We start from the raw sequence: 56,335 nt of genomic DNA on the forward strand, positions 1-56,335 counted from the left end.
GCAAAACCTAAACCGCGTGGGGAGGCCGCGCCAGTAATAATGGCGACTTTGTCTTTTAACAACATGATTTACTCCATTACATTTATGAGGTGTTGGTAATAAATATTATTGTGCTTCATCAAGTGTCAGAATGATTAATAGTCCGACTGCTGCACAAGCACCAAAATAGGTGAAAACAGAATTAAAACTACCGGTGGTGTCGAGTAAATAACCGGCGACCATGGGAGAAACAAAACCGCCAAGGTTCCCGCCACTGTTAATAATGGACGAGGCAATGGGGTAGGTTTTACTGTCAGAAACAGCCATGCCGTAGGCCGTGAAGGCGGGCCAGCCAATATTCAGGCATAAGCCGACGAAGAATAATCCTATACATACTGCCAGGGTGCTTTGTGGAATATTCAACATGATAACCATCATAATTACCGTTGATATTGCGGTAAAAATCATGGTCGGCTTACGGCGGCGTCCGAGTAATTTGTCAGAGATAAATCCACCGCCAATTGCCCCCACAAAACCACCGATACACGGCATGCTGGCAACCATCCCCATACGCATAAAATCAAAGCCTTTTTCTTTGACCAGATAGAGTGGGATCCAGGTCAAAAGGCCATATAACACGCTGACCATCATGAAATAAGCCAGGCAGTCACCGAGAATATTTTTCGAAGTGAATAGCCCTTTTACAGTATCAATGGGTGCCAGTTTTCTGACTCGAATAAACTTGTCCAGGGTGGCAAATCTGGGTGCCATGTGGATATTTTGCCGGATCTGCTGTTTTTCATTGGTATCGGCATTGATCACGGCCAGTTCACTTTCAGAGACAAAGCCACTATCAGCCGGGCGCGATTTGACAAACAGGTACCAGACAATGGCAATGAAAATGCCAGGAATGGCAAAGGAGTAGAAGACCCAGCGCCAGCCCCATGTTACGGCAATCCACACCGCCAGCGGCGGTACAATAATGGGCGCGAACATGGTGGCGGCGATATAGACCCCGGTTGCTGTCGCCTTTTCTTTAGCCGGGAACCAGTTGTTGATCGTGGAGGCAAGGCCAACCGGGCAAGGGCCTTCACTTAACCCCAGCCCTAATCGCACTAACTTCAGGCCAAAGACGGAACTGACAGTACCCATCAGCCAGGTAAACGCAGAAAAACCGAAGATAGATAGCGCGACCAGGCCACGGGTCCCGCGCTTAGCAATGAAGAAACCGGCGGGGATTTGGCTGACCGCGTAGCCGAGGAAGAACATACTGGCAATCGCCCCGGCTTCGAAGTTGTTGATATGAAACTCTTCAATAATGAACGGAAGAACAGCACCGATATTTGTACGATCGGCGTAATTAATGGCATATACCGCGAATATAATCGCCAGCACCGCAAAACGATAGTTTGTTTTCCTGGTGCCGGTACAGACAAGGCTATCTATACGGGACATAAGGTTTCCTCTTATCTTTCTTTTATCTTAAGGGTACATTCCGGACTTAATGGTCACGGTGATTTTCAGACCTGAGATTGCAATATATCAATCGCCTAAAATTCAGTGCATGCAAAAAACCTCAATTGATGTTGAGAAAAATTTGATTCGTGATTGAACGCAAATAAATAGCCATTGAAATTGTTTTTTATTTAAATGTTGAATTGAAAGTGCCACGCATGTCACAAATTTAAACTGCAAATGAATGAAAGGTGGTTTTAACGGAAGATACTTGTTTTATAACGCTTTTGATTCTAACGATTTTCCTGCGAATGAGGTGTATTGTTATATGACCCCAGGTGGTAGTGACATGATGAGTTACACAGAATATGAGGCAAATGCCCTAAGGCGAGTAAACGGATGACAAAAGCAAATACTAAGAAAGCATTACCTATACCTTCATTGCGCAATATTCAGACTTTTATCGAAGTTGCCAACGCGGGAAGTATTAATCAGGCCGCTGATTTTCTGAATATTACTGCGTCAGCGGTGAGTCATCAGATTGCTAGTCTTGAGCAATTCATTGGTAAAAAACTGTTTATTCGCAGTGGAAAAGGAGTTGAAATTACCCACATTGGTGAGAAGTATTTAAAAGAAGTCTCCGGCGCGGTCAGTATTATTGGTCGGGCAACCGATCAGGTGATTAATGATATACACCATGAACATCTACGCATCCATTCAGCACCCAGTTTCGGCCTGTTATGGTTGATTCATCGGCTCAATACATTCAGACAGAAGCACCCCGATCTAAAAATCAGTCTTACCTGTTCGTATGAAAATCTCCAGTTTTCACGAGATAACCTGGATATCGATGTGCGCCATGGCCTGCCGGAGTGGCCGACGCTTAATGTCAAAACGATTAAAAACGAGAGGCTCATTCCTTTTGCTTCACGCGACTATCTGGAGGGCAAATCTATTCGCGTGCCTTCAGATCTTCTGCAATACGAGTTGATTCATTCCGACAGCACATTGGTGAACTGGAACACATGGCTCTCCTGGCACGGCGTTGAACATCACAACAAAAATTATTATTTCAGCTTTGACCGTTCTTACATGAGTATTGAGGCCGCCAGGATGGGTATGGGCATCATTCTCGAAAGTAACCTGCTGGCTGATGACTACCTGCGCCAGCACAATTTGGTACCGGTATTTAGTGACGATCTCAGCATGCCGGTCGCGGCTCACCATTTTGTGCTGCCACACGTAAACGAACAGAAAGAGAAGGTAAAAATCTTCCTTACCTGGGTGGAAAAAGAACTCAGTGCATCGGGATTTGCGATGTGAACGGGTGGGTCAAAAATCACCATCTACAATGATGAGCACAAAAGAGAGGGGAACATATGCGTACGATCAGTTACAGCGAAGCCCGGCAGAATTTGTCCGCAACGATGATAAAAACGGTTGAGGATCGCGCTCCAGTGTTGATCACCCGCCAGAATGGTTAAGCTTGTGTGTTGATGTCGCTTGAAGAGACGGCATATTTGCTGCGCTCATCGGCTAACGCCAAAAGATTGATGAACTCAACTGAGAGCCCCAAAGCGGGCAATGGAACAGAAAAGGACATCATTGAGTGAAACTTGTCTGGTCGCACCGTATCACCGAAGAGCATCGTCTGGTGTATTCCATCAACAACGATGCGCTTCTGATTGCGGTCTGTTGATACCATCACTGAAGCACTCGCCCGCAAGAACCACTGTAGAAAGGGTTCACTCTTCCCCCAAACTCCTTCAATTCATTGTAAAAAAAATTTAATGCTTATTTGGCTTAAGTGTTAACGGCTTTTTACCGATATATGAAATATGAGCTGAATGCATTGAACGAGTTTTAGGCCACAGGGATTCGGCCCAAGTGGGGAAATATGAGCAAACGAAAGAAACTGACCGCCAGGACGCTGATGCTGGCGTCGATTTTTGTCACCATCACGGCCGGGTTCCTGGTCACCATCGGTCTGCTACTCTGGCAGTCCATGAATCAACAACAAGCCGTCGCACAAAAACATCTGCAACAAATTGCTCATACTGAATCACTGCGCGTACAGCAGCAGCTTGATACGGCGCTAACCGCTTCACGTGATTTGGGCGTCAGCGCCTGGTCTTTGCATCAGGCGGGTATGACGGACAGGCATGGGCTGGACCAGCTACTCACCGATTTTCTGCGCCAGCATAATGACTTCCTGTCGATGTCACTGACCTTCGAAGCTAATGCCTTCGACGGTAAAGACAGTGAATTTGCAGGCAAACCGGAGCAGGACCCGGCAGGGCGTTACGCCCGCTATGTTGACCGTGACAATGGCGGCAATCCGGCGCTGCACAATCTGGTCGATTATGAAACGCCGGGCAGCGGCGACTACTACGTGCTGCCGCGTCAGCGCCAGAAAGATGTCATCATTGAGCCGTACATCTACCCCTACAACGGCGTGGATGTGATGCTCACGTCCATTGCCGCTCCCATTATCCGCGACGGTAAATTCCAGGGCTCTGTTACCTCGGATTTCTCGCTGGAAACGCTGCAAAAGATGATTGGTGCAATCAAACCCTGGGAAGGATCAGGCTACGCACTACTGCTTTCGGCGGATAACAAAGTCATCTCCAGCCCGGACAAAGCCATGACCGGTAAGCCCTGGACCGGAACGATCACCGGGGAAGCTGTGGTCCGCGTGGACGATGCCATTTTAAAAGAGCCTGCATTTGTGACCTGGCAATCTATTGATGTGGGTAACAGCCAGACGCCGTGGAAGCTCGCGATTGTGACTCCGGTCAGCGTGGTCATGGCGGAGGCCTGGCATTACCTGCGTAACGCCATCATCCTGATGATTCTGAGCATTATTATCGTCAGTGTCGTGGTGGCGCTGGTCTTCACCCGCAAAGTGGCGCGCCCGGTGGGTGGCGAGCCGTCGGAAGCCTCCGAGATAGCCCTGTCTGTCGCGCAGGGGGATTTGAGCAATCCTATTCCGGTGCAAGCCGGAGATAACCACAGCATTTTCTATGCGCTCCACACCATGCAATCTGAGTTGCAGCGCATTGTGGGCAGCATCAGTGATGCCAGCCATTCAGTTCGAGCGGGCAGCAGTGAGATAGCGGCGGGCAACCTCGACCTGGCATCGCGAACGGAAGAGCAGGCGGCAGCGATTGTGGAGACGGCAGCGAGCATGGAACAGATCTCCGTGACCGTGAAAAACAATGCCGATAACGTTCACAAAGCGACCCGTCTGACCGAGAAAGCCGCCCAGATTGCCGGGCAAGGTGAAACGCTGGTGGGTGAAGTGGTGGATATCATCGGCAAGATTGATGAGAGTGCCAGCAAGATTGGCGACATCAATAGCATCATTGATGGTATTGCCTTCCAGACCAATATTCTGGCACTCAACGCTGCGGTGGAAGCGGCCCGCGCCGGTGAACAGGGCCGGGGCTTTGCAGTGGTGGCGGGTGAAGTACGTAACCTGGCTCAGCGTAGCTCCAATGCGGCAAAAGAGATTTCGGTGTTGATTGACGAGTCTTCCGGGCGCGTCAGTAAGGGCGTCGCGCTGGTCAATGAGACCGGGGAGATGATGAAGCAGATCATCGAGTCGGTGATGAGCGTGCATCTGGTGATTGGCGAGATTGTGCAGGCGCTTGACGAGCAGACCAGAGGTGTCGGTCAGGTGAGCGTGGCGGTCAATCAGATGGACAGCGCGACTCAGCAGAATGCGTCGCTGGTGCAGCAGATTTCTGCGGCGGCCAGTTCGCTGGAAGAGCAGGCAAAAAACCTGGAAGAGACGCTGGCGTTTTTCTCAAAGGCGCAGGGTAATTATTTGAGTTGATTGTGTTTTCCTCTCTTCCCAGAGGGGGAGTGGACAGCTTTTCGCCCTCTCCCTTTCAGGGAGAGGGCAGGGGTGAGTGTCAGCAATCCACGCCATTACCACCCTGGTCAACCGCCAAATATATCCCGTGCAATTTTACAAACCCTAGCAACTCGCCTGACGCCTCGCTCTAAACTCCTTATACTGCCAAAAAAACAATAAATTAATTCAATTTGATAGAACAGGCAGGGTAAAGGATGGAAACAGCGACGTTCCTGGGGCAGCTTACGCAGCAGATGATATTGTCTGCCCCGTTATTTTCACTCATTGCTTTAGGTTATTGTCTCGGGCGATTTGCCGGTTGGCCAGAGTCCGCCAGCGGGGTATTTAACCGCTTCTGTTTCTCGGTTGCCTTGCCCTGCATGTTATTTAAGGTGATGAGTAAATTCTACCAAAGTCCCCCGGTGGATATGCGTTTGCTGATTGCCTATTTCGGCAGTTGCCTGCTGATTTATATTGTCGGGCGCATCGTTGCCAAAAGCGTATTTGGTCTGGACGCGATTTCAGGTTCGGTATTCGGCCTTGGCGGTATCTTCTCCAATAACGTCATGCTTGGGATTCCGGTGGCGGTTATTCTTCTCGGCCAGGCGAGTCTCGCCTCGGTTGCGCTGGTACTGGTATTTAACAGCCTGATCCTGTGGACGCTGGTGACCGTCTCCGTAGAGTGGGCGCAGAGCGGCAGCTTCTCCTGGAAAGGGATCGGCAAAACGCTGGTCAATGTGCTGCGTAATCCGCTGATTATCGGCATCTTTACCGGTTTTGCCTGGAGTGCGACTCACCATCCCTTGCCGCAGTTTATTGATGGCCCGGTGAGTATGCTTGGGCAAGTCGCCGCGCCGTTAACGCTGGTGACGCTGGGCATGAGCCTTTCTCACTATAAAATCAGCCAGGGACTGCGGGAAAGCACCGCCATTTGCCTGATTAAACTGGTGCTGATGCCGGGGCTGATTTGGCTGCTGGCTTATGCGTTACACTTGCCACGACAGGAGAGTCAGGTGGTGGTATTGCTGGGGTCAATGGCGGTGGGGATTAATGTCTATCTGATGGCGCAGAAATTCAAAGTCCTGCAAGGGGCGACGGCAACCAGCATGCTGATTTCCACTATTCTGTCGACCCTGACAACGCCCATGCTGATGATCATGATGAGCCGCTTTTACCCGGACTGGCCATAAGTTTTGCCCGGCAGGGCACAGAGGTGTGCTCTGCACAAACTGCATTACAGAATATCGTCCACCACGCCGCCGTCCACGCGCAGAGCGGCCCCCGACGTTGCCGATGCCTGGGTGGAGCAGACGTAAACTACCATGTTCGCCACCTCTTCCACCGTTGCCGCACGCTGAATGACTGAGCTTGGGCGGTTGCTCATCACAAACTCTTTTGCCAGCGTTTCCAGCGATTTACCGGTTCGTTTGACTTCGTCCTGCATCATGGTGGCAAAGCCATCGGAAATGGTCGGCCCAGGCAGAACGCTGTTCACGGTGACGCCACTACCGGCCACGAACTTCGCCAGTCCACGTGCAAGCGAGAGCTGGGCAGTTTTGGTCACGCCGTAATGAATCATGTCGGCAGGGATATTGCGTGCCGACTCTGAGGAGATGAACACCACGCGTCCCCAGCCTTTTTTGACCATCGCAGGCAGCAGTGCTCGTGAGAGACGCACGCCGGACATCACGTTGGTCTGCCAGTAGTTTTCCCATGTCGCGTCGTCGGTTTCATAAAAATCCCGCGGCCCGTAAATCCCGGCGTTATTGACCAGAATATCGGCGTCCGTTGCCGCACTCAGCAGCGCTTCCACGCCTTCGGCTGAGCTCAGGTCAGCGATGGCCGTGCGCAATTTGGCACCCGGCACGCGCTCATTCAGCGCTTTTACCGCTTTGCTCACCGATGCTTCGCTGCGTCCGTTGAGGATCACTTCGGCTCCGCTTTCTGCAAGCCCGGCGGCGATAGCAAAACCAATACCGCCCGTGGAGGCAGTAACCAGCGCAACTTTCCCACTCAAATCAATCTTCATGTTCGGCTCCTTCATTTTTTGAATACAGACCGTTAAGCGTAGCAGGCGGCGACACAGCGACGTTTTCTTCACGTACTTCGCAGAACCACTGACTTATGCAATTCCTGGCATTGCTTTTCTGGTTTTAATGGTTCCTTCACATTCCCCCCTCAACCAGAATGGCAATCACAAAATATATTCCGTGATACGCCTTCTTATTTAATTTTGCCAGCCCATACGGGTTTAATTTTGGGGACAGAAAAACGAAATGAAAAAACACAGCATTTTAGCAATATTACTGGTGCTGAGCGGTACCCAACAGGTCATTGCCGCCGAGCAGACAGTCCCGGCAAAAAATAATTTTACTGTTACAGCAGATGAAACTTTAAAAGCGAAACTGCCGATTGAGATCCAACAACGTGGATATATTGTTGCGGGGACCAACCCTAATACGCCGCCGACCACTTTTTATCAGGAAGATAATAAAACCCTCGCCGGACGCGAAATCGATATTATGAGCGCCGTAGCTGAGCGCCTTGGTGTCAAAGTGCAATGGCATGATACTGGCGGCTTTGACAACATTATCCCTGGTCTGAAATCGGGCCGCTACGATGTGGCTCTGTCTAACATTAATGCCACGCAAAAACGCCTTGAACAGGTGGATTTCGTCAGCTACTACGACGCCTCTCGCTTAGGGGTTATTTCCCGCAAAGACGCTAATATTCCGGCCTTCACCGAGCTGACCGAAGCTTGCGGTAAAGAAATTGGCGCAGGATCCGGCACCACCCAAATCAACCGCCTCAATGAAGCGAGCAAAGCCTGTGAAGCACAGGGTAAACCACCGATTAATGTCGCCATCTTCCCCGATCGTCCTGCTGGCGTGCAGGCGGTAGTGAGCGGTCGCGTGCCAATGTTCTTCGGGCCCTATGAAGGGCTGACCTGGCAGGTGAAAACTGTTAAGCCGCTGACCATGACCGGGCAAATTAGCGTGAACGATGCTCCGGTTTCCATCGCCTTCCCGAAAGATTCAAAACTCGAGGAGGCGGTACAGGGCGCGCTGAATTCGCTCATCAAAGACGGGACTTATCAGAAAATATTGGATCACTGGTCGATTGGCTTTGGCGCAGTGAAAGAGTCGAAACGTAATCAGGACATTTTCTAATGCCGCACTCCACCCCTCCCGCTTCTCAGGACGCGCTGCGCATCATCGGTAAACGCTATTACGGGCGTTGGTTCAGTGCCCTGGTGGTTTTGCTCTTGCTCGTTGGGTTGATGCACTCCATTTTTAACAACCCGCGTTTTGAGTGGCATGTGGTGGCGGAGAGCTTTACCGAAGATTCCATTATCAGCGGTGTGCTGATGACCCTGCAGCTCACTGCCATCTCCGTGGTGTTGGGCTTTGCAGGCGGGACGGTGCTGGCATTAATGCGTCTCTCCTCCAACCCGGTGCTGGTGGCCGTCAGTTGGGGATACACATGGTTTTTCCGTGGCGTGCCGATGCTGGTGCAACTGTTCCTCTGGTACAACATCGCCGCCCTTTACCCCACTGTCTCATTGAGCCTGCCAGGTATTGGCGAAGTTTTCAGTGCTTCATCGAATGCGCTGATCAGCCCCTTTAGTGCCGCGGTGATCGCGTTGGTGATGCACCAATCGGCCTATGCGGCGGAGATTATTCGTGCCGGTATTCAGAGTGTCGGCAACGGCCAGCTTGAAGCGGCGCGGGCGCTGGGTTATACCCGCAGCCAGATTTTCCGTCACACGGTGCTGCCACAGGCGATGCGCGCCATCCTACCGCCAGCAGGAAACGAAGTCATTGGGCAACTGAAAACCACGGCGGTGGTGTCCGTTATCTCTTTGCAGGACGTGCTTTACTCTGCACAAATTATCTACCAGCGTACCTATGAAGTGATCCCCCTGCTGCTGGTCGCTACGCTCTGGTATCTGTTGTTGACCTCTGTGCTCTCCGTCGGTCAGTTCTACGTTGAACGTTACTTTGCCCGAGGGGTGAAGCGTGAGAAGGCGAAAGTCTGGTTTGCCCGCAAACTACCGGTCTATCTGTTCAATGCAAGGAGAGTCAGCAATGGCTGAGGCTATCGAATTACGTAACATCACCAAGCGTTTTTCCGGACAGACCGTGGTGGATGCCGTTGATCTGGATGTCGATGCAGGTTCAGTGACGGTGATCCTCGGGCCTTCTGGTTCGGGTAAATCCACACTCCTGCGCTGCATCAACCACCTGGAAAAACTGGATGCCGGGACTATCCGTATCGGCGGCAATCTGGTGGGTTATGAACAAAAAGGTCAGGCGTTGTATGAGGTGAGTGACAGCAAAATCGCTGCTCAGCGTAGCCGCATTGGCATGGTGTTCCAGCAGTTTAATCTGTTCGCGCACCGTACCGTTCTGCAGAACATCATTGATGCGCCTGTTCGGGTAAAGAAACAGCCACGCGCAGTAGCGGTGGCAAAAGCCCGCCAGTTGCTTCAGCAGGTGGGACTTTCTGGACGGGAAAACGACTGGCCGCAGCAGTTGTCCGGGGGACAACAGCAGCGCGTGGCCATTGCCCGTGCGCTGGCGATGGACCCGGAAGTGATGCTCTTTGATGAACCCACTTCGGCCCTTGATCCTGAACTTGTCGGCGAGGTGTTGCAGGTGATCAAAGGGTTGGCACACTCGGGTATCACGATGGTGATTGTGACCCATGAAATCGGCTTTGCTCGTGAAGTGGCAGACAACATCGTCTTTATGGAGTCTGGCAAAATCATTGCGTCTGGCCCGGCACGTAAGGTGCTTGAAGAGAATGCCAATGCTCGCGTAACCCACTTCCTCTCAACGGTTCTGTGAATGCCGACTCCTGTTACGCATAGCTCCCACTGGGGGGCTTTTACCGCTGAGCGCGGATCAAACGAACTCATCATTACCCCTTTTGCGGCCGATCCGGATCCCAGCCCGCTACTGGAGAATTTCACCAATGCATTAACTCACCCGGCGCGCGTCACTCAGCCGATGGTGCGCCGTGGCTGGCTGGAAAACGGCCCTGGCCCCGATGAGCGGCGAGGGGTGGATGAGTACCTGGCAATAAGCTGGGAGCAGGCGCTTGACCTGGCGGCGGGCGAACTCTCGAGGGTGGCTGAACAGTCTGGCCCGCAGGCAGTCTTTGGCGGCTCCTATGGCTGGTCCAGCGCCGGGCGTTTCCATCACGCACAAAGCCAGGTGCATCGCTTTCTCAACACTACGATTGGTGGTTACGTCCGCTCGGTCTGGTCTTACAGTTCGGCGGCGGCCTCGGTGATTTTGCCGCACATTGTTGCTCCCCAGGATGAGATCTCCCGGCGCGGCGTGAGCTGGCGTGAGATTGCTGAACATAGTGACATCGTTCTCGCGTTTGGCGGCCTGGCGCTGAAAAATGCCCAGGTAGCCAGCGGCGGAATGAGCGAGCACACCGAACGGGGTTATATGCAACAGGCGGCCCGTCGTGGTGCGCACTTTATCTCCGTTAGCCCGCTGCGTAGCGACCTGCCGAAAGAAGCCGCCGGAGAGTGGCTGCCGATTACACCGGGTACTGACGCTGCATTGATCCTCGCGTTACTGCACACGTTGTATCAGCAGGGGCTCACCGACGAAGCCTTTCTGCAGCGCTACTGCACCGGCTGGTCAACGCTGGTGCACTATTTTCAGGGTGAGGCCGACGGCACAGTACGCGATGCCGCATGGGCCGAAGCGATCTGTGGCATTCCGGCGAGTGAGATTGTTTTCCTCGCGCAGCGGCTGCACGGCAAGCGAGTTCTGGTTACGGTCGCACACGCTTTACAACGCGCTCAGCATGGTGAACAGCCAGTATGGCTTGGACTGGTGCTGGCCTCTGCTCTTGGGCAACCAGGCCTGCCAGGCGGGGGCTATACCTATGCGCTGGGGGCGCTGGGTCATTACGGTAAGGCCTTTAACCGGGTCTCTTTTCCCTCATTACCTCAGGGGAAAAATGGCGTAGAGGCGTTGATTCCAGTAGCCCGCATTGCCGACATGCTGCTGCATCCTGGCGAAGCGTTTGAGTTTAATGGCGTGACGCGGTGCTACCCGCATATCAAACTGGCGTGGTGGGCGGGCGGCAATCCGTTCCATCATCACCAGGATCTGGCGCGGCTGCGGCGGGCATTTTGCCGTCTTGATACCTTAATCGTCCATGAACACAGTCTGACGGCCACCGCGCGTCATGCAGATTTAATCCTGCCCGCAACCATGACCCTGGAGCGAGAAGACGTGGGTGGTGCACCGACGGATCGCCATCTTTTTGCCATGCACCCGGTGGCCGAGCCCCATGGAGAGGCCCGGGATGATTTTGCGATTTTCCGTGATATCGCCGCCCGGCTGGGCAAAGAAGAGGCGTTCACCGAAGGACGCAGCGTGCGTGATTGGTTACAACATCTCTACCAGCAGATGCAGCAAAAACTGGCGGAGATAGACCACCCGGTACCGGATTTTGATGTCTTCTGGCAGCAGGGCGTGCTGACTTTGCCGCAGGTGGATGACGGTGGACGCTTGATGCGTCGTTTCCGCGCTGACCCACAGGCCCATCCCTTACCCACACCGGACGGTAAAATTCAGATTTTCTCAGCGACCATCGACAGTTTTTCTTATGCCGACTGCCCCGGTCACCCGGTGTGGGTGGCACCGGATGAGCAGCCGGACGTGCTGCACCCCCTATGGCTTATCGCCAATCAGCCCGCGACCCGCCTGCATAGCCAACTGGATTACGCCCGACACAGTGCGAAACACAAACAACATGGGAAAGAGGTCTGTTTGATGCATCCGGCTGACGCTGCGGCGCGAGGTATTCACGAGGGCGACATCGTCATGCTGCATAACGCACGGGGAGCGCTGCTTTCAGCAGTGAATCTGTCTCAACACATAAAACCGGGCGTGGTACAACTACCGACTGGCGCCTGGTATGACCCGGTGGAACCGCAGGCGAAACGTCCGTTATGTCGGCACGGTAATCCGAATGTCTTAACGCGGGATATTGGCACCTCTTCGCTTGCACAAGGATGCAGCGGGCAAATCACCGTTGTTCAGGCGATCCGTTTTACCGGTGATGCCGGGCCGGTTCAGGCTTTCTCCCCCCTTATACCAGCAGTAAACCGCGAATAGCCTCTACATCCTCTGGGGTGTTCAGGCGCGTCTGCCTGATCCAAAGGGCACGAGTAGTGGCATCCACATCGGGCAGGCACTGTTGCAGCTTCTCTTCTAAATTCACTTCCAGTGCCAGCAGCCCCTGGCGTGTTATCTGACTGATAAGCTGCTCGCCATTATGCAGTTGTAGCGTCAGACGGTGAAAACGGGCACCTGGATTGAGTGCATCCGGCGGTGCAGAGGCATCGGGGGCGCGGGTAACGCGTGCCGCCAGTTCAGCAGTGACCGGATCGACTGGACGGGCATCAAAACGGGTCAGAGCCAGCTCGCCGTGGAGCAGGCACTCGGCAATCACATATTCGAGACTAAAGCGTGCTTCTACACCCGTGGTGGGCTGGTGTACAAAGGCTGCCACATCGCCGCCTGGTGGAAAGGCAATAGCAATATGTTCAATGGCTTCGGTGAGGCTGGCGGACGTTTTACCGGCAGCCAACCACTGTTTGCGCAGACGCAGTGCCGCCAGTGCTGCACCGTGTGTGCCGCTACAGGTGGGCCACGGTTTGAACTCAAGGCCCGGCGTGATAATACGCCACGGTAACCCCCATCCCTGCGTGAGCTTTTGTGGCTGTTGTGTCTGCGGGCTGTAGGCCGCGAGAAAACTCTCCAGCGCGCCCGCCGTTGATGCGTGTACCCCGTGTTGCGCGAGCTGTACGGCAGTCACCGCAGCCCGTGCAGCGAACCCTGCATGCAGGGGCTTAACGTCTGAACCAAACTGTACCCGCAATCCGGCTGACTGGGTGGCTGCGATAGCCAGTGCCGTCGCCGTTTGTGCTTCTGATGCCCCAACAAGCCTCGCCCCCGCTGCGGCTGCGGCGATGACGCCCAGAGTGCTGGTGTTGTGAAAACCCTGTACATAATGGTCGCTACCCGCCGCCAGCCCCAGCCGACCCGCAACCTCCACGCCCACCACAAAAGCGTCCAGAAGACGCTGCGGGTTATCCGTGCCCAGCGCCAGCAGTGTCGGCAAAATCACCGTGCCGGGGTGGCCGCGAAAGTCCGGGTGGAAATCATCAAAATCGAGGGCATGCCCGCAGTAGCCCAAACGCAGCGCCCGTGACTGGGGATCGTCGCCGGGCCAGATGGCGAGTAGCGTGTCCCGTGTGCTGTCCGGCAGGCTGCCATTCACCACGGGCAGGGCGACGGCGAAGAAATCGAGCACCCCGTGGCGTGCCTGTTCGCGAGCGGCCTCGTCCGGCTCACTGGTCGTGATTAACCGGGCAATGCTGAGGGTCAGGTGGCTCATACGTTGGCCTTTGCCAGCGCTGCGACAGCCAGTTGGGCCAGCCAGTCGGCGGTGGGAAAGAGGGCGGCATCATCCACACGAAATTGCGGATGGTGCAGCGCAAACGGTCCACCGGAGCCAATCATGATAAATGCACCGGGCAGGCGCTGCTGATAGAAAGCAAAATCTTCACCAATCGGATTGGCGGCAATACGGCGGCCCTCAAATCCTGCCTGCTCGCCGGTTTGTAGGGCCAGGTCAACCCAGCCGTCACTGTTCACGACTGACGGTGGACCGGGTTGCCAGTCGAGCTCGATTTGTGCGTCAAAAGTGGCGGCGAGGCCGCGCGTGACGTGGCGAATACGGCGTTCGATATTTTCGCGCACACTCTGGCTAAAAGTGCGCACGGTGCCTTCGAGCCAGGCGCTGTCAGGGATGACGTTCCATGTGCTACCGCTATGGACCTGAGTAATGGATAGCACGGCGTTTTCACTGGAATCAGTGTTACGGCTGATGAGTGTTTGCAGGATGCCGATCAACTGTCCGGCAATCACCACAGGATCGTTACCTTCGTGTGGACGGGCGGCATGGCTGCCGGTACCGGTGATATCAATCCGGAAACGATCTACGCCCGCAGTCAGTGCGCCCGCTTTGCTGCCCATCACCCCTACAGGGAGCGCCGGGTCATTGTGAATACCAAAAATAGCGGTCGCCTCATCCAGCACCCCGGTGGCGATCACTGCGGGCGCGCCCTGCCCCGTTTCTTCGGCAGGCTGGAAGAGAATTCGCACCCGCCCCTGCAGCGTGGCTTCCTGTTCTTTAAGTAAAATAGCCGCTCCCAGTGCCGCTGAGGCGTGGAAATCGTGGCCGCAGGCGTGCATCACTCCGGGATGTTCGGAGCGGTACTCGACGTCGGATTTCTCCTCAATAGGCAGAGCGTCAATGTCAGCACGCAGCACCACTAGCGGGCCGGGATTCTGCCCGCCGATCTCGACGACCAGACCGGTGGGCAAATTCAGCGGAAGAATACGAATTTGATATTGTTCCAGCACGCGGCGCAGGCGGGCGGTGGTGGCAAATTCTTCGTTAGAGAGTTCCGGGAAGCGGTGCAGTTCGCGACGAAATTCGGTGAGCCAGAGGGCGAAGTCATGGGTATCTGTCATGGTCAACTCGTTAGGGTATGTGGCGTGCGAGCCAGCGTGTATGTGCCGTCTCATCCAGGATTTTTTTCATAAACAGGGTGATATGGCCTTTCCCCAGGTCCGCTTCGTGCTGGGGGGTAAATCCCCACTCCTGATAGAGATCAATAAGCCAGGGATGGTGGATAGCCGTCCCCAGGGAGAGTGCTGGTGCGCGCAGCATGTCGCGCACGATGTGGGTTTCCACCCAGTCATAAATTTGCTGCCCGCGCTGCTGTCCACGAAAACGTGGATCGGCACCAAACCAGCCGATGTGCGGCAGACCAAAGGGGCCGGGCAACGGCCCCCACGGATAGCGCAGGGTGATGGAGGCAGCCAGTTCATTATCAATAAAGAGGCCATACACTCCGTGCTGTTGCAGGTGTTGCTCGACCTTTTCGGATGTGGCTGTCGCTGCATCGAAATGAACCCCTAACTTCCGCGAAGGGGCATAGGCGGCGAGCATGAGTGCCAGATAGGCGTCGCTATCGGCCAGGCTCAGCTGGCGATACTCCCCGCTCATGCGGATTCCTGCTCCAGAACCGTGTCGGCGGCGCGTAGTACATCTGCCACCTTCTCCACGGCACTACCGAGATAGCGCGCCGGGTCAAACCAGGCGTCCAGATCCGCGCTTGAGAAGGCGCTGGCAAAGGCCGGGGTTTCCGCCAGCACGCTTTTGAAGTCACGACCGGTTTCAAAAGCGCTCATCGCGCAGGTGTAGACCAGATGATGTGCCGTCTGTTTACCGAGGGTTTTGCCCGCTTCAAACATCACTTTCTCAGACAGTAGCAGTCCGGCCTGAATGTCCAGGTTGGCGCGCATTTTTGCATTATTGACCGTCAGGCCGCTCAGGATACCCTGGGCATTTTGTAACTGGGCGGAGAGGTAGAGGCAGATTTCCGGCAGCGCTATCCACTCGGCACGCCAGCTCATCGCATCGCGTTCGTGCTCGACGTGCATGGATTCATAAATCAGTGCTGCACTTTTACGAATGGGTGGCGTCAGGCTCGCCAGCCCCTCAATGGCCGCCGGATTACGCTTATGCGGCATGGTGGTGGAGCCGATTTTTCCTTTGCTGAAGGGTTCCTCCACTTCACCGATCTCGCTGCGCATCAGGTTGTAAAGTTCATTACCAATTTTGCCCAGCGAGCCACTAATCAGGACGGCTACAGAGGCAAATTCGCTCAGTCTGTCGCGGGCGGATTGCCAGCCAATGGTCGGGCTGTTGAGACCGAGTCGCTTCAACGCCCGGCGCTCGACTTCCGGGCCTTGTGCACCCATCGCGGCATTAGTGCCAATCGCACCGTTAATATTGCCAGTCAGCACGCGTGGAGTGATTTCGCTGATGCGTGCCAGGTGGCGCAAAAATTCATCCAACCAGACGGCGGTTTTAAACCCGAAGGTGGTGGGAAGAGCCTGCATGCCGTGGGTTCGACCGACCATTAAGGTGTGCTGGTGGCGCTCTGACAACTGACGCAATGTGCGGGTAACGCCCAGCGCATCACGACGGATAATGGTCAGTGCCTGTCGTAGCTGCAAAATGGTGGCAGTGTCAACGATGTCCTGCGTGGTTGCACCATAATGCAGGTATTCCCCTGCTGGGCCACACTGTTGTTGCAGTGCAGTCAGCGTGGGCATAAAGGAGTGTTTCATTAATCCTGCCTGGGCGGCGATATCGCTCAGCAGCAGTTTCTCCGGTTGGGCGTGGCGGGTAATCTCATCCGCCGCCTCTGACGGAATCACGCCCAGTTCACCCTGAGCCTGCGCCAGCGCAACTTCAACGGCCACCTGTTGATGAAGACGATTTTCTTCCGACCAGACGGCACGCATTTCCGGCGTGGCGAAGTTATTGCCAATAATTAAAAAATCGATGGGATGCGATGCCATTTTTTTCGTTTGCCTGTCGATGAAATGAAAGGATGTAATAATGTGAATCATTATTTTCTGTAGCTATCTTGTTTGATGGATATATTTCCGGGCAAGGCATTTGTTGCTTTATCCAATATTCTTCTATCGATATGAAAATAGAAGAAATGGAGGGTGTTGTTTTTAATTTTTAATTTTGTAGCATGGTGAGATAACGCGAAATAATTCGCGCACACATGGACATGCCAATGCTTGCGATAAAAACTCCGCAGACCTGGTTTCACCAGTCTGGTATTCGTCATGACGCAGGGAAATATATTGCGCCGCTTACTCAACATATTTTAATCATCACCAGCGTAAAGGCCTGGGCGCAGGTCAATCCGGCGTTGGAAGACAGTTTGCGGGCCAGTGGGATTCGTTGGCAGACGGAGATCATGACCGGTTACTGTACCGAAGCGGGTGTGGCGCACTACGTACAACGGGCGAAGAAACTGGGTATCACCTTTATTGTCGGCGTTGGCGGGGGCAAAGTGCTGGATACCGCCAAAGCGGTGGCGGATTTGCTGGAAGGCGGCGAGTCGGTGACCATACCGACTATCGCAGCAACCTGTGCGGCCTGGTCTCCGCTGGCGGTGCTCTACACCGATGAAGGGGTGCAAATCAGCAGTCAGGCGTTGCGCACGATGCCGCGTCTGGTACTGGTGGACAGCGAAATTATTGCCCGCAGCGATGTGCGGTATTTAAAAGCCGGAATCGTCGACGCACTGGCAAAATGGTATGAGTTTCGCCCCTATTTACAGAAAAACCCCGATAACCTTGGGCTGCAATTAAAAGTCCAGAACGCGCGTCTGGCGGTCGACATTTTTGCAAAGCATGGCGATCAGGCCATCCGTGATAATAAAGCGCAGGTGGTGACAGATGCGCTGGTCAATGTCATTGATGCCAACATTGCCGTCGCGGGAATGGCCAACAGTGTGCGGGGTGAAATACCGACCCCCGGCGTGGCCCATGCTATTCATAATCGGCTGACAGCGGAACCGGCGTTGCGCCACTGGCTGCACGGCGAGCGTGTCGGATTCAGCCTGCTGGTTCAGTCGATTCTGGAGAATGACAACAGCCAGCCTGACCCGGTGTTGCTGGCATTGCTGCGTCAGTATGAGATGCCGTTAACTCTGGCACCACTCAAAGAGATCCGCCTGGCGGTTATCCAGGCGGTGGCTCGCAGCATACCCTTCCCGCGAGACGCCGTGGAGTATCTGCCTTTCTCGCTCGAACCGTCGCGTATTGAGCAGGCGTTACGCCTTACAGAACAATACGTTTCAACCCGTGCGTATGCCCGTGACCTGACGGCGTAGCATCGGCAATACGCTGTAAATGGCCGTGGCGCACGCCACGTTGGGCGATGACATCATCAGCAAAATGCTGGACCTCGCCCATATTGCCCTTCAGCACGGCGATTTCCAGGCAGTCGTCATGGTTGATGTGCACATGCAGCGTGGCAACGGAAAGGTCGTGATGGTGATGCTGAGTCGCCACGATGCGGCTCGCCAGGTCGCGCTTCTCATGCTCGTACACATAAGAGAGCACCGCGTAGCCGTGGGTCTGCGGCTTGACGGTAGCCTCTTCGGTAAGGGCATCGCGCAGAATATCCCTGATGGCTTCCGAGCGATTGTTGTAGCCCCGGCGCTGACTTAAGTTATCGAGGGTGGCTAGCAGGTCATCATCAAGCGTAATGGTTACACGTTGCATGGTATCGTCCTTTCATGTCGTGAGCGGGGAAGGGCGGGCAGCACGGCCTGTTGCAGCGCCTGCCCGGCCGCAGAGGTAAAACGTAACGGGTGGCTGACGGCGATATCCTCAATAATATGCCCCTCCTCCATCACCACCACGCGCTGGCAAAAGCGCTCCACCAGACGTAAATCGTGGGTGATAAACAGACAGGCGATACCTGACTGCTGTTGCAGTTTTTTCAGCAGACGAATGACTCCGGCCTGTAGCACCAGGTCAAGGCTGGACACCGCTTCATCGAGTATGAGCAGCGTCGGGCGTGTCGCCAGCGCGCGGGCCAGGCAGACGCGCTGGAGTTGTCCACCACTCAGTTGCGGCGGACGACGGTCAAGCAGCGACAAATCCAGCTCCACATCCGCCATCAACTGCGTAATGCGCGCTTGTTGCTCGCTTTTGGACAGATTCAGCAGATAGCGCAGCGGCTCGGCGAGAATATCCCGTACTGTTTTGCGCGGGTTGGCGGCGCTGATGGCATCCTGAAACACCAGTTGGATGTCCCGGCGGAACGCTTTATTCATCGCGCCGGGCATTTTTTTTAGCGACGTGCCCTGCCAGTACAACTCGCCATCGGTGGGAGACTCCAGCCCCACCAGCAGCCGTGCGAGGGTACTTTTGCCGCAACCGCTGCGCCCTAACAGCGCCAGACTCTCCCCGCTGTTAATGGTCAGCGAGATATTCTCGAGTACCAAATGGTGGTGATAGCGGTGAGACACACCAGAAACCGTGAGTAAATTCATTGGCTAAGCTCCATCCCGTACAGCGCCAGATGCGCTGAAATTAACTGCCGGGTGACCGGGTGTCGCGGCGCAGCGAACAGAGCCTCAACGCTCCCTTGTTCAACAATCTGCCCGCTATCCATCACCGCGACGTCATCGGCAAGGCGCGCGACCACACCCATATCATGGGTGACCAGCAGCATACCGGGCGCACGTGTAACCATGATGCTTTCCAGCAAATCCAGAATGCGCGCCTGGGCTACGGCATCGAGATCCGTGGTCGGTTCGTCGGCCACAATAAATGCCGCTTCGCTAAGTACCGCCAGCGCGATCATGACGCGCTGCAGCATGCCGCCGCTCATCTCAAACGGGTAAAGTCCCAACACGCGTTCAGGGGATTCCAGTCCGACGGCGGTGAGCGCGGTCATCAGTGCAGCATCCTCTGGCGGTTTACCGAGCGCCAGACAGGTTTCGCGCATATGGGCTGCCATCGTGTGCAGCGGGTTAAAGGCGCTGCGCGGGTTTTGCATAATGGTCGCCACTTTCAGGCCGCGCAGAGCCTGGGGTGAAACCGGATGACCGTCAGCCAGCAGGCTGCCGTGGGTCTGGTGAACCCCCGCAGGTAGCACGCCCAGTGCGGCGGCACAGGTCAGGGATTTGCCACTGCCGCTGCCTCCGACCAATGCCAGCACGCGGCCCCGGTTGAGGGTGAGTGAGACGTTGTCCGTCAGCCGTTTATCTGCGTCGAGAGTAATGTTGAGCAAGGCTAATTGAGAGGGCATCAGTGGGCGTGCTCCGTTTCCATATGCGGATCAAGGTAGTCACGCAGCGCGTCGCCCACCATATTGAAGGCCATTACGCTGACAAACAGCGCCAGCCCTGGCCACACCATTTGCAGCGGCTGCGTCCAGATGTACTGGCGGGCATCGTTGATCATCACGCCCCATTCCGCCGTGGGTGCCGTCACGCCCAGACCGAGGAACGACATCCCCGCCACGTGCAGCATCATATGGCCGATATCCAGCGTCGCCAGAACCAGCAGCGACGGAATGACCGCGCCTGCCAGATGGTCGGTAAACACTCGGGCATAACTCGCGCCGCTCAGACGTGAAGCGAGAATGTATTCGCGACTGCGCAGAGAAATCACCAGGCTTCGCACCATGCGGGCGTACCACGCCCAGTGCGAGAGGGCGATGGCGATGATCACATTGGTGAGCCCGGTGCCCAGCACGCCGACCATAAAGAACGAGAGGATGGAGGTCGGGAAGGTCATAAACACATCGGCGACGCGCATGATGCACTGGTCCACACGCCCACCCAGCAGCCCGGCACAACCCCCTAGGGTTAACCCTAAACAGAGCACCAGCAGCAGGCAGATCATCACGGAGCCAAGCGACACGCGGGTCGCAGCCAGCAGGCGTGAAAAGATATCGCGGCCAAGATGGTCAGTGCCCAGCCAGTGCTCGCTGCCTGGTGGCAGCAGGCGAGCCGGTAAGTTAATGGCCTGTGGGTCAAACGGTAGCCACCACTGGCAGGTCAGGGCAATCACCAGCAGTAACAGCAGAATGAGCAGCGCCAGACGCACCGACGGGCGGGCATGATGAAAAAAGGTCATGCGTGTGCTCCTTCATGGTGGCGCAGGCGGGGATCAAGTGCGGCGTTCAGAACGTCTACCAGCAGGTTGCACAGAGCAAAGGCGATAACCATCACCAGGGTGAAGCACTGAATAACCGGGTAGTCGCGGTTGAAGATAGCTGAGACCGCATAGCGCCCAATCCCCGGCCAGGCAAAGATGCTTTCGATGATCATCGTGCCACCGATCAGTTCGCCCACGTGCATGCCCAACGCTGTCACTACCGGCAGGGCGGCGTTGCGAATAATGTGCTGGCGTTCGGTCTGCTTATCGCTCAGTCCGCGCAGCCGCGCCCAGGTCACGTGGCGCTGCCCGGCGGCTTCGAGCATGCTGGCACGCAGCAGGCGGGCGTTGATTGCCAGTGACATAAAGGCAATCGACACTGCGGGCAGGATGATGTGCTGCCAGCCGCCGTAGCCCATCGCCGGGAGCCATTTAAGCCAGACCGAGAAACACATCACCAGCAGGAAGGCGAGCCAGAAGTTGGGCATCGAGACGCCAAAAAAGGCGATCAGGCGCACCACATAATCCGGCAGGCGATTACGGTGTCGGGCAGCCCAGATGCCGAGCGGCACCGAGGTCAGCAGAATCAGAACCAGCGCCACGCCCGCCAGTTGCAACGTCGCAGGCAGGAAGTGCAGCACATCGTCCAGCACCGGGCGTTGGGTGGCGTAAGAGATGCCAAAATCAAGGTGCAGCGCCTGCCAGAGCCAGTGCAGATACTGCTCCGGGAGCGGCTTGTCCAGACCGAGCATCAGGCGTGTGGAGGCGATCATCTCCTGGGTCGGCGGCAGGTTCGACAGACGCAGGTAATCCATCGCCGGGTCGCCAGTGCCCAGACGCAGCAGCAGGAAAATCACCACTGAGGCCCCGAGGATCATCGGGATCAACAACAGCAGACGGCGAAGCACATAGCGCAGCATCAGGGATTCACTACCTTAAGTTCATCAAAGGGGATCTCAGAGGCGATGGGGGCGAAGGGAATGGCTCCGAGCGTCGGTTTTGCCACCACCATCATCGAGACGTAGCTGATTGGCAGATAGACCGCTTCGTTATGCAGGCGGGTGAGAATATCGCGGTACAGTGCCTGGCGCTGGGTTTCATCGAGGGTGGTCAGCACCTCACCAATCTCTTTGTCGATAAGCGGTTTGTCCGGCAAGCCCAGTTGTGCCTGGTAGTCCGCGTGGGACGGCACGCGCATGGAACTCATAAACGCATGGGGATCGTATGGCGCGCCCCAGGTGCGGTTAAAGATCATGCAAAAGCGTCCGTCGCGCTGACGGGCATCAATGCTGCTCTCCTCTTCACCCACCAGGGCGACGTCCACGCCGATATCCCGCAGGTTGGCCTGGATAATTTCCGCGATGGATTTGCTCAGCGCATCGGTGCCGACAAAGGCCAACTCCAGCTGTAACGGCTGACCGGCTTTTTCACGTACCTTCTTCCCGGCAGGCAGCGTCCAGCCGGCTTTGTCGAGCAGTTCAGTGGCGCGTTTGGGGTCGTACTGGCGTGGTGCCAGGCCAATATTCGCGTACGGTACGCTCGGGGAAAACAGGGTGTCCGCGACTTTTTGTGTGCCATAGAGGGCACTGTCGATCAGGGTTTTTTTATCCACCGCATAGTTAAGCGCTTCACGTACGGCCAGATCGCGGGTCGGGGATTTGGTGGTATTGAGTGCCAGCATGATGGTTTCTACCGGAGCGGAAAGCTGGGTACGCCATTGCGGGTTCTGGCTGAAGCGGGCAAATGTATCAAGCGGCAGCAGCCCTTCGTTGCCGTAGAGCAGGTCAATATCGCCGGTTTCAAACGCCACGGCACGACTGGTGGGGTCGGGGATCACTTTCACTGTGATTTTGCTGATTTGCGGCTTCTCACCCCAGTAGTGGTCATTGCGTACCAGCACATCGTACTGGTTCAGGCGCGTCTCTTTGAGCACCCACGGCCCGGTGCCGATGGGGGCAAGAATGCCGTCTTTGGTTTCGTGGTTTTTAAACTGCGACGGGGCGATAAAGCGGAACGGTCGCGGCAGTGCCAGTTCCTGCAAAAATGGGTAATAGGCACTCTTCAGGGTGATTTGTAGTGCGTTGTCGCTGAGGGCTTTGACGTCGGTAATCTGGTTGGTGAGTTCAAGCCAGGCGTGGCGCTGGCGGTTGTCCAGCACAGCGCGGAAATTCTCTGCTGCTGCCTTCGCGTTGAACGGCTCACCGTTGGAGAAAGTCACATCGGTGCGCAACGTAAAGACCCAGGTTTTGCCATCGGCCGACGTGGTCCAGCTTTTTGCCAGCCAGGGCTTCACGCTGCCATCGGCCTGATACTTCACCAGCGGCTCATACACCATGCTCTGGGCAAACATCTGGTTGGGGGTATAAAGATGCGGATTGAGCGGCCCTACGTTGACCGGCCAGGCGGTTGTCAGCTCTGGTGATGTGGAGGCGTGAGCAACGAACGCCGCGCACGCTAACAGCAGCGCGCTGAAAGAGCGAGAGAACGACATAAATGTCCCTGAAAAAGAAACTGCCACGAAAGGAGTATGACGATTCTATTCATTCATCATACGAATACGGTGCGCGGGATCAAAAACCACATAGATTGGAAGGAATATTTTTGCATCAGCAAAATCCTGCTGGTTTCGCAGTCGAGAGGACGAGTAGCATAGCCTTTTGCGAATGACCCAGGAGTAGCGTATGACCCTGCATGTACTGGCGGCGGGCAGCCTGAAACGTGCTTTTGTGCCGCTGCTGGCGCGCTTTAGTGAAGAGACAGGTATTCACGTTGAGGCCGGTTTTGGCCCGGCAGGGTTATTGCGTGAACGCATTGAAGCCGGGGAAGCCTGTTCACTGTTTGCCTCTGCTAACACGGTGCACCCGCAGGCACTGCTGGCTTCGGGTCGTGCGCAGGCCACGCACTCTTTTGCCGGTAACCGGTTAAATCTCACCGCCCGTCGCATGGTGCAAACCGAAGCGGACGACTGGCTGGCGCTGCTCGGTAACCCGGCGCTGACGCTGGGAACCTCAACGCCAGGATGCGATCCCTCCGGTGATTACACCTGGCAGCTTTTTGACAATATTGAGCGTGCGCGACCTGAGCTTGGGGAAGCGTTAAAACAACGGGCAAGAAAGCTAGTGGGCGGTCGCGATACATTGAGTGTGCCGGCAGGGGAAATTGCCAGCGCGTGGCTGATTCGTCAGGGGCTGGCGGATCTGTTTATCGGCTATCGCCACTATGCAATGGCACTGGGCGAGCAAGACGATCTGCGGGTCGTGGAGATCCCGGTCGAGTGGAACATCCATTGTGAATATCAACTGGCGCTGCTCGACGACACCCAGGCGACTCAGCGGCTGGCGCGATTTATCCTTGGCGTACAAGGGCAGCAGTTCCTGCATGACGCCGGGTTCTTAACGGCGGATATCGAATAACGGTGCCAGCACCGGGCAGGTGTAATCGGTAATGTCGAGTTTACGCACCGGCAGGCCGTAGGCCCGTTGCAGATTCTCTTCTGTTAGTAAGTCTTGAGTCATGCCAGCCAGCCACTGCTGGTCTGGTAACAGTAGCAGCGTATGGTTAGCGACCTGCAGTGCATGCGTTGGGTCGTGGGTGGTGAAAATCACACTGCGCGACTGGCGGTTGGCCAGGTCACTTATCAGTTGCAGCACCACCTGTTGATTTGACAGATCCAGCGCCGAGCAGGGTTCATCAAGCAGAATGTTACGATTGCCGCTGACCAGCGCGCGGGCAATCATCACCAATTGTTGTTGCCCGCCAGAGAGGTTACGAAACGGCGTGTGCGTAAGATGGCTGATGTTCAGTTGCGCGAGCGCCGCGTCCACGCGGGCTTCATCTTCTTTAGTCGGCACGGCAAACAGTGAGACATGCCGGGCTCGCCCCATCAGCACCACTTCGTGCACGCTCCAGGCAAAAGCCGGACGGAAGGATTGTGGCACGATACCAATGCCCCCTTCGATGGAAAACGTTCCTGAAAGTGACGGCAACACGCCAGTAAGGGTGTCCAGCAGGGTACTTTTTCCCAGCCCATTCGCACCGAGTATGGCCCAGATATCGCCCGGCTGGCAGTGAAAGCTGAGCGGCGCAAAGAGCGGCGTAGTGTGCCCATAAAGCAGGTTGTTCACGCTGAGTGAAGCGGGGGTCATACGCGGCTCCTGCGGCTGTTATGAATGAGCAATCCGGCAAAGACCGGTGCGCCGAGCAGCGCGGTAATAATACCAATGGGGATTTCCGCCTGGGTTAGCGTGCGCGCCAGGTCGTCCACCACAATCATAAAGCTGCCGCCAATCCAGAATGCCACGGGCAGAAGGCGACGGTGATCGGCACCGACCAGCAACCGCGCCAGATGCGGAATGACCAGCCCCACCCAGGCAATGCTGCCGCTCACCGCGACCTGCGATGAGACCAGAATAGCGCAACAGACCAGCACGCTGCGCCGCAGGGTGTTCAGGGGGACGCCGAGGGCCAGCGCATCTTTTTCTTCCAGCGCCAGCAGGTTGATACGCCAGCGCAGGCGCATCAGTACCACGGTGACAATGCTTACCGGGATGACCAGCAGGGTGACTTTGTGCCAGTTAGCGGTAGCGAAGCTGCCGAGCAGCCAGAAGACGATGTTGGGGAGGGTTTCTTCGGTGTCGGCCAGGTACTGCATCAGGCTGACCAGCGCGGCAAAAAAGCCACTCATGATGATGCCGGAGAGGATCAGCACCAGGGTATTTTCCCGTCCCTGCAGGGAGGCAATGACCCAGACCAGGATCAGGGCGGCGAGGCCAAAACTGAAGGTGGAAGCGATCATAAAGATCGGGCTGAAGCCCAGCAAAATCGCCAGTGTGCCGCCAAAGGCTGAGCCGGACGTCACACCAATGATATGCGGGTCGACCAGCGGGTTTTGAAAGACGCCCTGTAGTACTGCACCGCAAAGGCCAAGTGCGCCGCCTGCCAGTAACGCCACCAGGATGCGTGGTAAGCGCACTGACCAGATAATTTGCCCGGCAGCACCCTCAGGTGAGGAGACATGCAGCAACTCTGACATCACCTCGCCCACACTGAGTCGGTACTGGCCGAGGCATAATGAGCCCACGACCAGAACCAGCGTCAGCAAAATCAGACTGCCGTGCAGTAACCGATAACGACTACTGTTTAGCATCCGCTTTCCAGTCGGTACGGTAGAAACGTTTGTAGTAGTTCTGCGCTTCGGCATCGACATCGATGTTTTTGTACTGTTCCGGGTAGAGCTTTTTCGCCATCCACAGTTCTCCAATCGCCAGCGCTTCCGGCATCGGGTAGCCCCAGGCTTTAGCGTATTCCGGCATCAGCCAGACACGGTGGTTTTTCACGGCATCAATGTTCTTCCAGTTAGGATCGCTCTGGATCTCTTTGACCACTTCCGGGTAACGATCCTGGACAAAAATTACCTGCGGATCCCACTGCAAGACCTGCTCCAGAGAAACCTGCTTCGCCCCTTTGACGGTCGCGGCAGCCACGTTCATCGCGCCTGCGTGTTCCATCATCAGTCCGGTATATTTGCCTGAGCCGTAGGTGTTCAGGTCCGGGTTGGCCATGTACACACGCACGCGTTTTTCAGCCGGGATGTTAGCGACCGGCGCGTTGAATTTTGCACGCGCATCGAAGGTGTATTTGATCAGATCTTCAGCCTGCTGCTTACGATCCACCACGTCGCCAATCAGGCGAATACCCTGTTTCAGACCGTTGTTGTAGGCGGTCTCTTCGTCGGACATGGTCGGGTTCATTTTGTTTTTCTCGCCTGCGGCGTCTTCACGCAGGGAGACGGCAACCACCGGTATACCGGCATTTTCAATCTGTTGGATCATGTCTGCGGGGGCGTAGTTAGCAATAAATACGACCTGCGGGTGCAGCGCCAGCAGGCTTTCAATATTGACCTGGGTGAGATCGCCCGGTGTCGCCAGTTTTTCAATGCCTGGCATAAAGCGCACAAACTCTGGCCCCAGCTGTTTTTTCCAACTGCTCAGCACGCCAACCACGTCTTCTGACGCATTAAGCTGAACCAGCAGGTTGAGGGTCTGGTGCTGTAATACCACTGCACGATTAACGTGGTCGGGGAGGGTGACCTGGCGTCTGAGCTGATCGGTAATGGTGCGATCCGCCTGCGCCGCTGGCAGGCTGAGGAGTGTGGCGCAGGCCAGCACAGCACTCAGGGCAAAGCGTTTTAGATTATTGGTCATGGTTATCGCTCTAAGGAGAAGGGGGGAAGCGATATATATTAGAGTATATAACGAGGGGGCATGTAAACGCTTGTTGGATAAATACTCCTTTATTGCTGGGGTGAGGCTGCTTCAGAGAAGGAATGAATTTGAGGTGAACGGAGCCATTCCACTGATATAAAAAGAACACCATTCAAAGTGAACGAAGCCGCTCAGCTACTGCCCCTTAAACAACTGCAACAACATATCCACCTGCTCATCGAGCGGCATCAAATCCTTCTTCACAATCAAATGCAACGGCGTTGCCCGGCGCGAACCGTGACTGAGCGGCAGAATTTTCAACACCCCGCTGGCGAGCAACGGCCCGATGCGTTCCTCCGGCAGCCAGCCGTAGCCCACCTGGTACTGCACGGCTTCAATGGCGGCGTCGATGGTGGAAAAGGTCCAGGATTCTCCCCCTTCATTCGGCTGCTGGCGGTTTTCCCGGTCCACAATGCGAATGAGTGGCCAGGTGGCAAGGGTTTCATCGCTCACTCGCGACTCTGCGCTGAGCGGATGCTCCCGGTGCGCAACGGCGACAAAGTCGATATTCATCAGCCACTCACCACGCCCGGTCATGTCCTGCCGCCGGGTCAGTACCATGACATCGGCCTCCGCATGGGCGGGGCGTTCTACCGATGCATTCTCCAGCACCTCTGTCAGATGCACCTGCGTCTGGGGGTAACGCTGCTGAAACTGGCGCAAAATGGCGAACAGGCGGGCGCGGGGAAAGATGCTGTCCACCACCAGATCAAGCCGGGTACGCTGACCATTGCGCAGTGTGGCTGCCCGGGTTTCCACATAGTCGAAGGCTTTCAGCAGTGGCTTCACCTGGTTGAGCAGCAGCTCGCCAGAAGGGGTGAGTACCGCACGGCGGCCTTCCTGCACAAGTAATGCCACACCCAGACGCTCCTGTAGCAGCGCCAGGTTGTAGCTGACGGACGACTGACTGCGGTGGGTCTCTTCGGCGGCTTTGGCAAAACTGCCCAGCTCCACCACCTTTTGCAGCAGCGACCATTGTTCCAGCGTCGTTTTATGCATAACACATCTAAAAATTGGATGAATGTGATTCAAACATAGCGTTATTCATTCATTTTTTGAAGCAGTACGATCTGCTCATCGATTAAGAGGAGAACAATCATGAGCAACTTTGATAAACATGACCTGAGCGGCTTCGTCGGCAAACATGTGGTTTACACCTACGATAATGGCTGGAACTACGAGATTTATGTCAAAAATGGCACCACCCTGGATTACCGCATTCACAGTGGGATTGTGGCAAACCGTTGGGTGAAGAATCAGCAGGCGTTTATCGTGCGAGTGGGGGAGAGCATCTACAAAATCTCCTGGACGGAACCGACCGGGACTGACGTGAGTCTGATTGTGAACCTGGGCGATCGCCTGTTCCACGGGACGATCTTCTTCCCGCGCTGGGTAATCAACAACCCGGAAAAAACGGTCTGCTTCCAGAACGATCATATTCCGCTAATGGAATCCTACCGTGCGGCTGGCCCGGCTTATCCGACTGAAGTGATTGATGAGTTCGCCACCATCACCTATGTGCGTGACTGTGGCGCAGACAATGACAGTGTTATCGCCTGCGCCGCCAGTGAGCTTCCGGCGGATTTTCCGCATAATTTGCGTTAAGTGTAACTACCCTGGCAGGCGGCTTTTCGGTCTGCCAGGGCCCAGCAGGATCGCCAGTTTGCTGCCACCTTTGGTGGTTTCCATCCAGATTTTACACACGCTGGTAAGCGGCACTGAAAGCAGCATGCCTACCGGACCAAGCAGCCAGCCCCAGACCAGCAATGAGAGGAACACCACCAGGGTCGACATGCCCAGTCGGTGGCCCATCATGCGCGGCTCCAGAATATTACCTATCACCATGTGCACGACCAGGAACAGCCCTCCCACCAGTGCGCATTCGTAGACGCCGTTAAACAGCAGTGCCTGGATCATCGGTGGAATGGCGGAGATGACCGAGCCGATATTGGGCACATAGTTAAGCAGGAACGCCAGTACCCCCCACATCAACGCGAACTGGATGTCCATAATCGCCAGCCCGGCCCAGACAATCACCCCGGTCCACAAACTCAACAAGGTTTTCAGCGCCAGGTAGTGGGAAACGCCTTTCAGCGCCCGGTGCAGACCCGCAATGTGAATTTGTGGATTGCTCAGGGCAAAACGCAGTTTGTAAGGCACATGGCGAACTTCAAACAGCATAAAGACCATGGTCATCATCAGCAGTACGATGCTCGCCATGGCGTTGGAGAGCTGTGTCATCAGCGCGGTGGCAAAGGTCATCAGCTTGTCAGAATCCATACGTTGCAGCATGCGTTCCGGCGAAATGTGCAGATGCAGGAACGGCAGGGCATCCTGTAGCTGAAGGAATTTACGCGTGAACTCTCGATTGTATTTGGGCAACTGATCCATAAATTCACTGGTGGAGGCGGCGAGAACCCCGACCAGCGCGGTCAGGAAAATCAGCATCACCATCACCACAATGGCGATAGCGAAGGGGCGTTTGACTCCCCGGCGAATAAACCAGGTGACTAATGGGTTTAAAACAATGGCGAAAAACAGCGCCAGTAGCAGTTGAACGATGATGTCGGCGGCGGCATGAATACCGGCCAGAATAATGACCAGTGAGGCCAGTTTGAGAAGAATGTGTAAACCCGCACGATCGGGTTGGGGCTGTGTCATGGATAATTCCTTTTTATATACCGCCCGCTAAGTGTAGCTACTGCCAGGCGCTTCGCCTGAGGCAGATAATCTTAATCTGCTTGCTGATTTCCAGGCCATGACGTGGTAATAGTGAAACATCGTTGTAAATATCTGGTGACCCCACATGCCCGAACAAGCCGCTGAACCGGCACTAAGCGGATTACGCCTTAATCTGCGGATTCTCTCCGTCGTTATCTTTAACTTCGCAAGTTACCTCACGATTGGTTTGCCGCTGGCGGTCTTGCCCGGCTACGTGCATGACACGCTGGGCTATAGCGCCTTCTGGGCGGGTCTGGTTATCAGCCTGCAATATTTTGCTACCCTCATCAGTCGCCCGCATGCCGGACGCTATGCCGATACGCTCGGGCCGAAAAAAGTGGTGGTGTTTGGCCTTTGTGGGGCCTTCATTTGTGGGCTTTGCTACTGGTTGGCGGATATGCAAAGCGCTTCGCCGCTGGTAAGTCTTGCTTTGCTTTGCGTTGGGCGTGTGATTCTGGGTGTAGGACAAAGCTTCGCCGGTACCGGATCTATGCTCTGGGGTGTGGGGGTGGTCGGTTCACTGCATATCGCCCGTGTTATTTCCTGGAATGGTATCGCTACCTATGGCGCTATGGCGCTCGGTGCGCCGCTTGGCGTGATTTGCTACAACTACGCCGGACTGAGCGGTTTGGGCTGGTTCATCATGGCGGTGGTGTTTGTGGCCATTGCCTGCGCGCTGCCGCGAGCGGCGGTGAAAGCCAGCAAAGGTAAGCCGCTGCCGTTCCGCGCGGTACTTGGGTTCGTCTGGATTTATGGCATGGGGCTGGCGCTGGGCACGGCTGGATTTGGCGTGATCGCCACCTTTATCACCTTCTTTTATGATGCCAAAGGCTGGGACGGTGCGGCCTTCGCGCTGACCCTGTTCAGCCTGGCATTTGTTGGTTCACGCCTGGTATTCCCGAACAGCATTAACCGGCTGGGTGGCCTGAACGTGGCGATGATAAGCCTGGCGGTGGAAGTGGTCGGACTGATTCTGGTGGGCATTGCTGATGCGCCGTTGATGGCAAAAATCGGGGTGTTCCTGACAGGCGCGGGCTTCTCGCTGGTCTTCCCTGCGTTGGGTGTGGTGGCCGTTAAAGCTGTGCCGCAGCATAACCAGGGTGCTGCGCTGGGCACTTATACGGTCTTCATGGATATGTCGCTGGGAATTACCGGGCCGCTGGCGGGGCTGTTGATGGCCTGGTCGGGCGTGTCGATGGTGTATCTGCTGACGGCGGTGCTGGTGGCAGGGGCGTTACTGTTGACGTGGTGGCTAAAAAAACGGCCTCCACTGGAGGCCGCTTCCTGATTACTTGATGACCAGCGTGTTAACAATGTTTTCCGCTGCGGTCTGTGCCTGCTGCTGGTTATCTGCCGGCAGCGTCACCTGCAAGGTCAGCAGTTTGTTATCCACTTTGCCCAGCACCACGGTAGACCAGGCTGTCTGACCTTTGGCGGAGATGATGCTGTCGAGCTGTTGCAGCGTCTGGCCTTTCATCTCAATAGATTTGTTGGTCACGACTTGCAACTGCGGGTCGCGGCTGCGCTGTTGGTCTTCAAGACGTTTTGCCAGCGTATCCAGCCCTTCCTGGGTGTCGTCGCCGACAATGACGATCACAGCTTTCTGCCCGGTGGCATCAGAGTAAACGTGCATATTGTTGGCTTGCGTACCCAGCTTGCCGCTTTGATCGGTCATGTCAGCAGGCAGCGAGAAGCTGAGCTTACCGTCCAGCAGCGAAACCGGCTGGCCGGTGGCGTTGCTTTCTGCCGAGGCACCCTGCGCGGGCGTTTTTTTGCTGTCGCTGTTGTCGCAGGCCGCCAGGCCGACTACCAGCAGGCCAATACCGACATATTTAACCAGATTGCGCATTGACTTCTTCCTTTCGATAAACAGCCATAACGGCTCATTTGTCCATCTTACCACAACTGGCAACGCGTACCTTTAACTGGTCTGTAACGCAGAGATTTCAGATTTGTCTGCGAGTCTTTTCAGCAACATATTCAGCAATACGCCATACATCGGCAGGAAGAAAGCGATGCTAATAATGACCTTGAAGGCGTAGTCCACCAGCGCGATTTCCATCCAGTGTTCGGCCATAAACGGGTCCGGACTGTGCCAGAAGGCGATGAAGAAGAAGGCGAGGGTATCGCTGGCGTTACCGAACACCGTGGAAGCCGCCGGGGCCATCCACCAGCGTTTGTTCTGACGCAGGCGGTTAAAGACATGCACGTCGAGGATCTGCCCCAGCGCGTAGGCCATAAAACTTGCAGTGGCGATGCGGGCCACGAACAGGTTGAAGTGGGTCAGTGCTTCGAATCCCTGCCAGCTTCCCATATAGAACAGGGACGAGACGCCATAGGAGATAACCAATGCCGGAATCATCACTGCGAAGATAATCCGACGTGCCAGCGGTGCGCCGAAAATACGCACGGTCAGGTCGGTTGCGAGGAAGATAAAGGGAAAACTGAACGCACCCCAGGTGGTGTGAAGGCCGAAAATACTGACTGGCAACTGCACCAGATAGTTACTGGAGGTGATCACCAGCAGGTGAAAAAGGGATAGCCAGAACAGCGCTTTCATGCGCTGAGAGTGTGAAAACTGCGTCATATTGTGACCTTTTTATGGATTGGGGTGAGGGAACCCAATGAAAACGTAACACGCTATTTTACTTGCCATTTTGATATCAGGCAGTGCTCGTCATCCCCACGTACTCAGAGTACGCTGCGGTGCCTGTGCGCTGGCTTCAATCAAACTGACTGCGACAATTACGCGTGTAAGTGTCGCGCAAAGCCGCCGCATGATACTGCAACAGCCATTTGATGCAATGGTTATTTTTAACGCAACCGTTAACCTTGCTTGCGTCGCACAAAAGGCGGCGTAAACTATGCCCGTTTTTTACCGTGTGAGATGAACATGACCGATCCCTTTACTTCTGCCGACCATACGCTGGACGCGCTGGGCCTGCGTTGCCCGGAGCCGGTGATGATGGTGCGTAAAACCGTTCGCAACATGCAGCCGGGCGAGACCCTGCTGGTGATTGCCGATGACCCGGCCACCACCCGTGATATTCCTGGCTTCTGCCGTTTTATGGAGCATGAGCTGGTGGCACTTGAGACGGAATCGCTGCCGTACCGGTATCTGGTGCGCAAAGGGCAGTGAGGGTGCCGCACCGTGCGCACTCTCAACCCTCACTTCTTGCGCAGCAACCGCAGCGCATTCGCCGTCACCAGCACCGTTGCCCCGGTATCGGCCAGTACCGCCAGCCACAACCCCGTCATCCCTAATAGTGTCGTCACCAGGAAAATGGCCTTCAGCCCCAGTGCGAGTGCGATGTTCTGGCGAATGTTGGCCTGAGTGGCGCGGGCAAGCGTAATCATCTGCGCCAGACCACCGAGTCGGTTATGGGTTAAGGCAGCATCGGCGGTTTCCAGAGCCACGTCTGTCCCGCTACCCATCGCGATACCGATGGTCGCGGCCTTCATGGCGGGGGCGTCATTAATCCCGTCACCGACCATCGCCAGCGGTGCCTGTTTATTCATGGCGATGACTGCGTCCACCTTATCTTCCGGCAACAAACTGGCGCGAAAATCCATGTTCAGTTCGCCTGCGATGGTCGCCGCTGCCCGTGGGTTGTCCCCGGTAAGCATGACCCCTTTCACTCCAAGTTCACGCAGTGCCGCGAGGGCTTCACGTGCGTCTTCACGCAGGGTATCGCGCAGCGCAATCGAGCCAATTACCGCGTCGTCACGTAGCACTATAATCACCGTTTCACCGAGACTTTCCCGGTGACGGATATCGGCTTGCAGGGTTTCATCGACCCGGTTGTCTGTCAGTTTATCGGGTGCGCTCAGGCGTATAACTTCCCCGTTAATCTGCGCTTCAATACCTTTACCCATCAGAGCGCGTTGGCCGTCTGACGAAGGCAGCACTAATTTACGTTCCCCGGCTTCGCGTAAAATCGCCTGCGCCAGCGGGTGGGTTGAGCCTTGTTCAACGGCGGCGGCCAGCGTTAGCAGTGTATTTTCATCGAAACCAGCAAGTGGATAGATGCCCGTCACGTTGGGCTTGCCCACGGTTAAGGTGCCGGTTTTATCAAAGGCAATGTGCTGGACGGACGCCAGTTGCTCCAGCGCCGCACCGCCTTTAATCAGCGCGCCATAACGGGTCGCGGCCGCAAGCCCCGAGGTAATCGCCGCTGGCGTCGAGATAACCAGTGCACACGGGCAGCCAATCAGCAGCAGCGTCAGCCCCTTGTAGATCCACGCCAGCCAGGCCTCTCCCAGCATCAGCGGCGGTACAACAGCCACCAGCAAAGCGATGACCATGATGGCCGGGGTGTAAATACGACTGAAGCGGTCAATAAAGCGTTCGATGGGCGCGCGGCGCTCTTCGGCCTCTTCTATCAGTTTCAAAATACGATCAATGGCACTCTCGCCGGGTCGGGAGAGGACTTCGAGCGTTACCAGGCGGTCAACGCTGGTGGCTCCTGCTGGAACGCTGTCGCCGCTGGCATGTTCAACGGGCAAGGATTCGCCGGTTAAGGCGCTCTCATCAAAGCTGGCAAAGGGAGAACGCAGCTTCCCATCGGCGGGTAAGCGCCCGCCTGCCGGGACTTCAATCACATCGCCGGGACGCAGCGCCCCGGCGGTTACGCTCTCCCGCTCGCCGTTTACTACACGGATGGCGGTGTCAGGCTTGAGAGCCATTAACGCACTGACGCCACGGCGCGCTCGGCTGGCGGCCCAACCTTCAAGGCGTTCACCCACGAGGAACAGCAGCAGCACCATCGCCGCTTCGGCAGTAGCACCAATAAACAGTGCGCCGATGGCGGCTACGCTCATCAGCGTTTCGATAGCAAACCAGCTTCCGCTACGCATTAAGCGCACTGACTGACGCACGATCGGGAAGAGTCCCACCAGGGTGGTGACAATAAACGCCGCCTGTCCAAAGGGATGGTTAACCTGCTCAAGCAGCCAGCTTATGCCCATCATGACGATAAGCAGGATCAGCGGCAGGTTTTCCTGCAAACGGGACGGCGCGGGTGCCGCTGGGGTATTTTCGCCCTTCAGGCTGTACCCGGCCTGTTTGACGGCCTTTTCAACCTGCTGGCGAATATCACTGGTGGCGATAACCGTCAGCTTTTCTGTCGCGAAAGCCACCTGAACCTGGCTTACTCCGTCAATCTGGCGAACAGCGTTCTCGACCTTGCGTGCGCAGGCACCACAATCCATTCCTGAGACGAGCCAGCTATAGCGTTCACCTTCGCTGTTTTCAATCGGTGTGCGGGGTGTTTCGCAGGTATCGCCGCACTCGCAAGCAGGCGTTTGTGCGGCGACCGGGCGCAGTTTCATCGTGGCAAACTGAGGCGTTTTGGCATTATTGGGGGTCGGCATCGCATCCTCCGGTGAATGATAATTTTCTCATTAACCGGAGGATACACTCTGGAGTCGACTCCAGAGTCAAGCATTTTAAATATACAACGAACGCACGATCAAAAAGTGGCCGGCAAAATAACAAGCTGCGGAAATGGCAGTGTCTGCGCGGAAACGGCGGCGATAGTGGCTGCCAAGCCAGACGACATTGCTGATTAACAGCAGAGCGGCACCAACAAACGCAGAGAGCGCTGGGCTGGTAGGACGGAAGAACCACAGCTCACCAGCCAGCCACACCATCACCAGCGTCATCGCGACAAAAGTGCAAACCGGCATTCGCAGCGTTTCCAGGCGCGTCCAGATAACGCCAATCAGCAGGGCACCAATCACCAGCAGCACGACCGGCAGCGGCCAGAAGAACGAGAGTGTCATCTGGCTGGCGAAGTAGATGGTGTACAGCAGGTGGGCGAGGAAAAAGGCTCCAATTGCATACAGCAGTTGCTGACGAGGAAGAAGGGTGAGGGCATCACCAATCAATGAGGCGCAAAGTCCGGCCAGCACGAGGTAGCTGATGGCATCGAACATCGGAGCCTGCCAGGCGAGCAAGAGTAGCAGCAGGAGCGTGACGGGTTTAAACACCCAACGTTGCCAGGTGGGGCCACGGTAGGAGGCATCCACATACAGCCAGGCGGAGAAACAGACAGCAATAAATGACCAAAGCATAATAAGTCCCTGAATCCGTTATTGTATCGCGAGCACCATGCCCACGGCTCTTGCCTTGAGTTTAGTGGTCGCGAGGGGCGAATGACAATGTTACGGAAGACAGGGGAATCTTAAAAAAGTACTTTTATTTTTTCGCTTTGAGTTTTTTGAGCCAGATCAGCAGCTCAAAAACGCCAAACAGGAAGATGCGGAATTCTTCCAGGCGTGTCATTTGCGGGCCGTCTTTTGGCAGCGTTTTTTTCATCATCGTGGCCTGTAGCGCATGCATAAACACGGTGAAGAACAGGGCGACGTTAACGAAAATATTCAGCGGCTTCGGGAACGGGGAAAACAGGTTAAGCAGCAAAAAAGCCCAGACAAAGAGCATCAGCAGACGCCCCAGATTAATCAGTATGTTCATTTTCCACTCCTTGTGATTCACGCAGATATAAGCGGTAGGCAACCTGACCGGCGATCTTCTCCCGGTGCAAACTCCAGCTTGCCGGGACAGGTGGCAGACCGTTCTCCACTTCGCTTTCCACATAGATTAGCGCGTCATCCGCCAGCCAGCCGTTGTTTTCCAGAAGCGTCAGTGTCTCTTCGAGCATGCCTTTGCGAAACGGCGGGTCGACGAAAACAATATTGTGCGGCGTTCCCGCCTGGGCAAGAAATGCCAGCGAGTTACCGGTGACCACTTTACCGTTGCTGGCTTTCAGGGTTGCCAGATTCTGCTGCAACTGCTGAGCGACACCGCGCTCCATTTCGAGCAATGTGGCGCTGGCGGCATAGCGAGACAAGGCTTCTAAGCCCAGCGCGCCACTTCCGGCAAAGCAGTCGAGGCAGTGTGCATCAACCATCGACGGGGCCAGCCAGTTGAATAAGGTTTCACGCACGCGGTCGGTGGTGGGGCGCAGACCGGGGCTGTCTGGCACGGGAAGTTTACGTCCGCGCCATTGTCCGCCAATGATGCGGATTTGGCCGGTGGCGGCCCGAGTGGGTTTCTTCATGGTCATCGCTTTGCTCATCATTTCGGCCTGCTATTCTAGCGGCGTGTTGCACGGCGCGAAACCTTAATCCGCAGGCGGTGAAGCGTGTTAAGGAAAGTGATAGACTATTTAACTAATTAAATTTTTTTAGCCCCTGCTACGGCATTGTGGGCGTGTGCCATAAATTAACCGCGGGAGTATGGTCGCAAATGGCGGATGAAAAGAAACGTGGCTTTTTCTCCTGGCTCGGCTTTGGGCAAAAAGAGCAGGCAAAAGAAGAAGTAAAAGAAGAAGTCAACGCACAAGAAGCGGAACAGACCGTCGAAGCGGCACAATCTCACACCGTTGAAGAGAGCGACGTCTTTGCTGAAAACGTTGTTGAGGTGACGGAGCAGCTTGTTGAGCAGGAAGATAAGCCGGACGTAGTGGAAGCACCTCAATCCACGACGGTTGAGCACGAAGAACTGCCGTTGCCGGAAGAGGTAACTGAGCCGGAAATCGCGGAAGAAGAGTGGCAGCCGGAGCAGGAAAGCGTCGTTGATGAAGATGCCCCGCTCAGCGACGAAGAGCTGGAAGCGCAGGCCTTAGCGGCTGTTGCCGCCGAAGAAGCGCTGGTGGTGCTGCCTGTAGAAGAGTTAGTAGAAGAATCACCAGAAGCGCCCGTTGAAGAACCGGTTGAAGAAGCGGTTGTTGAGCAGGAAAAACCAACCAAAGAAGGCTTCTTCACGCGTCTTAAACGCAGCTTGCTCAAAACCAAAGAAAACCTCGGTTCCGGATTTATCAGTCTGTTCCGTGGCAAGAAAATCGATGATGATCTCTTTGAAGAGCTTGAAGAGCAGCTGCTAATTGCCGACGTGGGTGTGGAAACGACCCGTAAAATCATCGCCAATCTGACGGAAGGTGCCTCGCGTAAGCAATTGCGCGACGCCGAAGCACTCTATGGTTTGCTGAAAGAAGAGATGGGTGACATCCTTGCCAAAGTGGACGAACCGCTGAACGTAGAAGGCAAAACACCTTTTGTTATTCTGATGGTTGGCGTGAACGGCGTGGGTAAAACCACCACTATCGGCAAACTGGCGCGCCAGTTCGAGCAGCAGGGCAAGTCGGTTATGTTGGCTGCCGGGGATACCTTCCGAGCGGCTGCCGTTGAGCAGTTGCAGGTGTGGGGCCAGCGTAACAACATTCCGGTTATTGCTCAGCACACTGGTGCGGATTCCGCTTCGGTGATTTTTGACGCCATCCAGGCAGCGAAAGCGCGCAATGTGGATGTGTTGATTGCCGATACCGCAGGGCGTTTGCAGAACAAAGCGCACCTGATGGAAGAGTTGAAGAAAATCGTCCGCGTGATGAAGAAGCTGGACGAAGATGCACCGCATGAAATCATGCTGACTATCGATGCCAGCACCGGGCAGAATGCGGTAAGCCAGGCCAAACTGTTCCATGAAGCCGTTGGCCTGACGGGGATTACGCTGACCAAACTGGACGGAACCGCGAAGGGCGGCGTCATCTTCTCGGTGGCGGATCAGTTTGGCATTCCTATCCGTTACATCGGGGTCGGCGAACGAATTGAAGACCTGCGTCCGTTTAATGCGGGCGATTTTATTGAGGCACTTTTTGCCCGAGAGGATTAACAATGATTCGCTTTGAACACGTCAGCAAAGCCTATCTCGGTGGGAGACAAGCGTTGCAGGGGGTGACATTCCACCTGCAGCCGGGCGAGATGGCATTTCTGACCGGCCACTCTGGCGCAGGGAAAAGTACCCTGCTCAAGCTTATTTGTGGCATCGAGCGGCCAAGCGCCGGGAAAATCCTGTTTGGCGGGCATGACATTACTCGTCTGAAAAACCGTGAAGTGCCGTTCCTGCGTCGGCAGATCGGCATGATTTTCCAGGATCACCACCTGCTGATGGACAGAACGGTGTATGACAACGTGGCGATCCCGTTGATCATTGCCGGTGCCAGCGGTGACGATATCCGCCGTCGCGTGTCTGCGGCACTGGATAAAGTGGGCCTGCTCGACAAAGCGAAAAGTTTCCCGATTCAGCTTTCCGGCGGTGAACAGCAGCGTGTGGGGATTGCCCGTGCGGTGGTCAACAAGCCTGCGGTACTGCTGGCGGATGAACCGACCGGTAACCTGGACGATGCCCTCTCTGAAGGGATTTTACGTCTGTTTGAGGAGTTTAATCGCGTGGGGGTAACGGTATTGATGGCGACGCACGACCTGGGGCTTATCTCCCGTCGTTCGTACCGCATGCTGACCCTGAGCGATGGCCATTTGCATGGAGGCCTGGCGGGTGAATAAGCGCGACGCAATTAATCAAATCCGGCAGTTTGGCAGTAAACTTGATCGCTTCCGTAAATCGGCAGGCGGGGCGGGTGATGCTGGTCGTAACGCAACACGTCGTGGTAAAACACCGTCGAAACCAAACTCCCGTAAAACCAACGTGTTTAACGAGCAGGTGCGCTATGCCTTCCATGGTGCCTTACAGGATCTGAAGAGCAAACCCTTTGCGACTTTCCTGACGGTGATGGTGATTGCTATCTCCCTGACGCTGCCAAGCGTCTGCTATATGGTCTACAAAAACGTTAACCAGGCGGCCTCGCAGTATTACCCGTCGCCGCAAATCACCGTCTATTTTGACAAGTCGCTGGATGATGACGCAGCGGCGCAGGTCGTCGGGCAGTTGCAATCAGAGCAGGGCGTTGAAAAGGTGAATTACCTTTCACGCGAAGATGCGCTGGGTGAGTTCCGTAACTGGTCAGGCTTTGGCGGCGCGCTGGATATGCTGGAAGAGAATCCGCTGCCAGCTGTTGCGGTGGTCGTTCCTAAGCTGGATTTCCAGAGCACTGACTCGCTGAACACGCTGCGTGACCGTATTTCGAAACTGCACGGCATTGATGAAGTGCGTATGGACGACAGCTGGTTTGCGCGTCTGGCGTCATTAACTGGCCTGGTCGGGCGTGTGTCGGCGATGATCGGTGTACTGATGATCGCAGCGGTGTTTCTTGTTATCGGAAACAGCGTGCGCTTGAGCATCTTCTCGCGCCGCGACTCCATCAACGTGCAGAAACTGATTGGTGCAACGGATGGCTTTATCCTGCGTCCTTTCCTGTACGGCGGTGCACTTCTGGGCTTTAGTGGGGCGTTCCTGTCACTGATTCTGTCTGAGATTCTGGTGCTGAGACTCTCGTCAGCAGTGACCGAAGTGGCGAAGGTTTTTGGTACGCAATTTGAGCTGAGCGGACTCTCGTTCGACGAGTGTTTGTTACTCCTGCTGCTGTGCTCAATGATTGGCTGGGTAGCCGCCTGGCTCGCTACCGTTCAACATTTACGTCACTTTACTCCACAGTAAAAAATCTCTGATATACTCTTTCCCTGCAATGCAGTATTCCCGTAGCAGGGAAAGCGTATAACTGATATCTCCCTTCCCCTGCCCCGGTTTTTCATACTTATGTCACATTTTGTGCCTAATTTATTCACAACCCATCCTGGAACTTGTGGATAAAATCACTGTCTGATAAAAGAGTGAATGCTATTCTCGTTGCTCATTAACGCTGGCATGTTTGTTGCCTGATGGGGACAGACCGCCGCCAGTTGGATGTAAATTGAGAGGATTTGAATGACCAAAGAAATGCAATCTTTAGCTTTAGCCCCTGTTGGTAACCTGGAGTCTTACGTCCGGGCTGCGAACGCATGGCCGATGTTGACGGCTGATGAAGAAAGGGCATTGGCTGAAAAGCTGCATTACCAGGGCGATCTGGAAGCAGCTAAAACGCTGATCCTGTCTCACCTGCGCTTTGTTGTTCATGTTGCTCGTAATTATTCGGGCTATGGCCTGCCGCAGGCAGACCTGATTCAGGAAGGCAATATCGGCCTGATGAAAGCCGTCCGTCGCTTCAACCCGGAAGTGGGTGTGCGTCTGGTCTCTTTCGCCGTGCACTGGATCAAAGCCGAAATTCATGAATACGTGCTGCGTAACTGGCGCATTGTGAAAGTCGCAACCACCAAAGCACAGCGTAAGCTGTTCTTTAACCTGCGTAAAACTAAGCAGCGTCTGGGCTGGTTTAATCAGGATGAAGTGGAAATGGTGGCGCGTGAGCTGGGCGTGAGCAGCAAAGACGTGCGTGAAATGGAATCGCGTATGGCGGCTCAGGACATGACATTTGACATGTCTTCTGATGACGAATCCGACAGCCAGCCAATGGCTCCGGTGCTCTACCTGCAGGACAAATCGTCTAACTTTGCTGACGGCATTGAAGATGATAACTGGGAAGAGCAAGCCGCGAACAAGCTGACCTATGCAATGGAAGGCCTCGACGAGCGTAGCCAGGATATCATCCGCGCTCGCTGGTTGGACGACGACAACAAGTCCACCTTGCAGGAGCTTGCTGACCGTTACGGTGTTTCCGCTGAGCGTGTACGCCAGCTGGAAAAGAACGCGATGAAGAAACTGCGTGCCGCGATTGAAGCGTAAATAGCACGTGAAAGAATGAGCCGGGTTAAGCGAAAGCGACCCGGCTTTTTGTTATCTTAAATATGCCCTCTAAGACAATCGAGCAGCACGTCAAACGCCGAATTCATCTCCTCTTCCTCCATGGCAGCAAAGCCCATCAGCAGCCCTTTTAGCGGCTTATTTCCCGCGTAATAGCGTGAAAGTGCCCGTACCAGAATGCCACGGTCATTTGCCTGCCGGGCAAGCTCTGCGTCATCGCATTCATCGGGGAGCGACAATACCAGGTGCAGACCGGCATTATCGTTATATTCACTCAGTGCCTCTTTCCCCAGCGCGTCGGTAATCAGTCCCGCCAGCCGGGCGCGGCGTCGGGCATAAAGCAGCCGCATGCGGCGGATATGCGCTGTGTAATAGCCTTCACTGATAAACAGCGCCAGCGCTTCCTGATCCAGCAGTCGCCCTCCACGGTATAGCTCCGTATGGGCAGTTTTCAGCGCCTGCATTAAAGGGCGCGGCAGCACCAGATAGCCAAGACGAAGCCCTGGGTAGAGCGTTTTACTGAACGTACCGGTGTAGATAACCGGGGCGTCATCCACCAGTCCCTGCAGAGCGGGGATAGGCTGACCGGAAAAACGAAATTCGCTGTCGTAATCATCTTCCACAATCCAGCTCCCTGTTTGCCGGGCCAGCGCCAGCAAGCGCTGGCGACGTTCAAGGCTCATCACGCAGCCGAGCGGATACTGGTGAGAAGGGGTGACGAAAATCAGTTTTGGCGGAGGCTCCCCCGCGTCCGGCGGGTTCATGCCTGCCAGGTCGACGTCAATGGACTCAAGCGTGACGCCGTTCATCGCCAGCACATTACGTATCCCCCAGTAGGCCGGTTCTTCGATCCAAGCGCTATCGCCGGGGTTACACAGCATCCGCGAAACCAGATCGATGGCCTGATGAATCCCTTCGGTTATCAGGATGTGCCCGGGGCTGCATTTCACCGAACGGGTAATGCGCAGATAGTCCACCAGCGCCTGTTGTAGCGCCAGACTTCCCCCGCTGCTGCTATAAGAGAGCTGGCTGGCCTGCGGTTTACGACTTATACGTGACTGGATTTTTCGAAACAGAGCATGGGGAAAGGCATTCACATCCGGTACGCCGGGCAGAAAAGCGCCCCACTGGCGTGGGCTGGCGCTGCTGCGCTGCAAAAGGCTTTGTCCCCGGGCCGACAGATGTGAGGGGAGGTTGCAGGTGGTACCCTCAGCATGAGAAGAGGGGGCCGAAAGCAGGCTATCAGGAACAGTCTGCGCAACAAAAGTGCCGCTGCCGGTACGCGAAATCACATAACCTTCCGCCAATAGTTGCTCATAAACCGTCAGTACCGTGTTTCGCGATAAGTGCAGTTCAGTTGCTAAATCCCTGCTGGGTGGCAGACGGCTTTGCGGAGGCAGACTCCCTTCGAGGATCGACAGGCGAATCGCGTTATATAATTTCTTATGCAGCTTACCATCGGGCTGAGCGTCCAGACGTAATTGCAGCAAATCACTGACAAGTGAGCGCAATTGGATCCCTCAATTATTCAAAACTGGTACTCGATTATAGGACCGCTTATGGCATTGTGGCAAAAGATGACTGCTGCGAAATGAATCAATGACGGGGGAGTACAAGGTGAAAAATAACGAACTACAGCAACGCCGTTTAGCGGCGACACCGCGTGGAATTGGCGTCATGTGCGGCTTTTATGCCGACAAGGCAGAAAACGCCACGCTGTGGGATGTTGAAGGTAATGAAGTGATCGATTTCGCGGCCGGGATTGCAGTGCTGAATACCGGGCATCGTCATCCGAAGGTTGTTGCGGCGGTGGAAAAACAGTTACAGGCGTTTACCCACACTGCGTATCAGATTGTCCCTTACGAAAGTTATGTGTCACTGGCGGAACGCATTAATGAACGTGCACCCGTTGAAGGGCCGGCCAAAACGGCCTTTTTCTCGACCGGTGCAGAGGCAGTTGAGAATGCGGTGAAAATCGCCCGTGCGTATACCAAACGCCCGGGAGTGATCACCTTCGGCGGCGGTTTCCACGGTCGTACCTATATGACCATGGCCCTGACCGGCAAAGTGGCACCGTACAAAATCGGCTTTGGTCCGTTCCCGGGCTCTATTTTCCACGCCCAGTTCCCGAACGAGCTGCACGGCGTAAGTACGGCTGACGCGATGAAAAGCCTGGACCGCATTTTCAAAGCGGATATTGCTGCGGATCAGGTGGCGGCTATTCTGCTTGAGCCGGTGCAGGGCGAAGGTGGGTTTAACATCGCTCCTGATGATTTTATGCAGGCGCTGCGCAAACTCTGCGATACCCACGGCATCTTGTTGATTACTGACGAAGTGCAAACTGGTTTTGCGCGCACCGGTAAGTTGTTTGCGGTGGAGTACTACAGCGTTAAACCGGATCTCATCACCATGGCCAAAAGCCTTGCGGGCGGTTTGCCACTTTCAGCCGTCGCCGGGCGTGCTGACGTGATGGATGCGCCAGCACCTGGTGGGCTGGGCGGCACTTACGCGGGCAACCCACTGGCGGTGGCGGCTGCGCATGCAGTACTGGATGTGATTGAAGAAGAGAATCTGTGCGAGCGTGCTAACCACCTGGGTAAACACCTGGTGGAAGTACTGACCAAAGCAAAAGCAGACTGCCCATACATTGCAGATATTCGTGCGCAGGGTTCGATGGTGGCGGTAGAGTTTAATGACCCGCAAACCGGGGAGCCGTCGGCGGCCTTCACAAAACAGGTGCAGGATAAAGCGTTAGCAGCCGGCTTGCTGTTACTCAGCTGCGGGGTCTACGGTAACGTGATTCGTTTCCTTTATCCGCTAACCATCCCCGAAGTTCAGTTCCGTAAAGCGTTAGATATTATTCATCAATCGCTGACACGATAAACCTTTGTCGCAACGAAAGCCGCCTTTTGGCGGCTTTCTCACATTGTTCATCCCGCTGTTATATAACCTTCAAAAATGTTGTTCCAAATTTCAGAAAATGGGGTATGTTTTAGCAGAGAATGCTGCAAAGGCACGGGCAGACCGTCTCTGAACTACTATCATATTCTTTTCTTATGACAGTAAACAAAATAATGTGCCAAACAACAACATCACAACAAATTCAATCACCATAAGAATGGGGAACCTCAGGATGAAAATGAAGGGCAAAGCGTTACTGGCAGGATGTATTGCGTTAGCGATGAGCAACATGGCATTCGCCAAAGATATTAAAGTTGCTGTTGTCGGTGCAATGTCTGGCCCGGTTGCGCAGTACGGTGATCAGGAATTTACAGGTGCTGAGCAGGCTGTTGCAGATATCAACGCGAAAGGCGGTATCAAAGGCGACAAACTGGTTATCACTAAATACGACGATGCATGTGACCCGAAACAAGCGGTCGCAGTAGCAAACAAAGTGGTTAATGATGGCATTAAATACGTTATCGGCCACCTGTGCTCCTCTTCTACTCAGCCGGCGTCTGACATTTACGAAGACGAAGGTATTCTGATGATCACCCCAGCCGCTACCGCACCGGAGCTGACTGCACGTGGTTATAAACTGACTCTGCGTACCACTGGGCTCGACTCAGACCAGGGTCCGACTGCAGCAAAATACATTCTTGAGAGCGTGAAACCGCAGCGCATTGCCGTGATTCATGACAAACAGCAGTACGGTGAAGGTCTGGCGCGCGCAGTACAAGATGGCCTGAAAAAAGGCGGCGCGAACGTGGTCTTCTTTGATGGTATTACCGCTGGTGAGAAAGATTTCTCTACCCTGGTCGCCCGTCTGAAGAAAGAGAACATCGATTTCGTTTACTACGGTGGATACCACCCGGAAATGGGGCAGATCCTGCGCCAGTCTCGTGCCGCTGGTCTGAAAACCAAATTCATGGGGCCGGAAGGTGTAGCGAACGTTTCCCTGTCTAACATCGCAGGCGAATCTGCTGAAGGCATGTTAGTGACTAAACCGAAAAACTACGACCAGGTTCCAGCGAACAAACCTATCGTAGATGCGATCAAAGCGAAGAAACAGGATCCAAGCGGCGCGTTCGTGTGGACGACTTATGCTGCACTGCAGTCTCTGGCCGCTGGTCTGAACCAGACCGCAGAGCCGGCTGAAATCGCAACCTGGCTGAAAGCGAACTCCGTTGAAACTGTCATGGGGCCGTTGTCCTGGGATGCGAAAGGCGATCTGAAAGGCTTTGAGTTCGGTGTCTTCACCTGGCATGCGAACGGTACTGCGACCGACGCGAAATAAACAGCAAAAAGGCAACGCAAGTTGCCTTTTTTAGTGTTTGCGCCCTCTCCCCGTGGGAGAGGGTTGGGGTGAGGGCATCAGGCCGCTCTGTCTCAAAAAACTAACGCTTCACCCAGCCGTCATTCTGCGCGGTAAAGCCCATCGCCTGAGCAAAGGCAGCCATCACGGTGCGATCCTCCACTCCAGCTTCGGTAATCCACCAGGTGGTGATGTTGGGGTTTTCGCGAATCACCTCATCCAACAGATATTTTCCGACGCCACGGCGACGGGTGACGTCACGCACGCGAAGGGAATCCAGAGCGCCTTGTGTGCCAAGAAGCGTCACGCGAACGGCCGCTAATAAGCGGTCATTAAAACGCGCAGCATAGATATGGTGGGTTTCATCAACCTGCAACGATGCAGGGGAGTACTCCGGCCAGACTTTAGCTAAATCAATATGATCCTGATCGGTAAACGTCACCAGACGGATGATGGTCAATTTCATTTACAGCTTGTCCATGTCTCTAAAGATAATTGCAGTGTAAACAATTTCGCCTGGTGCGGGCTGTTACTTTTTTATATTTCGTTTTGCAGGCGATTACTTTTGAGGCGGACGTTGTAGCAGTTTTAAACATTAGCGATCGAAAACCAGGTAGCATTTTTACCTAAAAGGTAGCGTTTTATTCCGCTCTTTGTGCCATTATTTTATGCTGCCAACTGAACTTTTTAGGTTTATCTCCTGGTAAATTCAGAATATTATCTTTGCTTAATCGCCTGAAAAATAGAGTATTTAGTCTGGTTTTTGCCAAAAAACTGCGCTAAACCATTCATGGCACTGGTAAAAATAGCGTTGTCTATTAAAAGTACAGAATGCTTTTTAACCATAAAAAAACAATATTTTCACACAACTCTTTCATGTCGCAGTGAAGCGACCTGAGGGGATGTGTCGCACTACATCACGAACGGGGATTTGAAGTATGAAAAGGAACGCGAAGACGGTACTCGCGGGGATTGTTGCATTTGCAATGTCCCACGCGACCATGGCGGCAGATATTAAGGTTGCGGTTGTCGGCGCGATGTCCGGTCCGGTGGCCCAGTGGGGCGACATGGAGTTCAACGGCGCACGCCAGGCTATCAAAGACATCAATGCAAAAGGTGGCGTGAAGGACGATAAACTGGTTGCCGTGGAATATGACGACGCCTGCGATCCTAAACAAGCTGTTGCAGTCGCGAATAAAATCGTCAACGACGGCATCAAATATGTAATCGGTCACCTCTGCTCATCATCAACGCAGCCTGCGTCTGACATCTATGAAGACGAAGGTATTCTGATGATCTCACCGGGTGCAACGAACCCGGAACTGACCCAACGCGGCTACAAATACATCATGCGTACCGCAGGGCTGGACTCATCCCAGGGGCCGACCGCCGCGAAGTACATCCTGAATTCCGTTAAACCTCAGCGCATTGCCATCATTCATGATAAGCAGCAGTACGGTGAAGGCCTGGCGCGTTCCGTTCAGGAGAGCCTGAAAGCCAGCGGTGCAAACATCGTCTTCTTTGACGGCATTACCGCGGGTGAGAAAGATTTCTCTGCACTGGTGGCGCGCCTGAAGAAAGAAAATATCGATTTTGTCTACTACGGTGGTTATTACCCGGAGATGGGCCAGATTCTGCGTCAGGCGCGTTCAAACGGCCTGAAAACCCAGTTCATGGGGCCGGAAGGCGTGGGTAATGCCTCCCTCTCGAACATCGCGGGTGATGCGGGCGAAGGCATGCTGGTAACGATGCCAAAACGCTACGACCAGGACCCGGCCAACCAGGGCATTGTTGATGCGCTGAAGGTAGAGAAAAAAGATCCGAGCGGTCCGTATGTTTGGATCACTTATGCTGCCGTGCAGTCTCTTGCGCAGGCACTTGACCGTTCGAGCAGCAATGAGCCGCTTGCACTGGTGAATGATTTAAAAGCCAACGGGGCTAAAACCGTAATTGGGCCGCTGAACTGGGATGAGAAAGGCGATTTGAAGGGATTTGATTTTGGTGTCTTCCAATGGCACGCCGATGGGTCGTCTTCGGTAGCTAAATAAATGATCCCACCGCCCGTGCAATATGGGCGGGTTTAGAAAGGTTACGTTATGTCCGAGCAGTTTCTCTATTTCTTGCAGCAGATGTTTAACGGCGTGACGCTGGGAAGCACCTATGCATTGATCGCCATCGGTTACACCATGGTGTACGGTATTATCGGCATGATTAACTTCGCCCACGGCGAGGTCTACATGATCGGTAGTTATGTCTCATTTATGATCATTGCTGCACTGATGATGATGGGTATCGACGCCAGCTGGTTGTTGATTACCGCAGGCTTTGTCGGCGCAATCGTGATTGCCAGTGCGTACGGCTGGAGTATAGAGCGGGTGGCCTATCGCCCGGTTCGAAGCTCCAAGCGCTTGATTGCACTGATCTCCGCTATCGGGATGTCCATCTTCCTGCAAAACTACGTCAGCCTGACCGAAGGGTCGCGTGATGTGGCATTGCCAAGTTTGTTTAACGGTCAGTGGACCGTGGGTAGCAGCGATAACTTCTCAGCCACTATCACCACCATGCAGTTGGTTATCTGGATTGTGACTCTGGTGTCAATGCTGGCACTGACGATATTCATTCGTTACTCCCGTATGGGCCGTGCCTGTCGCGCCTGTTCCGAAGACCTGAAAATGGCCAGTCTGCTGGGCATTAACACCGACCGTGTGATCGCATTGACCTTTGTGATCGGCGCGGCGATGGCGGCGGTTGCGGGCGTTCTGCTCGGTCAGTTCTACGGCGTTATCAACCCGTACATCGGCTTTATGGCGGGTATGAAAGCGTTCACCGCAGCGGTCCTGGGCGGTATTGGTAGTATTCCTGGCGCAATGATCGGTGGCCTGATTCTGGGCGTGACTGAATCTCTCTCCTCTGCATACCTGAGTACGGAATATAAAGATGTAGTGGCTTTTGCCCTGCTGATTATCGTGCTGTTGGTGATGCCGACCGGTATCCTGGGTCGCCCGGAGGTTGAAAAAGTATGAAACCGATGCATTTTGCGATGGCGTTACTCTCAGCCGCCATGTTCTTCGTGCTCGCAGGCGTCTTTATGGGCGTGCAGTTAGAGTTGGATGGCACCAAATTAGTAGTGAATACCGCGGCGAGTATTCGCTGGGAATGGGTATTTATCGGCACTGCGGTGGTGTTCTTCTTCCAGTTGCTGCGTCCGGTGTTCCAGAAGAGCCTGAAAAACGTCTCTGGCCCGAAATTCATTCTGCCGGCGATTGATGGTTCTACTGTAAAACAGAAGCTGTTCCTGGTTGCCCTGCTGGTGGCCGCGGTCGCCTGGCCGTTTGTAGTCTCCCGTGGCACAGTCGATATCGCGACCATGACCATGATTTACATCATCCTGGGCTTGGGTCTGAACGTGGTCGTGGGGCTGTCCGGTCTGCTGGTGCTCGGCTACGGCGGTTTCTATGCTATCGGCGCGTATACCTTCGCGCTGTTGAACCACTATTACGGTCTTGGTTTCTGGACCTGTCTGCCGATCTCTGCGCTGGTTTCTGCGGCTGCGGGCTTCCTGCTCGGCTTCCCGGTACTGCGTCTGCGCGGTGACTACCTGGCGATTGTGACCTTAGGTTTTGGTGAAATCGTCCGTATTCTGCTGCTGAATAACACCGAAATCACCGGTGGCCCGAACGGTATCAGCCAGATCCCTAAACCAACGCTGTTTGGCCTGGAGTTCAGCCGTAGTGCACGTGAAGGCGGCTGGGATACCTTCAGTAACTTCTTCGGTGTACCGTATGACCCAAGTGACCGCGTGATCTTCCTTTATTTGGTTGCACTGCTGCTGGTGGTCTTCTCCCTGTTCGTGATTAACCGTCTTCTGCGTATGCCACTGGGCCGCGCCTGGGAAGCACTGCGTGAAGACGAAATTGCCTGTCGTTCACTGGGGCTGAACCCGACCCGTATCAAGCTAACCGCTTTTACCATCAGCGCCGCCTTTGCAGGTTTCGCCGGTACGCTGTTTGCGGCCCGCCAGGGCTTTGTCAGCCCGGAATCGTTCACCTTCGCGGAATCTGCGTTTGTGCTGGCGATTGTGGTGCTCGGTGGTATGGGTTCGCAGTTTGCGGTTATCCTGGCGGCGGTGCTGCTGGTGGTATCGCGTGAACTGATGCGTGATTTCAATGAATACAGCATGTTGATGCTGGGTGGTTTGATGGTACTGATGATGATCTGGCGTCCGCAGGGCTTGCTGCCAATGACCCGTGTACAGTTGAAACTGAAAAATGGTCAGGCGAAAGGAGAGCAGGCATGAGTCAGCCACTGTTATCCGTAAATGGCCTGATGATGCGTTTTGGCGGCCTGCTGGCCGTCAACAACGTGGCACTGGATTTACATCCTCAGGAAATCGTCTCGCTGATCGGTCCGAACGGCGCAGGCAAAACCACGGTGTTCAACTGCCTGACCGGTTTCTACAAACCGACGGGCGGCACCATTATGCTGCGTGATCAGCACCTGGAAGGGTTGCCGGGTCAACAGATTGCCCGCATGGGCGTGGTGCGTACTTTCCAGCACGTGCGTCTGTTCCGCGAAATGACGGTGATTGAAAACCTGCTCGTGGCACAACATCAGCAACTGAAAAGTGGGGTTTTCTCCGGTCTGTTGAAAACGCCGTCATTCCGTCGCGCGCAGAGCGAAGCGCTGGATCGTGCCGCTACCTGGCTTGAGCGTATTGGCCTCCTGGAGCATGCCAACCGCCAGGCCAGTAACCTGGCCTACGGTGACCAGCGCCGTCTGGAAATTGCCCGTTGCATGGTGACGCAGCCGGAAATCCTGATGCTCGACGAACCCGCAGCTGGTCTCAACCCGAAAGAGACCAAAGAGCTGGACGAACTGATCGTTGAACTGCGTAGCCACCACAACACCACTATCCTGCTGATTGAGCATGATATGAAACTGGTGATGGGGATCTCCGATCGCATTTATGTTGTGAATCAGGGAACACCGCTGGCGAACGGGACACCGGAAGAAATTCGTAATAACCCGGACGTGATCCGTGCATACCTCGGTGAGGCATAAGATGGAAAAAGTCATGTTGTCTTTTGACAAAGTTAGCGCCCACTACGGCAAAATTCAGGCCCTGCACGACGTCAGCCTGCATATTAATCAGGGTGAAATCGTGACCCTGATCGGTGCTAATGGTGCGGGTAAAACAACCCTGTTGGGCACGCTGTGTGGTGATCCGCGTGCAACCAGCGGTCGTATTGTCTTTGATGACAAAGACATTACTGACTGGCAGACGGCAAAAATCATGCGTGAAGCCGTCGCGATTGTCCCGGAAGGGCGTCGTGTCTTCTCGCGCATGACGGTGGAAGAAAACCTGGCGATGGGCGGCTTCTTTGCCGACAGCGAACAGTTCCAGAGCCGTATCAAGCGCGTCTATGACCTGTTCCCGCGTCTGCATGAGCGTCGCGTTCAGCGTGCGGGCACCATGTCCGGCGGTGAGCAGCAGATGCTGGCGATTGGTCGTGCCTTGATGAGTCAGCCACGTTTGTTGCTGCTGGATGAACCGTCTCTGGGCCTCGCACCGATCATCATTCAGCAGATTTTCGACACCATCGAACAGCTTCGTCAGGAAGGAATGACCATCTTCCTCGTCGAGCAGAACGCCAACCAGGCGCTGAAGCTCGCTGACCGCGGCTACGTGCTGGAAAACGGCCACGTGGTGCTGGAAGATACGGGCGATGCCCTGCTTGCGAACGAAGCGGTACGCAGCGCCTATCTGGGCGGCTAGGTAAAAGCAAAACGGCAACGTTGTTAGTTGCCGTTTTTAGTGTTTGCTCCCTCTCCCCGTGGGAGAGGGCATCAGGCCGCACATCCCGATATTTTCATCCTTCCGCCTTCATCAATCCATCATCTCTCTGACGCCTGGTTGTCACGCTCTTGTAATTAAACGGTTATTTTTCTGTCATTCGAGCGTGTCATGTTACCTCGCGAGCATAAAACGCGTGATATCGCGCATCCGGCACAACAAGAGAGAAAACCGAATGACACCGTTACGACACACAGCTTTAGGTCTGGCACTTGGGTTGATCTTCGCAGGCAACGCAATGGCCGCTACATCAATCCCGTTCTGGCATTCCATGGAAGGCGAACTGGGTAAAGAAGTTGAATCCCTGGCGCAACGTTTTAACGAAACACACCCGGATTACAAAATTGTGCCGGTGTACAAAGGTAACTACGAGCAGAGCCTGAGTGCTGGTATTGCTGCGTTCCGTACCGGTAACGCACCTGCCATGTTGCAGGTTTATGAAGTGGGCACGGCGACGATGATGGCTTCTAAAGCGATCAAACCGGTCTACGAAGTCTTCAAAGACGCAGGCATCAAGTTTGACGAATCACAGTTCGTCCCAACCGTTTCCGGTTACTACACCGACTCTAAAACCGGTCACCTGCTGTCTCAGCCATTCAACAGCTCCACGCCGGTGCTGTACTACAACAAAGACGCCTTCAAAAAAGCAGGCTTAGATCCAGAGCAGCCACCGAAAACCTGGCAGGACCTGGCTGCCTACACCGCCAAGCTGAAAGCAGCGGGCATGAAGTGCGGTTACGCCAGCGGCTGGCAGGGTTGGATCCAGATCGAAAACTTCAGCGCATGGCATGGTCTGCCAGTAGCGACGAAGAACAACGGCTTTGACGGTACTGATGCCGTCCTTGAGTTCAACAAACCAGAGCAGGTGAAACACATCGCCATGCTGGAAGAGTTGAACAAGAAGGGTGATTTCAGCTACTTCGGTCGTAAAGACGAATCTACCGAGAAGTTCTACAACGGTGACTGCGCAATTACCACCGCCTCTTCCGGTTCTCTGGCAGATATCCGTCATTACGCCAAATTTAACTACGGTGTAGGCATGATGCCTTACGACGCTGATGTGAAAGGCGCACCGCAGAACGCCATCATCGGTGGTGCAAGCCTGTGGGTAATGCAGGGCAAAGACAAAGCCACTTATACCGGCGTTGCTCAGTTCCTGGAATTCCTGGCTAAACCGGAAAATGCTGCCGAATGGCACCAGAAAACGGGCTACCTGCCAATCACCACCGCGGCGTATGAGCTGACCCGTAAAGAAGGCTTCTACGACAAAAACCCAGGTGCTGACATTGCAACTCGTCAGATGCTGAACAAGCCACCGTTGCCGTTCACTAAAGGTCTGCGTCTGGGCAACATGCCGCAGATCCGTACTATCGTGGATGAGGAACTGGAAAGCGTCTGGACCGGCAAGAAAACCCCTCAGCAGGCACTGGATGCTGCGGTAGAGCGTGGTAACCAACTGCTGCGTCGCTTCGAGCAATCCACTAAGTCTTAATCTTTTACCCTCACCCTAACCCTCTCCCAAAGGGAGAGGGGATGTTATCCTCCCTCTCCCTTTGGGAGAGGGCCGGGGTGAGGGGACACCTAACCTGAGCTTAACTATGTCCTCATCCCGTCCGGTGTTTCGTTCGCGCTGGCTGCCCTATCTGCTGGTCGCGCCCCAACTGGTTATCACCGTTATATTCTTTATCTGGCCTGCGGGCGAAGCGTTGTGGTACTCCGTCCAGAGCGTGGATCCCTTTGGGCTTTCCAGTACCTTCGTTGGCCTGGACAACTTCGTTGCGCTGTTCCGTGACAGCTACTATCTGGACTCCTTCTGGACGACGATGCGCTTCAGTGCACTGGTGACCTTCTTCGGTCTGTTCACGTCGCTATTTTTTGCCGCCCTTGTGGACAACGTGGTGCGCGGTAGCCGGATTTACCAGACGCTGATGCTGCTGCCTTACGCCGTCGCCCCTGCTGTTGCTGCCGTGCTATGGATTTTCCTCTTTAACCCTGGTCGCGGGCTGATTACCCATTTCCTTGAACAGTTTGGCTACGACTGGAACCATGCGCAGAACAGTGGCCAGGCGATGTTCCTGGTGGTCTTTGCCTCTGTCTGGAAGCAGATCAGCTACAACTTCCTGTTCTTCTTTGCCGCACTGCAATCCATCCCGCGTTCGCTGGTCGAAGCCGCCGCGATTGATGGTGCAGGGCCGATTCGCCGCTTCTTCAGGCTGTCGCTGCCGCTGATCGCCCCGGTGAGTTTCTTCCTGCTGGTGGTCAATCTGGTTTACGCCTTCTTCGACACCTTCCCGGTGATCGATGCCGCGACGGCGGGTGGCCCGGTACAGGCCACAACGACGCTGATTTACAAGATTTACCGCGAAGGTTTTGTCGGACTGGATCTCTCTGCTTCTGCCGCGCAGTCGGTAGTGCTGATGTTCCTGGTCATCGTGCTGACCGTCGTGCAGTTCCGTTATGTTGAAAGTAAGGTGCGCTACCAATGATTGAGAATCGCCCCGGGCTGACCTTATTCAGTCACATCATGCTGATTCTGGGCATTGTGACGATCCTGTTCCCGATGTATGTCGCGTTTGTCACCGCCACGTTGGACATCAAAGCGGTGTACGACACGCCGATGACGCTCATTCCTGGCACCCATTTGTGGGAAAACATTCGCACCATCTGGACCCAGGGTGTGGGCGTGAACAGCGCGCCATTCTGGCTGATGCTGACCAACAGCTTCATCATGGCCTTTACCATTACCGTGGGAAAAATCGCCGTCTCGATGCTGTCTGCTTTTGCCATCGTCTGGTTCCGTTTTCCACTGCGTAACCTCTTCTTCTGGATGATCTTTATCACCCTGATGCTGCCGGTTGAAGTGCGTATCTTCCCGACCGTGGAAGTGATCGCCAACCTGAAAATGCTCGACAGCTACACCGGCCTGACGCTGCCGCTGATGGCATCTGCGACAGCAACGTTCCTGTTCCGCCAGTTCTTTATGACGCTGCCGGATGAGCTAATTGAAGCCGCGCGTATTGATGGCGCGTCGCCGATGCGCTTTTTCTGGGACATCGTGCTGCCGCTGTCAAAAACCAATCTCGCGGCGCTGTTTGTCATCACCTTTATCTACGGCTGGAACCAGTATCTGTGGCCGTTGCTGATTATCAGCGACGTCAACCTGGGAACGGCAGTCGCAGGCATTAAGGGCATGATCGCCACGGGCGAAGGCACCACACAATGGAACCAGGTGATGGCAGCGATGTTGCTTACGCTGATCCCTCCGGTCGTTATCGTTTTAGCCATGCAGCGCGCGTTCGTTCGTGGCCTGGTAGATAGTGAGAAATAAGATGGCAGGATTAAAATTACAGGCCGTAACCAAAAGCTGGGACGGCGGAAAAACGCAGGTGATTCAGCCATTAACCGTGGATGTGGCCGACGGCGAATTCATTGTGATGGTTGGGCCATCAGGCTGCGGTAAATCGACACTGCTGCGTATGGTGGCAGGGCTTGAGCGTGTGAGTACCGGCGACATCTGGATCGACAGCCAGCGCGTGACCGAAATGGAACCCAAAGATCGCGGCATCGCGATGGTGTTCCAGAACTATGCGCTCTACCCGCATATGAGCGTGGAAGAGAACATGGCGTGGGGGCTGAAAATTCGCAATATGGGCAAAGAGCATATTGCTGAACGCGTCAAAGAGGCGGCCCGCATTCTGGAACTCGACGGCCTGCTTAAGCGTCGTCCGCGTGAACTCTCCGGTGGTCAGCGTCAGCGCGTGGCGATGGGCCGTGCGATTGTCCGCGACCCGGCTGTGTTCCTGTTTGATGAACCCCTGTCGAACCTTGACGCCAAATTACGTGTGCAGATGCGTCTTGAGCTTCAGCATCTGCATCGCCGCCTGAAGACCACCTCTTTGTACGTGACGCATGACCAGGTTGAAGCCATGACCCTGGCGCAGCGTGTGATGGTGATGAACAAAGGTGTGGCGGAACAAATCGGTACGCCGATTGAGGTCTATGAAAAGCCAGCCAGTCGTTTTGTGGCGAGCTTTATCGGCAGCCCGGCAATGAACTTACTCGATGGTCGCATCAGCAACACTGGCACCCATTTTGAACTCGACAGCGGAATGGCGTTGCCGATTAACTGGTTCTATCGTGGTTATGCCGGACGCAAAATGACCCTGGGTATCCGCCCGGAACATATTGCGTTAAGCTCACAGGCCGCAGGTGGGGTGCCGCTGGTACTGGACACCCTGGAAATGCTCGGTGCGGATAACCTGGCGCATGGTCGCTGGGGCAACCACAAACTGGTGGTACGTTTGCCACACCAGGAGCGTCCGGCGCAGGGCAGCACATTGTGGTTGCATCTGCCGGAAAATCACCTGCACCTCTTCGACGGTGAAACAGGACAACGCGTATGAGTAACTGGCCTTACCCCCACATTGTCGCCCACCGCGGCGGCGGAAAACTCGCACCGGAAAACACGCTGGCGGCCATTGATGTAGGTGCCCGCTACGGTCACACCATGATTGAGTTTGACGTTAAGCTGTCAAAGGACGGGCACATTTTCCTGCTCCATGATGACAATCTTGAGCGCACCAGCAACGGTTGGGGTGTGGCCGGGGAACTGGAGTGGAACGATCTGCTGAAAGTCGATGCGGGAAGTTGGTACAGCGGTGAGTTTAAGGGTGAGCCTCTACCGCAGCTTTCCGAGGTTGCAGCACGCTGTCGCGATCACGGCATGCTGGCAAATATCGAAATCAAACCGACGACGGGCACGGGGCCATTGACCGGGAAAGTGGTTGCGCTGGCGGCACGGGAATTGTGGCAGGGAA

55 protein-coding genes and 1 pseudogene (2 of these 56 only partly in view) are annotated in these 56,335 nt (G+C 55.0%); 30 read left to right on the forward strand and 26 right to left on the reverse strand.

Translation table 11 applies throughout. The features are described from left to right. Positions 1-65: the 5' portion of an SDR family NAD(P)-dependent oxidoreductase gene (locus AC5JPW_RS01845; protein ID WP_494237945.1), read on the reverse strand. It extends 685 nt beyond the left edge of the window; only the first 65 of its 750 coding nucleotides appear in the window; the start codon lies at positions 63-65; its stop codon lies beyond the left edge, outside the window. 40 nt (positions 66-105) lie between these two features. Then, on the reverse strand, positions 106-1,434 hold the full coding sequence (locus AC5JPW_RS01850) for an MFS transporter (protein ID WP_494237946.1): 1,329 nt from the start codon (positions 1,432-1,434) through the stop codon (positions 106-108). A gap of 399 nt (positions 1,435-1,833) precedes the next feature. On the opposite strand from AC5JPW_RS01850, the gene AC5JPW_RS01855 reads away from it, so the two are divergent. The 5 genes and pseudogenes from AC5JPW_RS01855 to AC5JPW_RS01875 all read left to right on the forward strand — a co-directional run bounded on the left by AC5JPW_RS01855 (position 1,834) and on the right by AC5JPW_RS01875 (position 6,483). Next, entirely contained in the window at positions 1,834-2,757 is a 924-nt protein-coding gene (locus tag AC5JPW_RS01855; protein ID WP_494237947.1) for a LysR substrate-binding domain-containing protein, read from the forward strand. Between the two features lie 56 nt (positions 2,758-2,813). Beyond that, positions 2,814-3,047 (forward strand): annotated as a pseudogene (yefM, locus tag AC5JPW_RS01860) (YoeB-YefM toxin-antitoxin system antitoxin YefM). Continuing rightward, a complete protein-coding gene (locus tag AC5JPW_RS01865) occupies positions 3,044-3,133 on the forward strand; it encodes a type II toxin-antitoxin system YoeB family toxin (RefSeq protein WP_494237948.1) in 90 nt (29 codons plus the stop codon). The pseudogene yefM and the gene AC5JPW_RS01865 overlap by 4 nt, the downstream one beginning before the upstream one ends. Before the next feature lie 198 nt (positions 3,134-3,331). Further along, a complete protein-coding gene (locus AC5JPW_RS01870) occupies positions 3,332-5,272 on the forward strand; it encodes a methyl-accepting chemotaxis protein (RefSeq protein ID WP_494237949.1) in 1,941 nt (646 codons plus the stop codon). Positions 5,273-5,508: 236 nt separating this feature from the next. Continuing rightward, the gene (locus tag AC5JPW_RS01875; RefSeq protein WP_494237950.1) at positions 5,509-6,483 is read left to right on the forward strand and encodes an AEC family transporter; all 975 of its coding nucleotides are present in this window, start codon (positions 5,509-5,511) and stop codon (positions 6,481-6,483) included. A 44-nt stretch (positions 6,484-6,527) separates the two neighbouring features. Here the strand turns inward: AC5JPW_RS01875 and AC5JPW_RS01880 are convergent, their stop codons facing one another. After that, complete coding sequence (locus tag AC5JPW_RS01880; RefSeq protein WP_494237951.1) at positions 6,528-7,322, reverse strand: SDR family NAD(P)-dependent oxidoreductase; 795 nt, start codon at positions 7,320-7,322, stop codon at positions 6,528-6,530. Between the two features lie 247 nt (positions 7,323-7,569). On the opposite strand from AC5JPW_RS01880, the gene AC5JPW_RS01885 reads away from it, so the two are divergent. Genes AC5JPW_RS01885 through AC5JPW_RS01900 form a run of 4 tightly spaced genes read left to right on the forward strand, consistent with a single transcriptional unit; the run spans position 7,570 to position 12,444 of the window. After that, positions 7,570-8,463, forward strand: coding sequence for an ABC transporter substrate-binding protein (locus AC5JPW_RS01885; RefSeq protein WP_494237952.1), 894 nt, complete (start codon positions 7,570-7,572; stop codon positions 8,461-8,463). Continuing rightward, on the forward strand, positions 8,463-9,389 hold the full coding sequence (locus AC5JPW_RS01890) for an amino acid ABC transporter permease (RefSeq protein ID WP_494237953.1): 927 nt from the start codon (positions 8,463-8,465) through the stop codon (positions 9,387-9,389). The genes AC5JPW_RS01885 and AC5JPW_RS01890 overlap by 1 nt, the downstream gene beginning before the upstream one ends. Further along, the gene (locus tag AC5JPW_RS01895; RefSeq protein ID WP_494237954.1) at positions 9,382-10,143 is read left to right on the forward strand and encodes an amino acid ABC transporter ATP-binding protein; all 762 of its coding nucleotides are present in this window, start codon (positions 9,382-9,384) and stop codon (positions 10,141-10,143) included. The genes AC5JPW_RS01890 and AC5JPW_RS01895 overlap by 8 nt, the downstream gene beginning before the upstream one ends. Further along, complete coding sequence (locus AC5JPW_RS01900; RefSeq protein WP_494237955.1) at positions 10,144-12,444, forward strand: molybdopterin-dependent oxidoreductase; 2,301 nt, start codon at positions 10,144-10,146, stop codon at positions 12,442-12,444. Here AC5JPW_RS01900 and AC5JPW_RS01905 read toward each other — a convergent pair. Genes AC5JPW_RS01905 through purB form a run of 4 tightly spaced genes read right to left on the reverse strand, consistent with a single transcriptional unit; the run spans position 12,419 to position 16,773 of the window. After that, on the reverse strand, positions 12,419-13,729 hold the full coding sequence (locus AC5JPW_RS01905; protein WP_494237956.1) for an MmgE/PrpD family protein: 1,311 nt from the start codon (positions 13,727-13,729) through the stop codon (positions 12,419-12,421). The genes AC5JPW_RS01900 and AC5JPW_RS01905 overlap by 26 nt on opposite strands. Next, the gene (locus AC5JPW_RS01910) at positions 13,726-14,871 is read right to left on the reverse strand and encodes an amidohydrolase (protein WP_494237957.1); all 1,146 of its coding nucleotides are present in this window, start codon (positions 14,869-14,871) and stop codon (positions 13,726-13,728) included. Before AC5JPW_RS01910 ends, AC5JPW_RS01905 begins: the two co-directional genes overlap by 4 nt. Positions 14,872-14,881: 10 nt before the next feature. Then, positions 14,882-15,409, reverse strand: a complete 528-nt coding sequence (locus AC5JPW_RS01915) for a GNAT family N-acetyltransferase (protein ID WP_494237958.1) — start codon at positions 15,407-15,409, stop codon at positions 14,882-14,884. Then, on the reverse strand, positions 15,406-16,773 hold the full coding sequence (purB, locus tag AC5JPW_RS01920; RefSeq protein WP_494237960.1) for an adenylosuccinate lyase: 1,368 nt from the start codon (positions 16,771-16,773) through the stop codon (positions 15,406-15,408). The genes AC5JPW_RS01915 and purB overlap by 4 nt, the downstream gene beginning before the upstream one ends. Positions 16,774-17,000: 227 nt before the next feature. On the opposite strand from purB, the gene AC5JPW_RS01925 reads away from it, so the two are divergent. Beyond that, positions 17,001-18,107: an iron-containing alcohol dehydrogenase family protein gene (locus AC5JPW_RS01925; protein ID WP_494237962.1), complete on the forward strand. Its 1,107-nt coding sequence runs from the start codon at positions 17,001-17,003 to the stop codon at positions 18,105-18,107. Here the strand turns inward: AC5JPW_RS01925 and nikR are convergent. Genes nikR through nikA form a run of 6 tightly spaced genes read right to left on the reverse strand, consistent with a single transcriptional unit; the run spans position 18,055 to position 23,383 of the window. Continuing rightward, positions 18,055-18,501, reverse strand: coding sequence for a nickel-responsive transcriptional regulator NikR (nikR, locus tag AC5JPW_RS01930; RefSeq protein WP_494237964.1), 447 nt, complete (start codon positions 18,499-18,501; stop codon positions 18,055-18,057). The two genes, AC5JPW_RS01925 and nikR, sit on opposite strands and share 53 nt — an antisense overlap. Continuing rightward, the gene (gene nikE / locus AC5JPW_RS01935) at positions 18,489-19,277 is read right to left on the reverse strand and encodes a nickel import ATP-binding protein NikE (RefSeq protein ID WP_494237965.1); all 789 of its coding nucleotides are present in this window, start codon (positions 19,275-19,277) and stop codon (positions 18,489-18,491) included. The genes nikR and nikE overlap by 13 nt, the downstream gene beginning before the upstream one ends. Then, positions 19,274-20,038 carry a nickel import ATP-binding protein NikD gene (nikD, locus tag AC5JPW_RS01940; protein WP_494237967.1) on the reverse strand — a complete coding sequence of 255 codons (765 nt, stop codon included), beginning with the start codon at positions 20,036-20,038 and terminating at the stop codon, positions 19,274-19,276. The genes nikE and nikD overlap by 4 nt, the downstream gene beginning before the upstream one ends. Beyond that, positions 20,038-20,871, reverse strand: a complete 834-nt coding sequence (nikC, locus tag AC5JPW_RS01945) for a nickel ABC transporter permease subunit NikC (RefSeq protein ID WP_494237968.1) — start codon at positions 20,869-20,871, stop codon at positions 20,038-20,040. Before nikC ends, nikD begins: the two co-directional genes overlap by 1 nt. Then, on the reverse strand, positions 20,868-21,812 hold the full coding sequence (gene nikB, locus AC5JPW_RS01950; protein ID WP_494237969.1) for a nickel ABC transporter permease subunit NikB: 945 nt from the start codon (positions 21,810-21,812) through the stop codon (positions 20,868-20,870). Before nikB ends, nikC begins: the two co-directional genes overlap by 4 nt. After that, positions 21,812-23,383: a nickel ABC transporter substrate-binding protein gene (nikA, locus tag AC5JPW_RS01955; RefSeq protein WP_494237970.1), complete on the reverse strand. Its 1,572-nt coding sequence runs from the start codon at positions 23,381-23,383 to the stop codon at positions 21,812-21,814. The genes nikB and nikA overlap by 1 nt, the downstream gene beginning before the upstream one ends. Positions 23,384-23,573: 190 nt before the next feature. Here nikA and AC5JPW_RS01960 point away from each other — a divergent pair, with 190 nt between their 5' ends. Continuing rightward, on the forward strand, positions 23,574-24,305 hold the full coding sequence (locus tag AC5JPW_RS01960) for a substrate-binding domain-containing protein (protein ID WP_494237971.1): 732 nt from the start codon (positions 23,574-23,576) through the stop codon (positions 24,303-24,305). Here AC5JPW_RS01960 and AC5JPW_RS01965 read toward each other — a convergent pair. The 4 genes from AC5JPW_RS01965 to AC5JPW_RS01980 all read right to left on the reverse strand — a co-directional run bounded on the left by AC5JPW_RS01965 (position 24,285) and on the right by AC5JPW_RS01980 (position 28,154). After that, positions 24,285-25,037, reverse strand: a complete 753-nt coding sequence (locus AC5JPW_RS01965; RefSeq protein WP_494237972.1) for an ABC transporter ATP-binding protein — start codon at positions 25,035-25,037, stop codon at positions 24,285-24,287. The genes AC5JPW_RS01960 and AC5JPW_RS01965 overlap by 21 nt on opposite strands. After that, complete coding sequence (locus tag AC5JPW_RS01970; protein ID WP_494237973.1) at positions 25,034-26,038, reverse strand: FecCD family ABC transporter permease; 1,005 nt, start codon at positions 26,036-26,038, stop codon at positions 25,034-25,036. Before AC5JPW_RS01970 ends, AC5JPW_RS01965 begins: the two co-directional genes overlap by 4 nt. Next, the gene (locus AC5JPW_RS01975) at positions 26,025-27,095 is read right to left on the reverse strand and encodes an ABC transporter substrate-binding protein (RefSeq protein ID WP_494237974.1); all 1,071 of its coding nucleotides are present in this window, start codon (positions 27,093-27,095) and stop codon (positions 26,025-26,027) included. The genes AC5JPW_RS01970 and AC5JPW_RS01975 overlap by 14 nt, the downstream gene beginning before the upstream one ends. Positions 27,096-27,290: 195 nt before the next feature. Next, positions 27,291-28,154, reverse strand: a complete 864-nt coding sequence (locus AC5JPW_RS01980) for a LysR family transcriptional regulator (RefSeq protein ID WP_494237975.1) — start codon at positions 28,152-28,154, stop codon at positions 27,291-27,293. 96 nt (positions 28,155-28,250) lie between these two features. Between AC5JPW_RS01980 and AC5JPW_RS01985 the strand changes: the two genes are divergently transcribed. Then, positions 28,251-28,760 (forward strand): phenolic acid decarboxylase, encoded by a 510-nt coding sequence (locus tag AC5JPW_RS01985; RefSeq protein WP_494238127.1) that lies wholly within the window; start codon positions 28,251-28,253, stop codon positions 28,758-28,760. 6 nt (positions 28,761-28,766) lie between these two features. On the opposite strand, the gene AC5JPW_RS01990 is transcribed toward AC5JPW_RS01985, so the two are convergent. Continuing rightward, positions 28,767-29,816, reverse strand: coding sequence for an AI-2E family transporter (locus AC5JPW_RS01990; protein ID WP_494237976.1), 1,050 nt, complete (start codon positions 29,814-29,816; stop codon positions 28,767-28,769). Between the two features lie 145 nt (positions 29,817-29,961). On the opposite strand from AC5JPW_RS01990, the gene AC5JPW_RS01995 reads away from it, so the two are divergent. Then, the gene (locus AC5JPW_RS01995) at positions 29,962-31,164 is read left to right on the forward strand and encodes an MFS transporter (RefSeq protein ID WP_494237978.1); all 1,203 of its coding nucleotides are present in this window, start codon (positions 29,962-29,964) and stop codon (positions 31,162-31,164) included. On the opposite strand, the gene AC5JPW_RS02000 is transcribed toward AC5JPW_RS01995, so the two are convergent. Then, positions 31,165-31,725 (reverse strand): DcrB family lipoprotein, encoded by a 561-nt coding sequence (locus AC5JPW_RS02000; RefSeq protein ID WP_494237979.1) that lies wholly within the window; start codon positions 31,723-31,725, stop codon positions 31,165-31,167. 72 nt (positions 31,726-31,797) lie between these two features. Continuing rightward, positions 31,798-32,463, reverse strand: a complete 666-nt coding sequence (locus AC5JPW_RS02005) for a 7-cyano-7-deazaguanine/7-aminomethyl-7-deazaguanine transporter (RefSeq protein WP_494237980.1) — start codon at positions 32,461-32,463, stop codon at positions 31,798-31,800. A gap of 306 nt (positions 32,464-32,769) precedes the next feature. On the opposite strand from AC5JPW_RS02005, the gene tusA reads away from it, so the two are divergent. Continuing rightward, entirely contained in the window at positions 32,770-33,015 is a 246-nt protein-coding gene (gene tusA, locus AC5JPW_RS02010; RefSeq protein ID WP_494237981.1) for a sulfurtransferase TusA, read from the forward strand. A gap of 29 nt (positions 33,016-33,044) precedes the next feature. Here tusA and zntA read toward each other — a convergent pair whose 3' ends face one another. The 4 genes from zntA to rsmD form a co-directional block, all read right to left on the reverse strand. Further along, the gene (gene zntA, locus AC5JPW_RS02015) at positions 33,045-35,249 is read right to left on the reverse strand and encodes a Zn(II)/Cd(II)/Pb(II) translocating P-type ATPase ZntA (RefSeq protein ID WP_494237982.1); all 2,205 of its coding nucleotides are present in this window, start codon (positions 35,247-35,249) and stop codon (positions 33,045-33,047) included. Between the two features lie 75 nt (positions 35,250-35,324). Next, entirely contained in the window at positions 35,325-35,951 is a 627-nt protein-coding gene (locus tag AC5JPW_RS02020; RefSeq protein ID WP_494237983.1) for a lysoplasmalogenase, read from the reverse strand. Between the two features lie 124 nt (positions 35,952-36,075). Next, positions 36,076-36,345: a DUF1145 family protein gene (locus AC5JPW_RS02025; protein ID WP_458047234.1), complete on the reverse strand. Its 270-nt coding sequence runs from the start codon at positions 36,343-36,345 to the stop codon at positions 36,076-36,078. Beyond that, positions 36,335-36,937: a 16S rRNA (guanine(966)-N(2))-methyltransferase gene (rsmD, locus tag AC5JPW_RS02030; protein WP_494237985.1), complete on the reverse strand. Its 603-nt coding sequence runs from the start codon at positions 36,935-36,937 to the stop codon at positions 36,335-36,337. Before rsmD ends, AC5JPW_RS02025 begins: the two co-directional genes overlap by 11 nt. A 188-nt stretch (positions 36,938-37,125) precedes the next feature. On the opposite strand from rsmD, the gene ftsY reads away from it, so the two are divergent. The 4 genes from ftsY to rpoH all read left to right on the forward strand — a co-directional run bounded on the left by ftsY (position 37,126) and on the right by rpoH (position 41,391). After that, positions 37,126-38,547, forward strand: a complete 1,422-nt coding sequence (gene ftsY / locus AC5JPW_RS02035) for a signal recognition particle-docking protein FtsY (protein WP_494237987.1) — start codon at positions 37,126-37,128, stop codon at positions 38,545-38,547. 2 nt (positions 38,548-38,549) lie between these two features. Next, positions 38,550-39,218 carry a cell division ATP-binding protein FtsE gene (gene ftsE, locus AC5JPW_RS02040; RefSeq protein WP_271849296.1) on the forward strand — a complete coding sequence of 223 codons (669 nt, stop codon included), beginning with the start codon at positions 38,550-38,552 and terminating at the stop codon, positions 39,216-39,218. After that, positions 39,211-40,269, forward strand: a complete 1,059-nt coding sequence (ftsX, locus tag AC5JPW_RS02045; protein WP_494237988.1) for a permease-like cell division protein FtsX — start codon at positions 39,211-39,213, stop codon at positions 40,267-40,269. The genes ftsE and ftsX overlap by 8 nt, the downstream gene beginning before the upstream one ends. A 267-nt stretch (positions 40,270-40,536) precedes the next feature. Further along, positions 40,537-41,391 carry an RNA polymerase sigma factor RpoH gene (rpoH, locus tag AC5JPW_RS02050; protein ID WP_494237990.1) on the forward strand — a complete coding sequence of 285 codons (855 nt, stop codon included), beginning with the start codon at positions 40,537-40,539 and terminating at the stop codon, positions 41,389-41,391. Between the two features lie 56 nt (positions 41,392-41,447). On the opposite strand, the gene pdxR is transcribed toward rpoH, so the two are convergent. After that, positions 41,448-42,920, reverse strand: a complete 1,473-nt coding sequence (gene pdxR, locus AC5JPW_RS02055) for a MocR-like pyridoxine biosynthesis transcription factor PdxR (protein WP_494237991.1) — start codon at positions 42,918-42,920, stop codon at positions 41,448-41,450. A 106-nt stretch (positions 42,921-43,026) separates the two neighbouring features. Between pdxR and AC5JPW_RS02060 the strand changes: the two genes are divergently transcribed. Together AC5JPW_RS02060 and AC5JPW_RS02065 are read left to right on the forward strand one after the other, a co-directional pair. Then, on the forward strand, positions 43,027-44,292 hold the full coding sequence (locus tag AC5JPW_RS02060; protein WP_494237992.1) for a 4-aminobutyrate--2-oxoglutarate transaminase: 1,266 nt from the start codon (positions 43,027-43,029) through the stop codon (positions 44,290-44,292). A 250-nt stretch (positions 44,293-44,542) separates the two neighbouring features. Then, complete coding sequence (locus AC5JPW_RS02065) at positions 44,543-45,646, forward strand: branched-chain amino acid ABC transporter substrate-binding protein (RefSeq protein ID WP_494237994.1); 1,104 nt, start codon at positions 44,543-44,545, stop codon at positions 45,644-45,646. A gap of 100 nt (positions 45,647-45,746) precedes the next feature. Here the strand turns inward: AC5JPW_RS02065 and panM are convergent, their stop codons facing one another. Next, positions 45,747-46,130 (reverse strand): aspartate 1-decarboxylase autocleavage activator PanM, encoded by a 384-nt coding sequence (panM, locus tag AC5JPW_RS02070; protein ID WP_494237995.1) that lies wholly within the window; start codon positions 46,128-46,130, stop codon positions 45,747-45,749. A 472-nt stretch (positions 46,131-46,602) separates the two neighbouring features. Between panM and livK the strand changes: the two genes are divergently transcribed. From livK to ugpQ, 10 genes are all read left to right on the forward strand, one after another. Continuing rightward, positions 46,603-47,712: a high-affinity branched-chain amino acid ABC transporter substrate-binding protein LivK gene (livK, locus tag AC5JPW_RS02075; RefSeq protein ID WP_494237996.1), complete on the forward strand. Its 1,110-nt coding sequence runs from the start codon at positions 46,603-46,605 to the stop codon at positions 47,710-47,712. A 48-nt stretch (positions 47,713-47,760) separates the two neighbouring features. Next, entirely contained in the window at positions 47,761-48,687 is a 927-nt protein-coding gene (gene livH, locus AC5JPW_RS02080; RefSeq protein ID WP_494237998.1) for a high-affinity branched-chain amino acid ABC transporter permease LivH, read from the forward strand. Next, the gene (livM, locus tag AC5JPW_RS02085; RefSeq protein ID WP_458045423.1) at positions 48,684-49,961 is read left to right on the forward strand and encodes a branched chain amino acid ABC transporter permease LivM; all 1,278 of its coding nucleotides are present in this window, start codon (positions 48,684-48,686) and stop codon (positions 49,959-49,961) included. The genes livH and livM overlap by 4 nt, the downstream gene beginning before the upstream one ends. After that, positions 49,958-50,725: a high-affinity branched-chain amino acid ABC transporter ATP-binding protein LivG gene (livG, locus tag AC5JPW_RS02090; RefSeq protein ID WP_494238000.1), complete on the forward strand. Its 768-nt coding sequence runs from the start codon at positions 49,958-49,960 to the stop codon at positions 50,723-50,725. The genes livM and livG overlap by 4 nt, the downstream gene beginning before the upstream one ends. Before the next feature lies 1 nt (position 50,726). Further along, entirely contained in the window at positions 50,727-51,440 is a 714-nt protein-coding gene (gene livF, locus AC5JPW_RS02095; RefSeq protein WP_494238002.1) for a high-affinity branched-chain amino acid ABC transporter ATP-binding protein LivF, read from the forward strand. A gap of 253 nt (positions 51,441-51,693) precedes the next feature. Beyond that, a complete protein-coding gene (gene ugpB / locus AC5JPW_RS02100) occupies positions 51,694-53,010 on the forward strand; it encodes a sn-glycerol-3-phosphate ABC transporter substrate-binding protein UgpB (protein ID WP_494238004.1) in 1,317 nt (438 codons plus the stop codon). 106 nt (positions 53,011-53,116) lie between these two features. After that, positions 53,117-54,004 carry a sn-glycerol-3-phosphate ABC transporter permease UgpA gene (gene ugpA / locus AC5JPW_RS02105; protein ID WP_494238005.1) on the forward strand — a complete coding sequence of 296 codons (888 nt, stop codon included), beginning with the start codon at positions 53,117-53,119 and terminating at the stop codon, positions 54,002-54,004. Continuing rightward, a complete protein-coding gene (gene ugpE, locus AC5JPW_RS02110) occupies positions 54,001-54,846 on the forward strand; it encodes a sn-glycerol-3-phosphate ABC transporter permease UgpE (RefSeq protein WP_494238007.1) in 846 nt (281 codons plus the stop codon). The genes ugpA and ugpE overlap by 4 nt, the downstream gene beginning before the upstream one ends. A 1-nt stretch (position 54,847) precedes the next feature. After that, entirely contained in the window at positions 54,848-55,921 is a 1,074-nt protein-coding gene (locus AC5JPW_RS02115; protein ID WP_494238008.1) for a sn-glycerol-3-phosphate import ATP-binding protein UgpC, read from the forward strand. Continuing rightward, positions 55,918-56,335, forward strand: partial view of a glycerophosphodiester phosphodiesterase gene (gene ugpQ / locus AC5JPW_RS02120; protein ID WP_494238010.1) — the 5' portion only. Its footprint extends 323 nt past the window's final position; the window shows 418 of its 741 coding nt (coding positions 1-418); the start codon lies at positions 55,918-55,920; the stop codon falls past the right edge of the window. The genes AC5JPW_RS02115 and ugpQ overlap by 4 nt, the downstream gene beginning before the upstream one ends.

It is taken from the genome of Phytobacter sp. (assembly GCF_059074235.1).

Coding starts and splice junctions, on each gene's coding strand:
- tusA (WP_494237981.1), top strand. CDS start 32,770: ATGACCGATCCCTTTACTTCTGCCGACCATACGCTGGACGCGCTGGGC.
- livF (WP_494238002.1), top strand. CDS start 50,727: ATGGAAAAAGTCATGTTGTCTTTTGACAAAGTTAGCGCCCACTACGGC.
- AC5JPW_RS02005 (WP_494237980.1), bottom strand. CDS start 32,463: ATGACGCAGTTTTCACACTCTCAGCGCATGAAAGCGCTGTTCTGGCTA.
- AC5JPW_RS01875 (WP_494237950.1), top strand. CDS start 5,509: ATGGAAACAGCGACGTTCCTGGGGCAGCTTACGCAGCAGATGATATTG.
- AC5JPW_RS01905 (WP_494237956.1), bottom strand. CDS start 13,729: ATGAGCCACCTGACCCTCAGCATTGCCCGGTTAATCACGACCAGTGAG.
- AC5JPW_RS01915 (WP_494237958.1), bottom strand. CDS start 15,409: ATGAGCGGGGAGTATCGCCAGCTGAGCCTGGCCGATAGCGACGCCTAT.
- AC5JPW_RS01885 (WP_494237952.1), top strand. CDS start 7,570: ATGAAAAAACACAGCATTTTAGCAATATTACTGGTGCTGAGCGGTACC.
- AC5JPW_RS02020 (WP_494237983.1), bottom strand. CDS start 35,951: ATGCTTTGGTCATTTATTGCTGTCTGTTTCTCCGCCTGGCTGTATGTG.
- ftsY (WP_494237987.1), top strand. CDS start 37,126: ATGGCGGATGAAAAGAAACGTGGCTTTTTCTCCTGGCTCGGCTTTGGG.
- nikR (WP_494237964.1), bottom strand. CDS start 18,501: ATGCAACGTGTAACCATTACGCTTGATGATGACCTGCTAGCCACCCTC.
- livG (WP_494238000.1), top strand. CDS start 49,958: ATGAGTCAGCCACTGTTATCCGTAAATGGCCTGATGATGCGTTTTGGC.
- ugpE (WP_494238007.1), top strand. CDS start 54,001: ATGATTGAGAATCGCCCCGGGCTGACCTTATTCAGTCACATCATGCTG.
- AC5JPW_RS01855 (WP_494237947.1), top strand. CDS start 1,834: ATGACAAAAGCAAATACTAAGAAAGCATTACCTATACCTTCATTGCGC.
- AC5JPW_RS02065 (WP_494237994.1), top strand. CDS start 44,543: ATGAAAATGAAGGGCAAAGCGTTACTGGCAGGATGTATTGCGTTAGCG.
- nikC (WP_494237968.1), bottom strand. CDS start 20,871: ATGACCTTTTTTCATCATGCCCGCCCGTCGGTGCGTCTGGCGCTGCTC.
- ugpA (WP_494238005.1), top strand. CDS start 53,117: ATGTCCTCATCCCGTCCGGTGTTTCGTTCGCGCTGGCTGCCCTATCTG.
- AC5JPW_RS01850 (WP_494237946.1), bottom strand. CDS start 1,434: ATGTCCCGTATAGATAGCCTTGTCTGTACCGGCACCAGGAAAACAAAC.
- livH (WP_494237998.1), top strand. CDS start 47,761: ATGTCCGAGCAGTTTCTCTATTTCTTGCAGCAGATGTTTAACGGCGTG.
- nikB (WP_494237969.1), bottom strand. CDS start 21,812: ATGCTGCGCTATGTGCTTCGCCGTCTGCTGTTGTTGATCCCGATGATC.
- panM (WP_494237995.1), bottom strand. CDS start 46,130: ATGAAATTGACCATCATCCGTCTGGTGACGTTTACCGATCAGGATCAT.
- AC5JPW_RS01895 (WP_494237954.1), top strand. CDS start 9,382: ATGGCTGAGGCTATCGAATTACGTAACATCACCAAGCGTTTTTCCGGA.
- rpoH (WP_494237990.1), top strand. CDS start 40,537: ATGACCAAAGAAATGCAATCTTTAGCTTTAGCCCCTGTTGGTAACCTG.
- AC5JPW_RS02000 (WP_494237979.1), bottom strand. CDS start 31,725: ATGCGCAATCTGGTTAAATATGTCGGTATTGGCCTGCTGGTAGTCGGC.
- livM (WP_458045423.1), top strand. CDS start 48,684: ATGAAACCGATGCATTTTGCGATGGCGTTACTCTCAGCCGCCATGTTC.
- ftsE (WP_271849296.1), top strand. CDS start 38,550: ATGATTCGCTTTGAACACGTCAGCAAAGCCTATCTCGGTGGGAGACAA.
- ugpB (WP_494238004.1), top strand. CDS start 51,694: ATGACACCGTTACGACACACAGCTTTAGGTCTGGCACTTGGGTTGATC.
- livK (WP_494237996.1), top strand. CDS start 46,603: ATGAAAAGGAACGCGAAGACGGTACTCGCGGGGATTGTTGCATTTGCA.
- AC5JPW_RS01890 (WP_494237953.1), top strand. CDS start 8,463: ATGCCGCACTCCACCCCTCCCGCTTCTCAGGACGCGCTGCGCATCATC.
- AC5JPW_RS01910 (WP_494237957.1), bottom strand. CDS start 14,871: ATGACAGATACCCATGACTTCGCCCTCTGGCTCACCGAATTTCGTCGC.
- purB (WP_494237960.1), bottom strand. CDS start 16,773: ATGGCATCGCATCCCATCGATTTTTTAATTATTGGCAATAACTTCGCC.
- AC5JPW_RS01970 (WP_494237973.1), bottom strand. CDS start 26,038: ATGCTAAACAGTAGTCGTTATCGGTTACTGCACGGCAGTCTGATTTTG.
- AC5JPW_RS01925 (WP_494237962.1), top strand. CDS start 17,001: ATGCTTGCGATAAAAACTCCGCAGACCTGGTTTCACCAGTCTGGTATT.
- AC5JPW_RS01880 (WP_494237951.1), bottom strand. CDS start 7,322: ATGAAGATTGATTTGAGTGGGAAAGTTGCGCTGGTTACTGCCTCCACG.
- AC5JPW_RS01965 (WP_494237972.1), bottom strand. CDS start 25,037: ATGACCCCCGCTTCACTCAGCGTGAACAACCTGCTTTATGGGCACACT.
- AC5JPW_RS01975 (WP_494237974.1), bottom strand. CDS start 27,095: ATGACCAATAATCTAAAACGCTTTGCCCTGAGTGCTGTGCTGGCCTGC.
- AC5JPW_RS01960 (WP_494237971.1), top strand. CDS start 23,574: ATGACCCTGCATGTACTGGCGGCGGGCAGCCTGAAACGTGCTTTTGTG.
- nikD (WP_494237967.1), bottom strand. CDS start 20,038: ATGCCCTCTCAATTAGCCTTGCTCAACATTACTCTCGACGCAGATAAA.
- AC5JPW_RS01990 (WP_494237976.1), bottom strand. CDS start 29,816: ATGACACAGCCCCAACCCGATCGTGCGGGTTTACACATTCTTCTCAAA.
- AC5JPW_RS02115 (WP_494238008.1), top strand. CDS start 54,848: ATGGCAGGATTAAAATTACAGGCCGTAACCAAAAGCTGGGACGGCGGA.
- AC5JPW_RS01980 (WP_494237975.1), bottom strand. CDS start 28,154: ATGCATAAAACGACGCTGGAACAATGGTCGCTGCTGCAAAAGGTGGTG.
- AC5JPW_RS01900 (WP_494237955.1), top strand. CDS start 10,144: ATGCCGACTCCTGTTACGCATAGCTCCCACTGGGGGGCTTTTACCGCT.
- AC5JPW_RS01870 (WP_494237949.1), top strand. CDS start 3,332: ATGAGCAAACGAAAGAAACTGACCGCCAGGACGCTGATGCTGGCGTCG.
- nikE (WP_494237965.1), bottom strand. CDS start 19,277: ATGAATTTACTCACGGTTTCTGGTGTGTCTCACCGCTATCACCACCAT.
- zntA (WP_494237982.1), bottom strand. CDS start 35,249: ATGCCGACCCCCAATAATGCCAAAACGCCTCAGTTTGCCACGATGAAA.
- AC5JPW_RS01995 (WP_494237978.1), top strand. CDS start 29,962: ATGCCCGAACAAGCCGCTGAACCGGCACTAAGCGGATTACGCCTTAAT.
- rsmD (WP_494237985.1), bottom strand. CDS start 36,937: ATGAAGAAACCCACTCGGGCCGCCACCGGCCAAATCCGCATCATTGGC.
- nikA (WP_494237970.1), bottom strand. CDS start 23,383: ATGTCGTTCTCTCGCTCTTTCAGCGCGCTGCTGTTAGCGTGCGCGGCG.